General features: G+C 64.7%; 45 protein-coding genes and 1 pseudogene (1 of these 46 running past the window's edge). 17 read left to right on the top strand and 29 right to left on the bottom strand.

Annotated features, from left to right (window positions below; all coding sequences use genetic code 11):
- Positions 1 to 2,440: the 5' portion of an efflux RND transporter permease subunit gene (locus N826_RS23415; RefSeq protein ID WP_044432782.1), read on the bottom strand. It extends 698 nt beyond the left edge of the window; 2,440 of the gene's 3,138 nt are visible here — the first part of the coding sequence; it begins with the start codon at positions 2,438 to 2,440; its stop codon lies beyond the left edge, outside the window.
- Positions 2,437 to 3,558 (bottom strand): efflux RND transporter periplasmic adaptor subunit, encoded by a 1,122-nt coding sequence (locus N826_RS23410; RefSeq protein WP_084721086.1) that lies wholly within the window; start codon positions 3,556 to 3,558, stop codon positions 2,437 to 2,439. Before N826_RS23410 ends, N826_RS23415 begins: the two co-directional genes overlap by 4 nt.
- Before the next feature lie 356 nt (positions 3,559 to 3,914).
- Between N826_RS23410 and N826_RS23400 the strand changes: the two genes are divergently transcribed.
- Positions 3,915 to 4,628 carry a response regulator gene (locus N826_RS23400; RefSeq protein ID WP_044432778.1) on the top strand — a complete coding sequence of 238 codons (714 nt, stop codon included), beginning with the start codon at positions 3,915 to 3,917 and terminating at the stop codon, positions 4,626 to 4,628.
- 14 nt (positions 4,629 to 4,642) lie between these two features.
- On the top strand, positions 4,643 to 5,944 hold the full coding sequence (locus tag N826_RS23395) for a sensor histidine kinase (RefSeq protein ID WP_044432850.1): 1,302 nt from the start codon (positions 4,643 to 4,645) through the stop codon (positions 5,942 to 5,944).
- On the opposite strand, the gene N826_RS23390 is transcribed toward N826_RS23395, so the two are convergent.
- The 5 genes from N826_RS23390 to N826_RS23370 form a co-directional block, all read right to left on the bottom strand.
- Entirely contained in the window at positions 5,924 to 6,874 is a 951-nt protein-coding gene (locus N826_RS23390; protein WP_169789406.1) for an ABC transporter substrate-binding protein, read from the bottom strand. The genes N826_RS23395 and N826_RS23390 overlap by 21 nt on opposite strands.
- A gap of 241 nt (positions 6,875 to 7,115) precedes the next feature.
- On the bottom strand, positions 7,116 to 8,045 hold the full coding sequence (locus N826_RS23385; protein ID WP_244619673.1) for an alpha/beta fold hydrolase: 930 nt from the start codon (positions 8,043 to 8,045) through the stop codon (positions 7,116 to 7,118).
- A gap of 24 nt (positions 8,046 to 8,069) precedes the next feature.
- A complete protein-coding gene (locus N826_RS23380) occupies positions 8,070 to 11,903 on the bottom strand; it encodes a magnesium chelatase subunit H (RefSeq protein WP_280178489.1) in 3,834 nt (1,277 codons plus the stop codon).
- A gap of 116 nt (positions 11,904 to 12,019) precedes the next feature.
- A complete protein-coding gene (locus N826_RS23375; RefSeq protein WP_044432772.1) occupies positions 12,020 to 12,424 on the bottom strand; it encodes a DUF4345 domain-containing protein in 405 nt (134 codons plus the stop codon).
- A 19-nt stretch (positions 12,425 to 12,443) separates the two neighbouring features.
- On the bottom strand, positions 12,444 to 12,917 hold the full coding sequence (locus N826_RS23370) for a methyltransferase family protein (RefSeq protein WP_044432769.1): 474 nt from the start codon (positions 12,915 to 12,917) through the stop codon (positions 12,444 to 12,446).
- A gap of 173 nt (positions 12,918 to 13,090) precedes the next feature.
- Here N826_RS23370 and N826_RS23365 point away from each other — a divergent pair, with 173 nt between their 5' ends.
- Positions 13,091 to 13,528, top strand: a complete 438-nt coding sequence (locus N826_RS23365; protein ID WP_211099358.1) for a RusA family crossover junction endodeoxyribonuclease — start codon at positions 13,091 to 13,093, stop codon at positions 13,526 to 13,528.
- Positions 13,525 to 14,184: a hypothetical protein gene (locus tag N826_RS23360; protein ID WP_147040943.1), complete on the top strand. Its 660-nt coding sequence runs from the start codon at positions 13,525 to 13,527 to the stop codon at positions 14,182 to 14,184. The genes N826_RS23365 and N826_RS23360 overlap by 4 nt, the downstream gene beginning before the upstream one ends.
- 67 nt (positions 14,185 to 14,251) lie before the next feature.
- Here the strand turns inward: N826_RS23360 and N826_RS23355 are convergent, their stop codons facing one another.
- From N826_RS23355 to N826_RS23345, 3 genes are all read right to left on the bottom strand, one after another.
- Positions 14,252 to 14,548: a 2Fe-2S iron-sulfur cluster-binding protein gene (locus N826_RS23355; protein WP_044432764.1), complete on the bottom strand. Its 297-nt coding sequence runs from the start codon at positions 14,546 to 14,548 to the stop codon at positions 14,252 to 14,254.
- Between the two features lie 329 nt (positions 14,549 to 14,877).
- The gene (locus N826_RS40430) at positions 14,878 to 16,890 is read right to left on the bottom strand and encodes a protoglobin domain-containing protein (RefSeq protein ID WP_052831888.1); all 2,013 of its coding nucleotides are present in this window, start codon (positions 16,888 to 16,890) and stop codon (positions 14,878 to 14,880) included.
- An 85-nt stretch (positions 16,891 to 16,975) separates the two neighbouring features.
- On the bottom strand, positions 16,976 to 18,583 hold the full coding sequence (locus N826_RS23345; protein WP_044432762.1) for a tetratricopeptide repeat protein: 1,608 nt from the start codon (positions 18,581 to 18,583) through the stop codon (positions 16,976 to 16,978).
- Between the two features lie 192 nt (positions 18,584 to 18,775).
- On the opposite strand from N826_RS23345, the gene N826_RS23340 reads away from it, so the two are divergent.
- A complete protein-coding gene (locus tag N826_RS23340) occupies positions 18,776 to 19,789 on the top strand; it encodes a zinc-binding alcohol dehydrogenase family protein (RefSeq protein WP_044432761.1) in 1,014 nt (337 codons plus the stop codon).
- A gap of 24 nt (positions 19,790 to 19,813) precedes the next feature.
- Here N826_RS23340 and N826_RS23335 read toward each other — a convergent pair whose 3' ends face one another.
- Complete coding sequence (locus N826_RS23335) at positions 19,814 to 20,992, bottom strand: zinc-dependent alcohol dehydrogenase (RefSeq protein ID WP_044432760.1); 1,179 nt, start codon at positions 20,990 to 20,992, stop codon at positions 19,814 to 19,816.
- 194 nt (positions 20,993 to 21,186) lie between these two features.
- Between N826_RS23335 and N826_RS23330 the strand changes: the two genes are divergently transcribed.
- Positions 21,187 to 21,711, top strand: a complete 525-nt coding sequence (locus N826_RS23330) for a hypothetical protein (protein ID WP_044432759.1) — start codon at positions 21,187 to 21,189, stop codon at positions 21,709 to 21,711.
- 126 nt (positions 21,712 to 21,837) lie between these two features.
- Positions 21,838 to 22,116, top strand: coding sequence for a type II toxin-antitoxin system ParD family antitoxin (locus tag N826_RS23325; RefSeq protein ID WP_044432758.1), 279 nt, complete (start codon positions 21,838 to 21,840; stop codon positions 22,114 to 22,116).
- Between the two features lie 46 nt (positions 22,117 to 22,162).
- On the opposite strand, the gene N826_RS23320 is transcribed toward N826_RS23325, so the two are convergent.
- The 3 genes and pseudogenes from N826_RS23320 to N826_RS23310 form a co-directional block, all read right to left on the bottom strand.
- Positions 22,163 to 22,507, bottom strand: a complete 345-nt coding sequence (locus N826_RS23320) for an HVO_A0114 family putative DNA-binding protein (RefSeq protein WP_044432757.1) — start codon at positions 22,505 to 22,507, stop codon at positions 22,163 to 22,165.
- A pseudogene (locus tag N826_RS23315) lies at positions 22,504 to 22,791 on the bottom strand (toxin-antitoxin system TumE family protein); the annotation flags it as partial. The gene N826_RS23320 and the pseudogene N826_RS23315, both read right to left, overlap by 4 nt.
- Positions 22,792 to 22,897: 106 nt before the next feature.
- Complete coding sequence (locus tag N826_RS23310) at positions 22,898 to 23,614, bottom strand: transposase (RefSeq protein ID WP_044432753.1); 717 nt, start codon at positions 23,612 to 23,614, stop codon at positions 22,898 to 22,900.
- Positions 23,615 to 23,901: 287 nt separating this feature from the next.
- Between N826_RS23310 and N826_RS23305 the strand changes: the two genes are divergently transcribed.
- From N826_RS23305 to N826_RS23295, 3 genes are all read left to right on the top strand, one after another.
- Positions 23,902 to 26,613 carry an HsdM family class I SAM-dependent methyltransferase gene (locus N826_RS23305; RefSeq protein WP_044432751.1) on the top strand — a complete coding sequence of 904 codons (2,712 nt, stop codon included), beginning with the start codon at positions 23,902 to 23,904 and terminating at the stop codon, positions 26,611 to 26,613.
- Between the two features lie 424 nt (positions 26,614 to 27,037).
- Positions 27,038 to 27,487 carry a helix-turn-helix domain-containing protein gene (locus N826_RS23300; RefSeq protein WP_044432748.1) on the top strand — a complete coding sequence of 150 codons (450 nt, stop codon included), beginning with the start codon at positions 27,038 to 27,040 and terminating at the stop codon, positions 27,485 to 27,487.
- 2 nt (positions 27,488 to 27,489) lie between these two features.
- The gene (locus N826_RS23295) at positions 27,490 to 28,059 is read left to right on the top strand and encodes a PIN domain-containing protein (RefSeq protein ID WP_244619674.1); all 570 of its coding nucleotides are present in this window, start codon (positions 27,490 to 27,492) and stop codon (positions 28,057 to 28,059) included.
- Positions 28,060 to 28,091: 32 nt separating this feature from the next.
- Here N826_RS23295 and N826_RS23290 read toward each other — a convergent pair whose 3' ends face one another.
- The 10 genes from N826_RS23290 to N826_RS23245 form a co-directional block, all read right to left on the bottom strand.
- Positions 28,092 to 28,982: an IclR family transcriptional regulator gene (locus N826_RS23290; RefSeq protein WP_084721078.1), complete on the bottom strand. Its 891-nt coding sequence runs from the start codon at positions 28,980 to 28,982 to the stop codon at positions 28,092 to 28,094.
- A 115-nt stretch (positions 28,983 to 29,097) separates the two neighbouring features.
- Complete coding sequence (gene fdhF / locus N826_RS23285) at positions 29,098 to 31,872, bottom strand: formate dehydrogenase subunit alpha (protein WP_044432745.1); 2,775 nt, start codon at positions 31,870 to 31,872, stop codon at positions 29,098 to 29,100.
- On the bottom strand, positions 31,869 to 33,572 hold the full coding sequence (locus N826_RS23280; protein ID WP_044432744.1) for an NADH-ubiquinone oxidoreductase-F iron-sulfur binding region domain-containing protein: 1,704 nt from the start codon (positions 33,570 to 33,572) through the stop codon (positions 31,869 to 31,871). Before N826_RS23280 ends, fdhF begins: the two co-directional genes overlap by 4 nt.
- Before the next feature lie 41 nt (positions 33,573 to 33,613).
- Entirely contained in the window at positions 33,614 to 34,489 is an 876-nt protein-coding gene (sucD, locus tag N826_RS23275; protein WP_044432742.1) for a succinate--CoA ligase subunit alpha, read from the bottom strand.
- 1 nt (position 34,490) lies between these two features.
- Entirely contained in the window at positions 34,491 to 35,690 is a 1,200-nt protein-coding gene (gene sucC / locus N826_RS23270; RefSeq protein ID WP_044432739.1) for an ADP-forming succinate--CoA ligase subunit beta, read from the bottom strand.
- 99 nt (positions 35,691 to 35,789) lie between these two features.
- Positions 35,790 to 37,937, bottom strand: a complete 2,148-nt coding sequence (locus tag N826_RS23265; RefSeq protein WP_044432736.1) for an acetate--CoA ligase family protein — start codon at positions 37,935 to 37,937, stop codon at positions 35,790 to 35,792.
- 182 nt (positions 37,938 to 38,119) lie between these two features.
- Entirely contained in the window at positions 38,120 to 39,394 is a 1,275-nt protein-coding gene (gene frc, locus N826_RS23260; protein WP_044432735.1) for a formyl-CoA transferase, read from the bottom strand.
- 121 nt (positions 39,395 to 39,515) lie between these two features.
- The gene (gene oxc / locus N826_RS23255; RefSeq protein WP_044432732.1) at positions 39,516 to 41,285 is read right to left on the bottom strand and encodes an oxalyl-CoA decarboxylase; all 1,770 of its coding nucleotides are present in this window, start codon (positions 41,283 to 41,285) and stop codon (positions 39,516 to 39,518) included.
- Between the two features lie 41 nt (positions 41,286 to 41,326).
- Positions 41,327 to 42,016, bottom strand: a complete 690-nt coding sequence (locus N826_RS23250) for a GntR family transcriptional regulator (RefSeq protein WP_044432731.1) — start codon at positions 42,014 to 42,016, stop codon at positions 41,327 to 41,329.
- Between the two features lie 232 nt (positions 42,017 to 42,248).
- Positions 42,249 to 45,560, bottom strand: coding sequence for an HWE histidine kinase domain-containing protein (locus N826_RS23245; RefSeq protein WP_044432728.1), 3,312 nt, complete (start codon positions 45,558 to 45,560; stop codon positions 42,249 to 42,251).
- A gap of 220 nt (positions 45,561 to 45,780) precedes the next feature.
- Here N826_RS23245 and iolG point away from each other — a divergent pair, with 220 nt between their 5' ends.
- From iolG to N826_RS23220, 5 genes are read left to right on the top strand one after another with little or no spacing between them, the layout of a single operon-like run.
- Positions 45,781 to 46,776, top strand: coding sequence for an inositol 2-dehydrogenase (gene iolG / locus N826_RS23240; protein ID WP_044432726.1), 996 nt, complete (start codon positions 45,781 to 45,783; stop codon positions 46,774 to 46,776).
- 36 nt (positions 46,777 to 46,812) lie between these two features.
- Complete coding sequence (iolD, locus tag N826_RS23235) at positions 46,813 to 48,660, top strand: 3D-(3,5/4)-trihydroxycyclohexane-1,2-dione acylhydrolase (decyclizing) (RefSeq protein WP_044432725.1); 1,848 nt, start codon at positions 46,813 to 46,815, stop codon at positions 48,658 to 48,660.
- Positions 48,661 to 48,691: 31 nt separating this feature from the next.
- Positions 48,692 to 49,588, top strand: coding sequence for a myo-inosose-2 dehydratase (iolE, locus tag N826_RS23230; protein ID WP_044432723.1), 897 nt, complete (start codon positions 48,692 to 48,694; stop codon positions 49,586 to 49,588).
- A gap of 27 nt (positions 49,589 to 49,615) precedes the next feature.
- Positions 49,616 to 51,115: a CoA-acylating methylmalonate-semialdehyde dehydrogenase gene (locus tag N826_RS23225; protein ID WP_044432722.1), complete on the top strand. Its 1,500-nt coding sequence runs from the start codon at positions 49,616 to 49,618 to the stop codon at positions 51,113 to 51,115.
- Positions 51,116 to 51,164: 49 nt separating this feature from the next.
- Positions 51,165 to 52,151, top strand: coding sequence for a Gfo/Idh/MocA family protein (locus tag N826_RS23220; RefSeq protein WP_211099356.1), 987 nt, complete (start codon positions 51,165 to 51,167; stop codon positions 52,149 to 52,151).
- A 115-nt stretch (positions 52,152 to 52,266) separates the two neighbouring features.
- On the opposite strand, the gene N826_RS23215 is transcribed toward N826_RS23220, so the two are convergent.
- From N826_RS23215 to N826_RS23200, 4 genes are read right to left on the bottom strand one after another with little or no spacing between them, the layout of a single operon-like run.
- Entirely contained in the window at positions 52,267 to 52,599 is a 333-nt protein-coding gene (locus N826_RS23215) for a DUF6285 domain-containing protein (RefSeq protein WP_044432720.1), read from the bottom strand.
- Positions 52,596 to 53,663 (bottom strand): phosphotransferase family protein, encoded by a 1,068-nt coding sequence (locus N826_RS23210; RefSeq protein WP_044432718.1) that lies wholly within the window; start codon positions 53,661 to 53,663, stop codon positions 52,596 to 52,598. The genes N826_RS23215 and N826_RS23210 overlap by 4 nt, the downstream gene beginning before the upstream one ends.
- Positions 53,660 to 54,856: an acyl-CoA dehydrogenase family protein gene (locus N826_RS23205; protein WP_044432716.1), complete on the bottom strand. Its 1,197-nt coding sequence runs from the start codon at positions 54,854 to 54,856 to the stop codon at positions 53,660 to 53,662. The genes N826_RS23210 and N826_RS23205 overlap by 4 nt, the downstream gene beginning before the upstream one ends.
- Before the next feature lie 31 nt (positions 54,857 to 54,887).
- The gene (locus N826_RS23200; RefSeq protein ID WP_044432844.1) at positions 54,888 to 55,655 is read right to left on the bottom strand and encodes an SDR family NAD(P)-dependent oxidoreductase; all 768 of its coding nucleotides are present in this window, start codon (positions 55,653 to 55,655) and stop codon (positions 54,888 to 54,890) included.
- 138 nt (positions 55,656 to 55,793) lie between these two features.
- Here N826_RS23200 and N826_RS23195 point away from each other — a divergent pair, with 138 nt between their 5' ends.
- On the top strand, positions 55,794 to 56,486 hold the full coding sequence (locus tag N826_RS23195) for a TetR/AcrR family transcriptional regulator (protein ID WP_084721076.1): 693 nt from the start codon (positions 55,794 to 55,796) through the stop codon (positions 56,484 to 56,486).
- Here the strand turns inward: N826_RS23195 and N826_RS23190 are convergent.
- Positions 56,432 to 57,139: a GntR family transcriptional regulator gene (locus tag N826_RS23190; protein ID WP_044432715.1), complete on the bottom strand. Its 708-nt coding sequence runs from the start codon at positions 57,137 to 57,139 to the stop codon at positions 56,432 to 56,434. The genes N826_RS23195 and N826_RS23190 overlap by 55 nt on opposite strands.
- Before the next feature lie 213 nt (positions 57,140 to 57,352).
- Here N826_RS23190 and N826_RS23185 point away from each other — a divergent pair.
- Positions 57,353 to 57,671: hypothetical protein (locus N826_RS23185; RefSeq protein WP_044432713.1), on the top strand; the 319-nt coding region annotated here is incomplete at its 3' end.

Below are 57,671 nucleotides of genomic sequence, written 5' to 3'. Positions count from 1 at the left end.
CTGTGGCGCTCCGCCGCCTGTCCACCCGCAGGATGCTGGTCGGGCCGGCGCCGAAGCCGATCGCGGCTACCGAGCCGAGCGGCACGGTGGCCCGCGTTCCGGAAACCGGCAGCACGGCCAGACGGGACGGATCGTTCAGCGCGTCCTGCGGCAACGACGCCAGGATCGGGATCTGCCGGTCTCCCAGGTTGAATTTGGGCAGGTTGCGGTCGGTGTCGCCCAGCGTCGCCACCTGTACCGCCAGCGCTATGGCGGTCGGCGTCACGCCGACTTCCGCCGCGCGCGCGTCGTCCGGCCTGATGATCAGTTCCGGCCGCGAGATCGCCGAGGTGGAGGCCGGGTTCAGGAAGCCGGGCACCGACCGCATGTCGCGCAGCAGGGCGGCGCTTGCTGCATTCAGCGCCGCCGGGTCGTCGCCCGTCAGCGTCACCGAGACCTTCGCGCCGGACTGCCCATCCGCGCCGAACTGGATGCGGGCGCCGGGGATGTCGGCGAGCATCGCGGAAGCGCGCTTCTCGAACGCCTGCTGCGATACGCTCCGCTCCGCACGCGGCACGAGGTTCACCGTCAGGGTCGCCGAGCGGACCTCTCCGGCGGAAGCGGCCTTCGGCCCCATGCCGGCCGATGTCGGCGTCCCGATGGAGGCGAAGATCCCCGCCACCTCGGGTTCGCCCCGAAGCCGCGCCGTGATCCCCTGCACGACCGCGTCGGTTTCGGCCAGCGTGGCGCCGGGCGGCAGCTGGACCGAGACCAGCGAGCGTCCCCGGTCGGAGGCGGGCATGAAGTCCACCGGCAGCAGCCGCGCCAGTCCTATCGATCCGGCGAAGAACGCCACCCCCAGCGCCAGCGTGATCCAGCGCCGGTGCAGCGCCTTTCGCAGCAGCCAGAGATAGGCCGGGACCCATTTCGGCTCGTCGTCCCGGTGACCCTCCGCCCGGATCAGGAACGCCCCCATAAGCGGGGTAAGCATCCGCGCCACCAGCAGCGAGAAGGCCACGGAAACGCAGGTGGCGATGGCGAAGCTCTTGAAGATCTGGCCGGGGATGCCGGGCATGAAGGCGACCGGCAGAAAGACGGCGACGATGGTCCCGGTCGTCGCCACCACCGCCAGCCCGATCTCGTCGGCCGCCTCGATGGCGGCTTCCCAGGCGCGCTTGCCGCTGTGGCGCATGTGGCGGACGATGTTCTCGATCTCGACGATGGCGTCGTCCACCAGGATGCCGACCACCAGCGACAGCGCCAGCAGCGTGATGTTGTTCAGCGACAGGTCGAGCAGCCGCATCACCGCGAAGGTCGGGATCAGCGACAGCGGCAGCGCCACCGAGGAGATCAGGGTGGCGCGGATGTCGCGCAGGAACAGCCAGACGACGCCGATCGCCAGCAAGGCCCCGATCCACAGCGCCTCGACCGCGGCGGCATAGCTTTCGGCGACGAAGTACGACGATGAGGTGACCTCGCGGAAGGTCACGTCGGCACGGCTGCCGTCGAGCTTGGCGACCGCGGCGCGGACGGCCCCGGTCACGTCGATCTCGCTGGAGCCGACCGAGCGGAAGACGCTGAAGGCGACGACTTCCTTGCCGTCCAGCCGGGCGCGCTGGCGCGGCTCCTCCCAGCCGTCCCTGACGGTGCCGAGGTCCGCCAGCCGGACGCTGCCGCCGCCGCCGGCCAGCCTGACGCGGGTGTCGGCCAGGGCCGCCACGGTGGTGGCGCTGCCCAGCGTCCGGACCGACTGCTCCCGCCCGCCGACGCTGGCCCGGCCGCCGGGCTGGTTGACGTTGACGTCGGCCAGGGTGCGGCTGATTTCGTCCGCTCCGACGCCGAGCGCCGCCAGCCGGTCGGGGTCCAGTTCGATCCGGATGACGCGGTCGACGCCGCCTGAACGCTCGACCTTGGAGACGCCGTCCACCCCCAGCAAAGCCTTGCCGACATCGTTGTCGACGAACCAGCTCAAGCCGTCGGGAGCCATCGCCGGGGCTTCCACGACGAAGGTCAGGATCGCCCGCCCGGTATCGTCCATCCGCGCGATAACCGGGCTTTCGGCTCCGGCCGGCAGGTTGCCCTGGATGCCGGCGACGGCGTTCCGGACATCGTTGGTCGCACGGTCGACGTCGGTCCCCAGGATGAACCGGATCGTCGTCGTCGAGCTTCCCTCGCCGACGGTGGAGGAGATGTCGTCGACGTTGCCGACGCCGGCCACCGCGTTCTCGACGATCCGGGTGACCTGGGTCTCCAGTTCCGTGGGAGCGGCGCCCGACTGCGCCACGGTCACCGTGACCGTCGGCATGTCGATGTCGGGCATGTTGTTGGTGCGGAGGCCCATGAAGCCGAGCACGCCGGCGCCGGTCAGGAACAGGAACAGGACGACGGTCGGGACCGGATGGCGGATCGACCAGGAGGACAGGCCGTTCGACCAGCCACCGGTCTTTGACGAGCCGCTCATGGCGTTCCCTCCCCCGCATCCGCCTGCTGCGTGACGACCCGCACGACGTTCCCATCGTCCAGGAAGCCGGCGCCCGCGACGACGACGCTTTCGCCGCCGGCAAGGCCGCTCTCGATGGCGACACGTCCGCCGGCGCGGGCGCCGGTCTCGACGGTCCGCAGTTCGACCGCGCCGTCCGCGCCGACGGTGAATACCGCCGGCTGCCCGTCGCGCCAGACCAGCGATTGTTCCGCTACCGAAAGCACCATCCGCTCGTCGGCCTGGATCGTGACCCGGACGAACATGCCCTGGAGCAGGCGGGCGTCTTCCGGCAACGTCAGATACGCGGTGCCGAGGCGCGTCAGGGGATCGACCTTCGCCGCCATCGCCCGCACTTCGGCCCGGATCGTGCCACCGGCGGCGTCGGTCACGGTGGCGGCTTGGCCCGGCTTGACGGCTGTAATGTCCCGTTCCGGCACCAGGGCTTCGACCTCCAGCCGGTCGTCGCGCAGGATGCGGAACAGTTCGGTGCCGGTCTGGACGACCACGCCGAGCACGGCGGGCTTGGCGGTTATCGTGCCGGAAACGGGAGCCGTGACGCGGGTCTGGCCGAGCTTGACGTCCAGCAGGTCGAGCGCCGCCTTGGCCTGCGCCAGCTTGGCGCGGGCGGTGCGGGTCGCGGTGGCGCGCTCGTCCACCGTTTCCCGGCTGACGGCATTGGTCGCCGCCAGCTTCCGCGACCGTTCCTCAGCCAGCAGGGCATTGGCGAGGTTGGCTTCCGCCTCCTCGATCGCGGCCTTCTGCTGCGCCTTCTCAGCGGTCAGGCCGCTGTCGTCGAGCAGGGCCAGGACCTGACCGGCTTCTACCCGGTCTCCCTCCCCCACCCGGACGTCGACCAGGGCCAGACCGCTGATCCGCGCGCCCAGCACCAGTTCCTGCCAAGCCGCTACCGTGCCGGTGGCGGTGACGCGCGATGCCATGGCGGTGCGTTCCGCAGCCTGTACCGTGACGCCCAATCCGGTCGCCGGCTCGCCAGCCGGGGCAGTGTCGGCCGTCCTGTCGCTTGCTCCGGGCTGTCCGCAGGCGGCCAGCAACAGCAGCACGAGCGCCGCTCCGGCGCATCCTTTCGCAATCTTCAATTTTCTGTTCCCTCACGGACCCATGACGGACAGCGCCGTCGCGAGCATCATGATCAGAAGTCCCGCCATCGCCAGGACGGCGGCGGCCGTGACGGACCACTCCCTGACCCGATCACCCCTGCTTTCCATCGGCCGCATTACCTTTAAGTCGATCCAGCTCGCCCGATCCGATTCGATCGGTCCGGCGATAAAGCGGACCATAAGGGACGGTCATTGCGGCATTTCTTCAGTACGTTACGGAGGGTGACAGCCGGCGGCGGAATTGTTTCCGAACGTTGCCGCCCTGCCCGCCGACACGCTCCGTTGCAAAAATCCCGTCGCGGCGCGTAAGCCGGGCGGCGTATATACCAGGGGTGATGCAGACATCTCCTCATATTCTCGTCGTTGACGACGATCAGGAAATCCGGCGGCTGCTCGGCCGATACCTGGACAGCCAGGGATTCCGCGTGACGCTGGCCGCCGACCGGCGGGAGTTCGAGAAGGCGTTCCCCGACAGCCAAATCGATCTGGTCGTCCTGGACGTCATGCTGCCGGACGGCTCCGGCCTGGAGATATGCCGCAACCTGCGCGGTCAGCGGCAGTATGTTCCGATCATCCTCCTGACGGCCTTGAAGGAGGAGATAGACCGGATCATCGGCCTGGAAATCGGCGCCGACGATTATCTCGCCAAGCCCTTCAATCCGCGCGAACTGGTCGCCCGCATCCGCGCCGTGCTGCGGCGGGGCTGGGACGCGCCGGAACCGGTGACCGACAAGCTGTTCCGCTTCGTGGGCTTCACCGCCGACCCGGCGACCCGCCGCCTGACCGACCCTGCCGGCGAGGAGGTCGCCTTGACCGCCGGGGAGTTCGAGCTTCTGCGCGTCTTCCTCGAACGTCCCGGCCGCGTGCTGTCGCGCGACCAGCTGCTCGACCTGACGCAGGGACGGGAGAGCGACCCGTTCGGCCGCTCGATCGACGTGCTGGTCAGCCGTCTGCGCCGCAAGCTGGGTGATACCGGCAGCTTCCAGATCTTCAAGACGGTGCGGAACGGCGGCTATCAGCTTGCCGCGCGCGTCGAGACGTCGGATTGAACGCCTTGGAGTCCGTGCGCGCATCCTTGCGGACAAAGCTGGCGCTGGTGCTGGTCGTCGCCATCGTCGCGGTGGTCGGCCTTGCCACAAGCGTCACGATGGTCCTGGTCAAAAGCCCCGGACAGCTCCAGATCATGGACCCGATCGCCCGGCAGATCCGCCTGATTTCCGATCTTGCGGGCAGCAACGCCGCCGTCGCCGCGGATGGGCTGAAGTTCGATCCGGTCCCCCCGTCCGATCCCGTCTCGCCCCATTTCACGCAGGACCTGCGGGACGCCCTGGCGAGGACGGGCGAGCCGCTGCCGGTCGTCATCACCCGTCCGGAGCGCGGTGCCGCTCCCGGACGTCCGCCCATGAGCGTGTCGATCCCGGTGCCGGGGCGCGGCTGGCTGGTGATGCCGTTGCAGGAGCTGCCGCCGCCGGGACCGCCCTGGATGCTGCTGGTCGGCTACATGGCGCTGATCGCCGTCGGGGCCACGGCGGTCGCCCTGTTCGCCGCCGCCAAGATTTCCCGCCCGCTGGGCATGCTGGAACAGGCGATCACCAGCATCGGTCCCGACGGCAACCTGCCCCATCTGCCGGAAACCGGCCCGGAGGAAGTCAGGGCGACCGCGCAGGCTCTCAACCGCCTGTCGTCCCGCCTCAAGACGGCGATGGAAAGCAGGATGCGGCTGGTCGCCGCCGCCGGTCACGACCTGCGGACGCCGATGACGCGGCTACGCCTGCGGGCCGAGTTCCTGCCCGACGACGAGCGGGACCAATGGCTGAACGACCTGGAGGAACTGGACCGCATTGCCGACAGCGCCATCGGTCTGGTCCGGGAGGAGGCGGAGCCCGGATCGGACGAGCCCCTGGCGCTGGACCGCCTGGTTGCCGCCCTTGTCGACGATCTGGCAGGGCTTGGGATGACCGTGCGCCTGGGCGCGGTCGAGCCGGCCTGGACCAGGGCCGGTCCGCTGGCGCTCAAGCGGGCATTGCGCAACCTGATCATCAACGCCGCCACCCATGGCGGCGGCGCCACGGTCGAAGTCACGATACGGGACGAGGCCCCCACCGTCGTCATCGCCGACCGCGGCCCCGGCATTCCCCCCGCGCTCATCGAGCAGGTATTCGAACCGTTCTTCCGCGTCGATCCCGGCCGGCGCAAGCAGGTTCCCGGCGCCGGCCTGGGGCTGGCGATCGCGCGGGAGATCGTCGTGCGGAGCGGCGGCGGCATCGCAATCCGCAACCGCGACGGGGGCGGCCTGATCCAGACCGTGACGCTCGCCCCCGTGCCGTCGGAGTCGAGAGCGGCCTTACTGGATCAGGTTGGCTGAGCCGAGCAGTTCGACCGGGACCTGGACGCCCAGCTTCTGAACGCTGTTCATGTTGATGTACAGGGTCGGGGCGGTATCGACGATGACGGGTGTGTCCGCGATCTTGCGGCCCTTGAGCACGACGCCGGCGACGGCATCGGCGAGCAGTGCGCCCAGCTTCTCGTTGCTGGCGGTCATTCCGATCAGGGCGCCGTCCTTGACCGCCTTTTCATGATAGGTGAACACCGGCTTGTCGCCCGCCGCCGCGATGACCGCCTTGGCGTTGTCGATGATCATGGCCTGCCGGCCGATGACGAGCGCGTCGACTTCCGAAAGCTTCGCCTGGATGGCGGAGGCGATCTGGTCGGCGGATGGTACCGCGATCAGCTGGCAGGTCAGGGCTAGCTTGCGGCAGGCTTCCAGACTCGGGCCGGCTTCCGCCGCCGAACTGGCCTGACCGGCTTCCTGGACGAAGGCGAGCCGCTTCACCTTGGGCGTCAAGGCGATGAAGCTCTGCAACTGGATTTCCGGCGCGATGAAATACGAGGCCGCCGTATAGTTGCCTTCCGGCTTTTCCGGGTGTTCGATGAGGTCGAGTTCGGCCACGTTGTTGACCGATCCGAAGAAGGTCGGCTTCTTGGTCGGATTGGCCTTCACGTATTCGGCGGCATTCGACCGGAACAGGACGATGGCGTCCTTTTCGGTATCGAAGCGCTTCAGGATCGCGCCGAACTCCTCGTTGGTCGGGACTTCCTTGATGGTTTCGACCTTGAGGTCGGGCGCTATCGCGGTCAGCCGTTCCTTGAAGGCTTTTTCCCAGATCAGGATGGAGGCGGATTTGCCCGGCCAGGAAATGCCGATCTCCGCCGCATGAGCAACGCCAAAGGTCGCCGAAGCGAGAAATCCGGACGCGATTATACAGATGCGACCGAAGCCGGCTAATTTCTTCACGCTCATGCTTTTCCCCATACTTGGCTTTATTACAATATTGAAAGATATCGAACCAATATCTCTTCAATGACTTGCGCGATTAATACAAATAAATATAAAATGCTGAATACGTGGCGAACTGTCGCTATGCGAAGGGTTAGCGATCGGCATCAAGCTTGACTTGTGCGGACAGTGTTTGTTGAGCCACGGCCCAACCTATAGGCTCCTGCTTCGTAGGTTGGGCCGTGGCCCAACACTTGCCTTACCGCCGGAGAAACGCCGCCACGGGCTCCAGCGAGCGCGCCGGGTCTTCCTCCTGCGGGACGTGGCCCAGTCCGGGCAGCGTCGCGAGGGTGACGTCGGGCACCAGCCGCCGGTAATCGGCGGCGTTGGAGACCGGGATCATCGCGTCCTTCTCCCCCCACAGCAGGAGCGTCGGCGCTGCGATCCGGGGCAGCAGCGGTTCCGGGTCTTCCAGGACGGTTTGTTCCATCCGCGCGATCAGCGCGTCGCGGCCGCCCGGCGCCAGCATCAGGTCGTAGTAGCGGTCCAGGACGGCATCGGTCAGGCGTGAAGGATCGCCGTAGGCGGGGCTCAAGTTCATGCGCAGCATCGGCTTGGGCAGGACGTAGCGCATCAGGCGGATCAGCCTGGGAACCTCGGGTTTCACGCCATACTGGAACCCCGCACTGGCGAAGCCGTCCGGCGAGACCAGGACGAGCTTGTCGGTGCGATCAGGCTGCCCGCCGGCAAATTTCCAGGCGATCCTGCCGCCGATGGAGTTGCCGATCAGGCTGGCGCGCCGGACGCCAAGACCATCCATCAGGGCCGTGAGCACCTGGAGGCTGCGCCGGTCGGTATAGTCGCCGGTCGGATCGGGTTCGCTCAGGCCCGAACCGGGCAGGTCGAACCGGATGACCCGGTACTCGGCGGAGAGCGTTCGCGCCCAGTCCTCCCAGGTGTGCAGGCTGGAACCGAAGCCGTGGATCAGGATGACGGCCGGCGCGTCCCTGGGTCCCGTATCCCGGACGTGCAGGCGGACCCCGGCTACGTCGCGCAGGTCGCCGGGCGATGCCAGGTACCGGCTTTCCAGGTCGGCGCGCGGCTTGTCCGGCGTCCACAGCCACAGCGCACCGCCGACGACCGCCGCCATGGGGACCGCCAGCAAGGGCCGCAGCCTGCGCATCCTCATGATCCGGGCCTCACGATCCAGGCCTCAAGCCGCCGCCTCGACCGAAACGCCTTCGATGCAGTCCTCCAAATCCTCGCTGGCCTTGCGAAGGGCGTCGAAGGTCGCGGCATCGGGCGTCCAGTAGTGGCGCTCATGGGCTTCGAGCAGCCGGTTCGTCAATTTCAGCGACGCCGTGGGGTTCAGCTCGGTCAGGCGATTGCGCATCGCGGGATCGAGGACGAAGGTCTCGGTGATCTGCTGATAGATCCAGGGCGCTACCTCGCTGGTGGTCGCGGACCAGCCCATGGTGTTGGAGACGTGTTCCTCGATCTGGCGGACGCCTTCGTAGCCGTGGCTCAGCATGCCTTCGTACCACTTGGGGTTCAGCGTACGCGTCCGCGTTTCCAGCGCCACCTGTTCGCCCAGCGTCCGGACGACGCCGTCGCCGCGCGTCTGGTCGCCGATATAGATCGGGGCCGACTGCCCGCCCTTGGCGGCCTTGACGGCGCGGCTGATGCCGCCGAGCGTATCGAAATAGTGATCGACGGTGGTCACGCCGAGTTCGACCGAGTCGAGGTTCTGGTACGCCAGATCGACGCCGGCCAGGACGCTCTTCAGCAGCGCCGTGCGCTGGACCGGGTGCCCGGCGCGGCCATAGGCGAAGCTCTTGCGCTTGTAGTAGGTTTCCGCCAGCTCGCTTTCGTCTTCCCAGGCGCCGCATTCGATCAGGTGGTTGACGTTCGACCCATAGGCGCCGTCGGCATTGCCGAAGACGCGGAGCGAGGCGGTTTCCAGATCGCCGCCGTGCTCCTGAACGTATTGAAGCGCGTGCTTGCGGACGAAGTTCAGTTCGCAGGGCTCGTCCGCCGAGGCGGCCAGGAACGAGGCTTCCGCCAGCAGCTTGATCTGGAGCGGCAGCAGGTCGCGGAAGATGCCGGACAGCGTGCTGATGACGTCGATGCGCGGACGCCCCAGCTCCTCCAGCGGGATCAGGGTGGCGCCGGCCAGCCGGCCGTAGCCGTCGAAACGCGGGCGCACGCCCATCAGGGCGAGCACCTGTGCGATCGGAGCGCCCTCGTTCTTCAAATTGTCGGTGCCCCACAGGACGATCGCGACGGTTTCCGGCATGGGCAGGCCGTCGGCGCGGTGGCGGGCGATGATCCGCTCCGCCTGCCGGGCGCCGTCCTCGACAGCGAAGGCGCTGGGGATGCGGAAGGGATCGAAGCCATGGAGGTTGCGGCCGGTCGGCAGGATCGCCGGCGTGCGCAGCAGGTCGCCGGCGGGAGCGGGACGGATGAAGCGGCCGTCGAGCGCCCGCAGGATCGCGGTGATCTCGTGGTCTTCGGCCAGCCAGCGGTCGGTGTCGGCAAGGTTCGTCAGGACGGCGAGGCCATGGTCGTCGGGCGTCAGCCCGCTGAGTTCCAGTGCGGCTTCCGGCGCCATGCCGTCGACGATGGCTGTCAAGGCAGCCCGGTCGGGACGAGCACCGTGGGCGGCGTCGGCCACCGCCTCCAGCATCTCGACCCGCTGGTCCCGTGTCGGCGGGGCGCCGACGACATGCAACCCGTGGGGGATCAGGGTATATTCAAGCTCCAGCACCTGCGCGCCGAGCCGCTGGATGCGGGGTCCGGCATCGCCGGTCCAGGCCGGCTCGGCTTCCGCCAGTTCGACCAGGGCGGCCTGGGCCTGGATCAGCATCGCAAGGTCGTCGCGCTCCAGGTCAGCCTCGGGATCGAGGCTCCGCCAGCGGTCGATCGACGATTTTAGCTCGATCAGCCCGCGATATAGGCCGGCATGGGCGATCGGCGGCGTCAGGTAGCTGATGAGGGTCGCGGACGCACGGCGCTTGGCGAGAGCCCCTTCCGACGGGTTGTTGGCGGCGTAGAGGTACAGGCTGGGCAGGTCGCCGATCAGGCGATCGGGCCAGTCCTTGGCCGACATGCCGGCCTGCTTGCCCGGCATGAATTCCAGCGCGCCGTGGGTGCCGAAATGGAGCACGGCATGGGCCTGGAAGTCCTCGCGCAGCCAGCGGTAGAAGGCGGAGAACGCGTGGGTCGGGGCGAACCCCTTCTCGAACAGCAGGCGCATCGGGTCGCCCTCGTAGCCGAAGGCGGGCTGGAGGCCGACGAAGACGTTGCCGAACTGCGCGCCCAGCACGAAGACCGACGCGCCGTCGCTCTGGTGCTTGCCAGGGGCCGGTCCCCACTGCGCCTCAATCTCGCTCAGCCAGGGATCGCGCCGCACCATCTCATCGGCCGGCACCCTGACATGGACATTCGCGAGAGCCCCGAAGCGCCCGCGATTGCCTTCGATGATGCGATCGCGAAGGGCGTCAACGGTCGGCGGCAGGTCGACCGCATAGCCTTCCGCCTTCATGGCGGTCAGCGTCCGGTGCAGCGAGTCGAAGACGGCGAGATAGGCGGCTGTCCCGGCGTTGCCGGCGTTGGGCGGAAAGTTGAACAGGACGACGGCGATCCTGCGTTCGGCAAGCCTGGTCCGCCGCAGCGTCACCAGCTTGTCCACCCGCGCCGCCAGCATGCCGGCGCGCTCGATGCAGGCGTGCATGTCGCGGCCGTTGGTGCTCGACGCGAAGACGCAACCCCTGTGGCAGCCGGTGCAGGGCCGTCCGGAGTTGTCGGAGCGTCCGCCGAACACAATGGGTCCGGTGGCGCCGTCCAGTTCGGGGATCGCCACCATGATGGTCGACTCGACCGGCATCAGCCCGCGCTCGGAAGCGCCCCACTGCTCCAGCGTCTGCAACTCGGCCGGATGGGCCGCGATATAAGGCACGTCGAGCTTCGCCAGCATCTCCTCCGCCGCATGGGCGTCGTTATAGGCCGGGCCGCCGACGAGGGAGAAGCCGGTCAGCGACACCATCGCGTCGATGACGGGACGGCCGTCCTTCAGGAAGAACTCCTCGATCGCGGGACGCGAATCGAGACCCGACGCGAAAGCCGGGATGACGCGGAGGCCACGCGCTTCCAGCGCTTCGATCACGCCGTCGTAATGGGCGGCATTGCCGGCCAGCATATAGGAACGCAGGCCGAGGACGCCGACGGTGCCCCGTTCGGTGCGGGCCAGGGGCAGCAGGTCGGCCGTCGCGGAAATCCGCCCCTTCATGCGGGGATGGTAGACACCGGTATCCGGATAGGCGATGGGAGCCGCCACCTTGACCGCTCCGCGCAGGCTCTGCCGGGCGCCGCCGGCATAGCGGTCGATCAGCATGCGGATCATGTTGACGACATTGTCGTCGGAACCGGCCAGCCAGTATTGCAGGGTCAGGAAATAGGCCCGGACATCCTGCGCGGTCCCTGGAATGAACCGGAGGATCTTGGGCAGGCGCTTCAGCATCTTCATCTGGCGGGCGCCGGCGCTGGCGTTCCTGTCCTTGCCGTTGCCGCGAAGGCGCTTGAGCATCCCCATCAGGCCGCTCGGCTGGCTGTCCATCGTGAAGCGGCCGATGCGGGTCAGCGTAGTCACTTCGCTGGCGGACAGGATGCAGATCAGCGCGTCGCAGGTGTCGCGCCGGGCCTTGAGGTCGGCTAGGATCTCGCGGTAGTGGTCTTCCATGAACAGCATGGCGCAGATGACGATGTCACCGGCCGCGATATCCGCCCGGCATCGCGCCAGTGCCGCGGGATCGTCGCCCCATTCGGTGGCGGCATGCAGGCGCAGCGTCAGACCGGGAAAATCGTCGAGCAGGCGCCGGTAGGCCCGTTCGGTAGCGCTGGCAAGATGGGTGTCCATCGTAACGATGACGACGGTGATCGGCACGGCATCGATCGGGATGGCATCGGTCGGGATAGCTGTGATCGGCACGGCATTGGCCGGAGTTGCGCCTTTTGAGGAAACCGGCTTCGTCATGGCATCTACCCGCATCGCGTTCGCTCCCGGATTCATCCGGCATTCATTGGCCGCCGATGAACTTCGGATATTGTCATGTTAAGTTGACGTCTAGTCAAGTTAACACTTTGCCGGTGAGACGGGAGGGGTATTCAGCCGCCGCCGCCGCTGCGACTCGCGACGCTCCACTGCCAGATCAGAAGCGCCGGCATCACGCCCAGTTCCATCCCCAGCCCGGCGAGATGCGGCAGCGACGGAACCCCATGGACCGCCATCGACAGCGCCCGCGCCAGTCCGCCGCAGACCACCAGCGCACCGGCAAGCCGGAAGCGTCCCGAACGGCGCTCGATCGCGGGAACGGTCGAAATGAACACGACTCCGAGCGCCAGGAAGATGCCGGACAGGTAGCGGAAATGGCTGTCGAGATCGACCGGGACCGCCAAGGCGGCATCCACCATCGCCGGCCCCAGCAGCACGCCCGCCGCCCCCGCTCCGATCGGGATCAGGCTCAGCACGGCGACGGCCGCCTGGAGCGACCGGCGCGACAGGTCTTTCATGGTCGGATATCCTTTCCGGTCAGAACCAGCGCCGGACGCGCTTCTGGAAGGCAGGGTAGTCGATCGGGAACTTGGACGTGAGGTAGCGTTCCTCCCGCGCGATCACCCCGTAGCGGATTACCACAAGGAACGGAACGAGCATCAGCAGCAGCGTGACGCTGTCGAAGATCAGCGACAGCCCGACATGCATCAGCGCCATGCCCAGGTACATCGGGTTGCGCGTGTAACGATAGACCCCGCCGGTGACCAGTGCCGTGGACGGCTTCCACGGCTCGACATGCGTGCCGGCCTTGCCGAACAGACGTATGGCGGAGAGAGCGATAGCCAGCGCCGCCACGATAAGCAGACCGCCTGACGCGTACCGGATGCCGGGGCTCAGGCCGAAACCGATTGGAAAGACCCAGTGGTGCAGCGCCAGCCCGATCGCCACGGCGCCCGCGAACAGCAGCGGCGGCGGTGCGATCACGCCGGCCTTGTCGGTGGTCGAGGTCATGTTTCCACTCCGTCTTATGCTGCCTTGGGTAGAATTTTTTCTCTGTAAGCACGTTTGAGAAGATTATTCGTATCTTTTGGCACGATATAGGTGAGAATCGAGCATGCACACCATTGAAACCGCTTTGATTTATGGCTAGTAGGGCAAATGACGCCATGGCACCCGGAGCCGGAATGTCCAGCATGGAAGGCATGGCTGTGGAGCTTGATTTTCCTCTGGAATTCGTTGTTTCGGGCACGGCAGTCTCTCACCAGGCAAAGCGACGGGAGTCCGTCGATCGATGGAAATCCAGGATCAGAGACGCCACCGTCGAAGTTCTACCCGAAGGTCATTTCGCGACCGGCGGTCCGGTATCGGTTACGCTTTTCTATTTTCCTGGCTCTGAAATGGCGGGCGACATAGACAACATCGTCAAGCCGATCCTGGATGCTCTTTGTCAGCATATCTATATGGATGACGATCAGGTCGAGAGGGTTCTGGTTCAGAAATTCGAGCCGGAGAAGATGTTTCAGTTCGGTTCTCCTTCCTCGATCCTGGAAGGAGCGATTGTTGGTGACAAGCCCCTTCTTTATGTGCGTCTTTCTGACAACCCGTTTGAGGAGCTCGAATGATGGCTTCGCTCGACAGCAGTTCGGAACGATCAATCCTGGAGAGTCTGGTTCCGACACTGCAAGCCGAAGGCTATCACGTCCTCGTGCAGCCCCCGCCCTTCGTGCTTCCGCCCTTCATGGGCAGCTATCGTCCTGATGCGGTAGCTTTGAAGCCGGGCAAGAACATCGCGATCGAAGTCGTTTCGCCTGTCCGACCGGGAACTGGAAAAACGAAAAAGCTTCAGGAGCTTTTTTCGCCGCATCGCGATTGGGAATTCCGAATCTATTATGCGCCGTCAAGCAATGCCGATCCGGCAATCGGGGTGGCGACCAAGGAAAGCATTAGTCAGGTACTCGCTGGCCTTTCCCAGATCATGGACACGGCGGGCGGAGTGCCCGCGCTCTTGACCGCCTGGGCCGCTTTCGAAGCGGCGGGACGTGTTCTGGCCCCAGACCTGCTGGCCCGTCCCCAGACGCCCTTGCGCCTGCTGGAGGTGCTGGCTTCCGAAGGTTACCTGACGCCGGAGGAGACGGACACGATGCGCGAGATCCTTCACGTGCGGAACAGGGCCGCGCATGGCGACTTCAACGTCGCCGTCGGCAGCGAGCACCTGGACCGGATCATGGAGACGATACGCTCCCTCCTTGCACTGTGGCCGGATCACAAAGCGTCGTGATCCGATCGAAAGACCAAGTCCCCCCGACGCATCGGCGCGCCGGGGGGACTTGGCGCGGCCCGATGGCTCAGATGAAGCTGAGGATCTCGACCGTGACGTTTTCGGTGCCGAGGCGGGCCTGACAGGCGAGACGCGACGGCGTCGCGACGCCGACGATGGTGTCCAGCTTTTCGTTCTCCAGGCGCTGGATCTTGGTCAGCGTCTTGCGTCCTTCCGGGACGTAGATGTGGCATTGGCCGCACTTGGCCTCGCCGCCGCACTTGTGGGTGAACTTCTCACCCGAAGCGACGATCGCTTCCAGAAGGGTCGAACCCTCGGCGGCCTCGATGGTCTTGCCCGACGGCTTGAGTGTCACTATCGGCATGTCGCTACTCCATTGTTCAAGATGATCGTGTTCGGGACATCCGGGAAAGCCGGCTTCCCCGTCAGGCCCAGCCTTCCGAGCAAGCGACATGCTTCCAGCGCTCTGGGCGGAGTCTGTTGGACCGTCGCCCGGTTTCATTAGGCGGACAAGGTTCGATGCAAGCTGTGCGCCACAGGGAAAAGCCTCTTCTTGTCAGTACCTTAGGGTGAAACACCATCGCGCGGCCAGGAATGCGCCTGCCGCCTTGTCGCCTTGGCGACAAGGATTGTCGGGATGCTGCCCGGCTTGTCGTGCTGCGCGGTCCGGCGTCCCGGAACAAGCATGACCGGTCAGGCGGCGGCCGCCGCAGCACTTTGGACGAACTCGGCTCCCAGGCGGTCGAGCAGGTCGATTACCTGCCGCGACAGCCGTTCCAGATCGGCCATGCGCTGGGCGGCCTCCGCTGGGCGGCCTTCCGTCAGCGAGACGAGCACGTCGCGGCCCTTGCGGTGGACGTCCCGGTGCGGTTCGAGCAGGCCGGCGAACGCCGTCAGCCCGATCATCGTCTCGTCGGAGACGTTGTCGTACCAGCGGCCGAGCCGGCAGGTATGGTGCGTGCTGAGTTCCGCCGGAGCGAGCTTGATCTCCCCCCTGACGGCTTCGGCGATACGGGCGACGAAGACGCGGTGATCGTTCTTGGTCGTTTCGATCAGGCGGCCGATGCTGGCCTTGGACAGGGATTCCACCTGAGCCGGCGGCAGCATCGTCTTCGTGAACCGCAGGTGATGGTAGCCGTTGGTGCAGGCTACCGTGACGGCATCCAGCCGGATGCCTTCCGACGGTATGGACAGCGTAACCAGGGTATCCGGCTTGCACGGCGTATCGCTGGCGACCATCGTGCCGTCTTCCGACAGGTCGTGCAGGATGACCTTCTCGATCCGCCCCGCCACGGCGACTTCGGCGTCGATCATGGCGGCGTGGCGGCGCCTGGTGCGGCGGTCCGCGATCCTGGACGACGTGCGGACCGCCTTGACCAGCAGCTTCCGCATGCTGGTCATCGACTCCTCCATCCGCCCCGCGCTTTCGTTGACGGCGTGGGACGCCTCGTCGGCGCGGCCGACGCTGCCGGCGACCGATTCCATGAGATCGTTGACGTCGCCAGCGCGGGCCGCCGTGACGTTGACGTTGCGGGCGATCTCGCTGGTGGCCGCCGTCTGTTCCTCCACCGCCGCCGAGATCCCGGCGGCGACCTCGTCCATCTCGGCGATCGCGTGGGAGACCTCGTCGATCATGCCGACGGTATCGCGGGTGACTTTCTGGATGGTGGCGACGCGGCTGGTGATGTCCTCCGCCGACCGCGCCGACTGGCTGGCGAGGTTCTTGACCTCGCCGGCTACGACGGCGAAACCCTTGCCCGCTTCCCCCGCGCGGGCCGCCTCGATCGTGGCGTTGAGCGCCAGCAGGTTGGTCTGGGCCGCGATCTCTCCGATGATCTCGACCACGCGCCCGATCTCCTCCGCGGCAAGGCCGAGCCGGTCCACGACGGCGCGGGCCTCGCTCATCCGGGTGACGGCGCCGCGGGCGGCGTGCGACGAACGGCCGACCTGCCCCGCGATCTCCGCGATGGAGGCGTGAAGTTCCTCCGCCGCCGACGCGACGGTCTGCGCCGACACCAGCGCCTCGTTGGCGGCGCCCGACGCCGCTTCGGTGTCGTGGCCGACCGAAACGGTGACGCCGGTCATCGTATGGGCACTGGTCACGAGGTCGCCGGTCAGGTTGGAGACGCTTTCGATCGTGTCCATCACCTGATGGTCGATGCGCTCGATCATGATGTTGACCGCTTCTTCCCGCTCGGCGGACAGGGCGTCCCAATAGGTGGACATGGCGACCTCCATGTCGAGCAGCACGGCGCGGCTGACGGCGCCGAGCGTCTCGGCGATGGTGCGGCGGCTGCCCGCGGTGCTCAGGAAGCTGCCCTGGGAAACGGCGACGGCGGCCAGCAACTCCCCCAGCACGAAGGCGTAGCCCGACACGTACCACTGCGGCGTCAGACCGATGCGATGATGCGTGAAGCCGATGCGCCGGGCGGAGGACTGGTACGAGGCGTCGAAGTTTCCGTCGAACAGCACGGCCCAGTGCTTCGCCTGGGCGTCCTTGGCACAACGCACCGCCTCCGCCGAGCCGAACTTTTCCGCCAGTTCCGGGGTGGACATTGTTCGTTCGTAGAACTGATCAAGTATCCCCGGCAACGCCTTCAGAATAGTCGGCCGGACCATGCGAAGGAGAACGGAACTATCCGCATCCATGCCGCTATATGCGATCTGCCGGTCGAGATCCACGCGATTGCTTTCCGAGAGCGCCATAGGTTCCTCCAGTTCTTTTGGCGCATTTATCACAAAGAGTCTTAATGCTTTGCTGCACGATGGAGACCGCGTGAAGAGCGGAAAGTTACCGGTAGCCGAACAGCATGGTGATATTGATGCGGCGGTTGAGATAGCCGGGGCGGAAATCGACGCTTTCGGTCGCGTGGACGGCATCGGAACTGAACAGCAGCGCCCGGTTGCGCCGGTGGCCGATCCGGTGCGGCGTGCCGCCGTGCTCACGGATGAAGGCGTCGAACCGCGGGTTGATCGAGTTGTAGTCGTCGAAACTCCACTCGGCCGGGACCTTCACCGGGTAGACCAGCAAGCCGCCGGCGTCCGGGTCCGGACAGGCATCGTCGGGAGCGATCCACAGGTTGACGTTGACGGCGGCATCGTCGGCGTGCGGCGGGATGCCCGACAGGCGCTGGTCGTATTTGAAGGCCCAGACCTGCCGCAGGGCGTGGGGGCCGACGATGTCCGGCAGGGCTGCCTGAAGCCCGCGCGCGATGGCGAACAGGATGTCGTGGTCGAAGCCTTCCTGGAGATACGCGCCGAGATAGCCGCCAGGGTGCTCCAGGTCGAACCAGAACGTCGATTCCAGGCAATAGCGCGTCAACCCGACCAGCGCTTGCGGCGAGAGCAGCCCGTCGATCACGGCATAGCCGGCGACGCTGTCGCGGAAGTCCCGCCCGATCCGCGACCAGTCGAGATCGGGGTTGAGGACGGCGGCGCCCTCTACATCGGGGTCGGCCAGATGGGTGTCAGCCAGCCTGGGATCGGCCAGATGGACCATCCTGTTGTAGACCGGCCGCACAGGGGCGAGTTGTTCCGGCGTCAGCGTGAACACGTCGCCGGGGCGGCGTCCGCTCCGGATCACCTCCGCCGTAAGGTCGCGGAGCGCCGGCAGCATGGCGGCGGCATCGGCGGGCAGGCGACCGAGCGAGTCCAGGTAGGTCAACTGCTCGACATCGTGGGTAAGCTTGGTGATGCTGGCCCGAACCGCCGAACCGGAGACTTCGGCAAAGCCGCCGGCCGACCCGCCGTTTGGCCACCACCGGCTCGCCCGCCGGGGAACCCAGTGCCGCCGGTAAAGCTCCCGCACTTCCTCCAGCCGGCCCTGGAACTTCAGGGCGTCGGCCAGCTGGCGGGCGTGCCCCTCGTCTTCGAGGTCGAGGTCGACGGCGCGGCGAAGGGCGGTTTCGGCCTCCCGCCAGTCGCCCGAGCGGAGCAGGACAGCACCCAGCGTTCCCCAGACGGCGGCCGACTCTGGGGAAAGTCCGGCAAGACGCCGGTAGAAGCCGATGGCTTCGGCGTCGCGGCCTTCCTGGTTCGCCTGGTCCCCGGCCTTCGCCAGGAGCGACTTGATCGCGTCGATGTCCACCGCCGCCGGACCCGATTTGTCCAGCAACTCCACCGCTGCGGCGAAGCGGCCCAGTTCGGACAGGGCGCCGGCGCAGGCGAGAGCTGCGGGGGCGCTGCCGGGCAGCAGCGACAGGCACGCGGTCAGCGGCTCCAGCGCTTCCTCCGGTCGCCCCAGGTCCCGGAGCAGCCGGCCGAGCGCGTAGAGCGCCTGGGTGTTGGAGCCATCGGCGGCGAGCACCCGGCGCAGCAGGGCTTCGGCCCTGTCGTGGATGCCGGCTTCGAACAGATCCACGGCGATGGCAAGGGCTTGGGAGATCGTTTCGGGCGTCATGTGCGGAACAGTCTGGACAGGTTTTCCGCGCACGATGACGGGCAATGGTAAAGATATCGAGGTTCCGAGCATCCAGTCGAAAAACTGATCGATACGATAAGAACTATGCGCTTCACCAATCGGACCGGCGCGTCCAGAGTCCGTCGAGAAGATCTAACCCCGACGGACAACCCAAGAGCAGAGGCGCCCCGGATGAAAGCCATCGGTTTCTACAAGCCGCTCCCCATCGCCGACGAACAGGCGCTGACCGACATCGAACTGCCGGTGCCGGAGCTTCGCCCCCGCGACATCCTAGTCAAGGTCGAGGCCGTGTCGGTCAACCCGGTCGATACCAAGGTCCGGAACAGCGCCACGCCGCCGGAAGGCACCGCCCGCGTCCTGGGCTTCGACGCCGCCGGAACGGTCGAGGCGGTCGGATCGGAAGTGACGCTGTTCAAAAAGGGCGACGAGGTGTTCTACGCTGGCGCGCTCGACCGTCCCGGCACCAACAGCGAGTTCCATGCCGTGGACGAGCGGATCGTCGGCCGCAAGCCGGCGTCGCTGTCGTTCACCCAGGCCGCCGCCCTGCCGCTGACGTCTATCACCGCCTGGGAACTGCTGTTCGACCGGCTGGGCGTGCCCTATGGGAGCAAGACGCAGGAAGGCGCCATCCTGATCGTCAACGGCGCCGGAGGCGTCGGGTCGATCCTGACGCAGATAGTCCGCCGGCTGACCGGCCTGACGGTTATCGCCACGGCCTCGCGTCCCGAGACGGTCGCGTGGTGCCATGAGATGGGCGCGCACCACGTCGTCAACCACTACAACCCGCTGGACGAGGAACTGAGCAAAATCGGCATTCCCGCCGTCCGCTACGTCGCGGCGCTGAATGCCACCGACCAGCACCTCCCCGCCATCGTCAAAGCCGTCGAGCCGCAAGGCGCCGTGGCGGTGATCGACGATCCGAAGGTACTGGACATCGTGCCCTTCAAGCGCAAGAGCGTGTCGGTCCACTGGGAGCTCATGTTCACCCGGTCGTTGTTCGGCACGCCGGACATCCAGCAGCAGCACCGTCTGCTCAATGAGGTCGCCGACCTTGTGGACGCCGGCGTCCTGCGGACGACGCTGAAGGAGGAACTGGGCCGGATCGATGCCGCGAACCTGCGCAAGGCTCACGGCATCCTGGAAAGCGGCAAGAGCATGGGAAAGCTGGTGCTTTCCGGCTTCTGACCCGCCGACCCGTGCAGCCCCGGCTTACAACTGGCCGGGGCGCAGCACCACCTTGATGACGCCGTCCTTCTTGTCGCGGAACTTCTTATACATCTCCGGCGCGTCTTCCAGGCTGGCGGGGTGGGTGACCACGAAGCTGGGGTCGATCTTGCCGGCCTCGATCTTTTCCAGCAGCGGCTTGGTATAGGCCTGGACGTGGGTCTGACCCATCTTGAAAGTCAGGCCCTTGTTCATCGCGGCGCCGATCGGCAGCTTGTCGCCCATGCCGACATAGACGCCGGGGATCGAGATCGTGCCGCCCTTGCGGCAGCTCATGATCGCCTGACGCAGCACGTGGACCCGGTCGGTCGCCAGGAAAGCCGCCGCCTTGACCTTGTCGAACACCGCATCGGCGGCGCCGTGGCCGGCGGCCTCGCAGCCGACCGCGTCGATGCAACTATCGGGACCGCGCTTGTTGGTGCGGGCCATCAGCTCGTCATAGACATCGGTCTTGGAGAAGTCGATCGTCTCGGCGCCGCCGGCCTCGGCCATGGCGAGCCGTTCCGGCACTTCGTCGATCGCGATCACCCGGCCCGCGCCCATCATCAGCGCCGAGCGGATGGCGAACTGGCCGACGGGACCGCAGCCCCAGACCGCGACGGTGTCGCCGTCCTGGATCTGGGCGTTCTCGGCCGCCATGTAGCCGGTCGGGAAGATGTCGGACAGGAACAGCGCCTGCTCGTCGGTGATGCTGTCCGGGACCTTGATCGGCCCGACATCGGCCATCGGCACCCGCAGATATTCCGCCTGACCGCCGCTGTAGCCGCCCAGCATGTGGCTGAAGCCGAACAGCCCGGCGGGAGAGTGCCCCATCGCCTTGATCGCCATCTCGGCATTGGGGTTGGTCCGGTCGCACAGCGAGAACAGGCCCTTTTGGCAGAACCAGCACTGGCCGCAACTGATCGTGAACGGCACCACGACACGGTCGCCAACCCGAAGGTTGGTGACTTCGGAACCGACCTCCACCACTTCGCCCATGTTTTCGTGCCCGAGAATATCGCCACTTTCCATCGTCGGCTGATAGCCGTCGAGCAAATGAAGATCCGACCCGCAGATGGCGCAGGCGGTAATCTTGATGACTGCATCTCTCGGGTGCTGAATTTTGGGATCGGGAACAGTATCGACGCGTACGTCACCTTTTCCGTGCCAGCAAACTGCGCGCATCGATCATTCTCCGGGAGTAAGTGGATATTGCATTAGCTCTACAACATGTGGGTTAGCGGGTGGTTCCTGCTTTTTCTGAATGCAACCGTATCGGGCGGACGATTGGTCGCGGTGTCCGGCGTCTGTTCCGCGCGCATACTCGGCTTCAGCCCGCCGGCGTTCCCGATGCGGTGCCATGGATGAGGATGCCTGCCATGAAGCCCGCCGATACGACGACCGTCCCTCCCCTGCCCTACTTGACCGTAGAGGATGTCGAAGCGGATGCCGGAGCACGGAAGGTCCATGCGGCGGAGGCTGCCAAGGCGTGGCGCTGGATACACCTTCGCCTGCGCCCGGAGATGTCGGACGACGAAGTCGGCGCGCTGGTGCTGTCGGTGCTTCGGGAAAAGCAGCCGGCGCTGGAAGCCGAATCCGGCGTGGTCGAGCGGCTGACCGCCGCCGCCTTACGCCAGCGTCACGCGGCGGCGCCGGCCCTGGTGAAGCCAGCGCCGAAGCCGGGCGCCGTCCACCGCGCGCTGTCCGCCGTCGCGAGGATTCCAGCCAGACAGATCGGCTTGGCGGCGCTGGCGTTCCTGGCGCTGATGCTGATCATCGATCCGGTGATGACCGCCTTCGTGTTCGGCGTCATGGCGCCGTTCGTCGTGATGTTCGCCATCCTGCGCGCCTTCCGCAGCGGAGGCTCTGGGGGAGGCTGTTCCGGCGGAAGCTGCGGCGTCTGACCGAGGAGAGAACCCGGATGAAATCGGCACGAACGGCGTTGTAAGGGGGGAAGACGAAGCGTCTGGTAGCGTTGCGTGAAAAGATAACTGATGATAACAGTTATCTAACTCAGTGGGAGAAAGTTCATGCCGCGCAGCTTCGCCCTTGGCAGCCATTTTGAGAACTTCATCGACGAGCAACTGAGAAGCGGTCGATACAACAATGCGTCGGAAGTCGTGCGTGACGGCCTGCGCATGCTGGAGGACAGGGAAAACCTCCGCCAGATCAAAATCGCTGAGATCCGCCGGTCAATCGAAGAAAGCCGTCAAGATGGGCGCACCACGCCAGTTGATGAGGTTCTCATCCGGTTGGAAGCCAAGTACAACGGCATGAGCGACAAGCCCGAAACGCAAGGCGGCGAGTGACGCTGCCAGTTGAATTTGCTGGCGTGGCGGACGTCGATTTTTTCCGTCATGCCGCCTTGGTCAGAGTGAAATCGACATGAACGGCGTCGTAGGGGAAGACGACGCGGCCATCGGCGGTACGGTCGAGAATACCGGCGTTGAGGAGCGTCTGGACATCTCCATGCACCGCCTTGACATCGCGGCCGACGCGCCGGGCTGCCTCGCGGATCGTCATGGCGCCCTCGCTGGTCATCGACTTCAGCAACTCCCAGCGCTTCCGGGTCAAAGTCTGCCACAGGAGTTCGACTGACACGAACGAGATATGAGCGCCTTGCCGTTCCCCGCCGAACGCTGCCAAGGCCCGCTGCGTCACGTCTTCGCGGGACGCGATCGAGAGTGTCACCGTGTTCATGCAAGCCTCCATTGATCCACATCGAACCAGAAATCCGCCAGCAGCTTTGCCGGAGTGGTAAACGCATACGGCATTTCCATATCACCGATATGCTTGTGATCGCCCTTGCCGGCCTCGTTGTCATAACGGATTACGCAATGCCCGGCGACGACATAGGCCAACGCATATTTATAGTCGTGCGTCGAACCGCGCACAGGTCCCGGTACCCGCCAGATAAGCAGTTCCACGAAGGCGTCAGCCCTGATCTGGTGTCGCTCGCGGAACGGCAATTCGGCATTCACGTTGGAGTTTGTAACAACACTTCAGGGTGTTGTCATTCACTCCAACACATAGCAGGAGGCAAGGATTGCGAATGATGAGCGGGAATGACACTCCGTCGGAAGCCCACAGCTATGCCCTCTCAGCCCACGTTTTGTCGGTGGAAGCCTTTGGCGGGCGACCCCGCATGGGAGGATCGACCCGGCGGCCAAGGGCGCGTTCGACCTGTTGGCGAAAGCGGTCGGTGCCGGGCACCCAGCCTCTTTGCGTCGCGTCGCGGATCGTCTCCACCTGTTCGCCGGTCAGGCCGGGGCCGAACAGGTCGCGATATGCGGCTCGGCGGGCGGCAACGGTGGCGCCGAGTGCCGTGTAGGTCGCGTGCTCACGAAGCAGTGGGTCTTTGGTCCCCAAGGCGTTGTTCCGGTAGCTCGACCAGGGATAGTCTTCGGGCCGGGAGACCAAATCAGCGCGGACCGGGTTGGATTCGACGTAGCGATGGCAGACGAGAACATAGCTCTCGCTGTCGAGGATGGTCGATTTGTACCGCCCTTCCCACAGTGTTCCCGTGCGTCGGTACTCCCGGTTGACATACGAGACATAGCGCCGCCCAAGCGACTGCATGAGGCGCGGGATCGAGTCGGCCCCGCCGGCGGTGATCGCAAGATGGAAATGGTTCGTCATGAGCACGTAGGCGTGGAGGGCGCATCCTTCTGCATCCAACGCCTCACCCAGCCACTTCAGGAAAACCTGCCGGTCGTCCTCGCTGAAGAACACCGCCTGCCGGTTGTTGCCACGCTGGACTATGTGGTGTGTATGGTCCGGTAGAATGAGGCGACTGGGGCGCGGCATGGTAGGAATCTCCGTTTTCTGGAGAGAGCGATACCATGGACCGGGCGAACTGGTCAATAATTCACTCTGACCCCTTTTCTCGACCCCTTTTCTCTGTCGCAGACCGACTATATCCCTCAAAAGTTGTAGAGTCCGCGAAATCGCATTAAGACAAAAGTAATATATTTTGACTAAGTCATATTATGACATGTTGTTGCGCTAGATAAGCCTCTTTTTTTCATAGGTGATATTGGTTTCGCGCAAAAGCTGTAAGAATGAACAATTTATCGCGGCAATAGGGATATTTTATGGCGCACGAAGAGTTGGTCCAGAACAGGTATCTGGAGCAGGGCAAACTGGTTGGCTCTCGGTTTGGCGCTTTTGAGCGTCTCTCCTTGGGTAACACAACTTTGAAGGCGCTCGCAACCCTTGGTGTAACGATTACACCGCCGACTGAAATCAAATTCCCGCTGGTGCGCTACAAGCCTCCAAAAAATCCTGCGAATTTAAGGCCAGACCAACTCTTCCTCCAACGTGATGGGGATAACCTCATGCCCGTTGCAGTCGGAGAAAACAAAGACCATGGCGCCTTCCTCACCGAAAGGGACCAGTTGTATGCGGCGGAGCAGGCGCTCTGCAACGCGATCGCCTGCGCCACGCCGGTAGCGTTCTACACCGATGGCACCACCTATCATTACATAGACGTCAACGCATCCATCACGGCGCAACGGATTATACCATTTCCTGAAAAGCGTGATCTTAATCCAGCAGTTTTGCACAATCTCCTGCGGGGTGACACAGACACAGTCCGAGATCCAGGGCTGTTGGCTGAAAAGGTGTGGCAACTCATTTGGCACACAACGAAGGCAGAGCCGAGGCAATGCCTTCTCACCTTCGTCGAAATTTTCATGTTGAAGTTCTTATCGGACAACTTGTCCACGGCGGCACTGCCGAGAGCCCATCAGTTCTACGAACTTCTGGAGGACCCCTCAGCCTTCAAGCAACGCTATGGCGTTCTTCCTATTGAATACTACATACGGGAAATTCGGCCGCGCATAAAAACGCTGTTTCCAGATAACGTTGTCTGCAATGCTGACGATGTAGGGCACCTATTCGGCTTGCAAACTGTTGTCTCTAAAACCTCTGTTATCAACGGTTTTGCTTTTCTGCGATCCTCTTCGGATGGCATCGCAACTTTTAGTAGAACTTTTGTGGAAATATTGCACGCTTTCAACGACTTCGGACCTCTGACGCGTATCGATCCACAATTCAAACTGCGACTTTACGAAACATTCCTGAAACGGTCTGCTAGGCAACAGAGGCTTGGGCAGTTCTTCACGCCGCGTAACGTCGTCCGTCCTGTTATCCGCATGGCCGAACTGGGGGCCTTGCCAGACAATAGCGTGGTTTTGGATCCAGCCGCAGGTGTCGGTGGCTTCATCTTGGAGCCGCTTCTTTTTGAGGACGACCTTAAAGGCAACATTACTTTCCGCAATGGGCATCCGTGCTTCCGTGTGCGCATGATTGGCATTGATGTCGAAGCTGATCTCCATATCCTAGCCAAAGCAAACATGATGCTTCATTTGGCCGAATGCATTCGTGACCCAACCACCACGCTCGCAGGGCTAAACGCGGCGATGGCTGAGACCATCTTGCTGATGAACGAAAATGAGACACTCGGATCATTGTTGAATCCACCACGAGACTCAGTGGATGTCATTCTCACAAATCCACCTTATGTGACCGACGGCAGTGGAGTCTACGCCAAAGAATTAGCGCACCTTAAAGGGGTAATGAAGAATGGAGTTGATCTTAGAAAATACTATGGCGGCAGCGGCTTAGGTGTAGAGAGTCTTTTTCTTCGCTATATCACTGGAGCACTGAAACCAGGAGGCCGCGCATTCGTTATTGTTCCGCTCGGCCTGCTCAATCGGACCGAAGCGGGACCTCGGATAAAGGTCCTGCAAAAGTGCAACATACTCGCGTCCATTCAGTTGCCACAGGGTACCTTCTTCAACACTACTCAGAAGACCTATTTGCTCGTACTTGAGCGCCGCCATACCGACGCCGATGAGCGACCTCCCGTGCTCTGCGGTATCGCTCGGACTATCGGTGAGACGCTTGACAGGTATCGCGCACCAACTCCGGAAGACAACGACCTCGACCAGATCGCTGGAATCTTCGTAGCACTTCATGGCCGTGGTCACCGCGGCCAATACAATGAACATTCGGTTGACAGGGCTGAGACGCTCATTACCAAGGTGCGCGATGCAGCAGATTTCTCAGCGGCAGATCGGTGGGATGTCGCAAGGTTCTGGTCCGATCAGGAACTGGTTGCACTAGGTGAAAAACAGTCCGCAGTCGACCGGATCGACTGGCTCAATGATGTCACCGATGACTTGGAAGGACTGCTAAAAGAACTCAGCAGAGCCAAAAGGGAACTTACCGCTCTATCGGCAGATGGTCCGACCAAAGATATTCGATTAGATGACGAGCAATACTTCCATGTGCGGTCTGGGGATCGCATCAAAACGGAAGAGATTAGAGCAAATCCAGGATCGATAGTGGTCTACAGTTGTTTTCGTGATGCAGCTATGTCGAAGGGTTCCATTTCTGTGGAATGGCTCCTGGAGAATGATATTCCCGTTGAGCACGAACGCTTCGTGTCGATCAACGCCAATGGCGCATCTGTCGGCAAGGTGTTCGTGCGTGAGGCAGGCTGTGTAATCACGGACGACGTTATTGCAGTTCACCAGACGCCGCGCGGACGGAAATCCATCGATCTAGACTTCCTCGCGATCGAGTTGCGACGCGCTGTTGAACAGGGAGGCTTTCTTTACGAGGCCAAACTGTTTCTAGCCCGCGCAAAGGATTTGACGGTGCGCGTTCCAATAACACCTAGCGGAGCATTCGACCGGCAACGGCAGCAGAAGATCGCAAAGGCCGTCAAGCGCTTCGACCTGTTGCGCAGCAGGGTTCATGATCTTGGGCAACGCGCCCAGGATGCGCGAGTGATATAACGTGTGGCGGCGATGCCGATGTTTTTGACGAACGGTCGCACTCCCGTAGGTGGGGGAGGTCGGATCGCATTGCCTCCTTCACGCCTATAAATCTGCGGACTTAACGTTAGTTGATCCCATCGACTGGGTGCCCCTACGTTCCGTTCGCACAAACGGCCCCTAGATGCGCACCGATGCCCAGCATCGCCGCGCATGATGGCTCATAACGTGATCGAGGAAAAAGGGGTCCGCAGGAAAAAGGGGTCAGGGGAAAAAGGGGTCAGAGTGATTAAAGAGTATGAAGCCTGCATCCCCTTCTCTGACCAAGCAGGACACGAACCTTCAACCCCCTCCTCCCTAGTCGGCGCACCACACGCGTTTCGGTTATTGCGTTTACGCTCCGGAAGACACATATACATGTGCCATCTGTGCAGGGGAAAGCGACATGGGTGCGTTGATCGAAAAAGCGGGGACTGTCGTGCCAAGCGAGGAGGATGCTCGTTTAGCGGCGGAATCGAGTCGCATTCTGGCGGCCAACCGCCCGGATCATGCGCTTCGGGTGCAGTTGGAGGATGGGCGGGTGCTGACGCTGCCAGTTGCCGCCGCTCGTTTGCTTGAGCATCTGTTGACCGAAATGGCTCATGGCAACGCCGTCACCTTGATACCAGTTCATGCTGAGCTGACGACGCAGGAAGCTGCGGATTACCTGAACGTGTCGCGCCCATACCTTGTGCGGCTGCTTGAGGAAAATGCAATGAGGTTTCACAAGGTTGGAACGCACCGGCGTATCAGGTTCCAGGACCTCAAGGCATACAAGGATCAGATGGACGCCAAACGCGAGATGGCCATGAACGAGCTTGTGGCTGAAGCCCAGGAACTGGGTTTGGGCTACTGATCTTGGCGGGCTTTGTCGTCCTCTATGACGCCTGCGTCTTGTATCCAGCACCCTTGCGAGACTTGCTGATCGAACTCGCGGCGGCAAATCTTTTTCAAGCGAAGTGGACCGATGCGATACACGATGAATGGATCGGGAACCTGCTGGCCAATCGCCGGGATCTGAATGCCGAACGGCTCCAACGCACAAGAGAATTTATGAACGCAAGCGTCCTGGATTGCTTGGTTCGCGGGTACGAGCACCTGATTCCCGCTGTTACCCTGCCCGACGAGAACGACCGCCATGTCGTGGCAGCCGCGATCCATTGCCATGCTGACGCAATCGTGACGTTCAATCTGAAGGACTTTCCGCAGAACGAACTCTCAAGGTATAACCTGGAGGCTATTCATCCGGATGAATTCATAAGATCGGTATTTGACCTGAATGATGCAGCAGTCGTGATTGCGGCTCAGAGATGCCATAAAAAGCTCAGGAACCCTCCCAAGACCGCCGAAGAATATTTAGATACTCTCCTGCGCCAATCCTTGCCGAAGACAGCGAGTGCTCTCAAGCCTTATTCTGAAGTGCTTTGAAAGAAGCAACACATTGAACCGGACATAGGCCCCTATCCCGGCGCCGTGCCCCCCAGCTCGTTCGTCACCATCGCAGCCGCCTGCCGCACCAGCGCCCCCAGCGCCGCGACGCGCTCGTCCGTCACCCGCGCTTTCGGTCCTGACACCGACAGCGCCCCGATCGCCTGGGCGCGCTCGTCGTAGATCGTCGCGGCGACGCACCGAAGCCCGATCGCGTGCTCCTCGTTGTCGATCGCGTAGGCGCGCGTCCGAATGACCTCCAGGTCGGCCTCCAGCGCGTCAAGCGTCGTCAGGGTCGCCGCGGTGAAGCGTTGCATGCCGCGCTGTTCCATCAGGCTCTTGACGTAGTGCGGGGCCATGCGGGCGAGCAGGGCTTTTCCGGCGGCGGAGCAGTGCAGCGGCAGGCGGGAGCCGGGAGGGGCGAGGGCTCGCATCATCTGGTGGCATTCGACCTGGGCCAGATATACGACTTCGTGGTTCTCGATGATCGCCAGATTGACGGTTTCGCTCGCCTGATCCATCAGTTGCCGCATGCGCGGGCGGGCGAGGTCTACGATGTTGCGGGTCTTCAGGAAGCCGCTGCCGGCGATGAAGGCCTGGACGCCGACGTACCAGCTCCGGGTGCCGCTGTCGAAGCGGACGTAGCGCTCCTGCTGAAGGGTCGTCAGAAGGCGGTGGGCGGTGGAGGGCGACAGTTCGGCGGCGCGGGCGAGTTCGGTCAGCGACATCGGACCGTCGGCTTCGCCCAGGATGCTCATGATGTTGAGGGCACGGACCAGCGACTGGACCGTCTGCGAACGGGGATCGACGGTCTTGGGATCAGCCTGCTTGACTTCGGCCTGCTTGGGAGTCGTCTTCGCTTCGGCCTGATCTGAATCGGAGTCGGGGCCGGACCTTATCAATGTCTCTTCCTGGCTTCGCATGGGGGCTTGAGCCTCGCCTCGACTGTGTGGTCGGCGGAATGTCTGCTCGTGTCGAAAAGAAGCGCGGTCCGCCCTGGGAGGGGAAGAAGGGCGGACCGCGCACGGCGCCGGGGTTTTACTCCGCGGCGGCCGCGTGCTCGCGCACCGGTTCGACCTTCGCGGCGCAGTACTTGAACTCCGGGATCTTGCCGAAGGGGTCGAGCTGCGGGTTGGTCAGCACGTTGGCCGCCGCCTCCGCGTAGCAGAACGGCATGAAGACCAGGCCGGTCGGGATGGCGTAGTCGGCTCGCGCCACCAGTTCGACCGATCCGCGCCGGGTCCGCACCGTCATCCGGTCGCCGGCCCCGATGCCCAGCCGCCGCAGGTCGGCGGGCGACATATAGGCGACCGCTTCCGGCTCGATGTCGTCCAGCACCTGCGACCGGCGGGTCATCGCCCCGGTGTGCCAGTGCTCGAGCTGGCGGCCGGTGGTCAGCACCATCGGATATTCCGCGTCCGGCTCCTCCGCCGGCGGGATGATTGCCGCTGGCACCAGCCGGCCCCTGCCCGTCTCGGTCGGGAAGCCGTTGCCGAACACGATCTCATGGCCCGGCTGGTCGGGAGCATCACACGGATATGTCACGGAGCCTTCGCGCTCCAGCCGTTCCCAGGTGATGTTCGCCAGCGACGGCATCGCCTTCGTCATCTCGGCGAAGATCTCGCGCGGATGGCTATAGGTCCAGTTCTGGCCCAGACGGTTCGCCAGTTCGGTGACGATGATCCAGTCTTCCCGCGCCTCGCCCGGCATCGGCAGCGCCTTGCGGCCAAGCTGGACCTGACGGTTGGTGTTGGTCGCCGTCCCGTCCTTTTCCGGCCAGGCGGAGGCCGGAAGCACCACGTCGGCGTACTTGGCCGTCTCGGTCAGGAAGATGTCCTGCACCACCAGATGGTCGAGCTTGGCCAGCGCCTCGCGGGCGTGGCTGACGTCCGGGTCGGACATGGCTGGGTTTTCGCCCATGATGTACATGCCGCTGATCTTGTCGTCATGGATCGCGTCCATGATCTCGACCACCGTCAACCCGCGCACGCCCGGCAGCTTGGTGCCCCACAGGTCCTCGTAGAACTCGCGGACCTTGGGCTTGTCCACCGGCTGGTAGTCGGGGAACACCATCGGGATCAGGCCGGCGTCGGATGCGCCCTGCACGTTGTTCTGGCCGCGCAGCGGATGCAGGCCGGTGCCGGGGCGGCCGATCTGTCCTGTCGTCAGCGCCATCGCGATCAGGCAACGCACGTTGTCGGTGCCGTGGATGTGCTGCGAGACGCCCATGCCCCAGAAGATGATGGAGGCTTCGGACCGGGCGTAGAGCCGCGCCACGGTGCGCAGCTCGGCGGCATCGATGCCGCAGATCTCCGCCATCTTCTCCGGCGTGTATTCCTTGATGTGCTCCTTCAGTTCCGCGAAGTCTTCGGTATTGGCCTGAACGTATTGCTGGTCGTACAGACCCTCGGTGATGATGACGTTGAGGATGGCGTTCAGCATCGCCACGTCGCGGCCGGGCTTGAACTGAAGCATGTGGGTGGCGAACCGCTTCAGCGCATGGCCGCGCGGGTCCATCACCACCAGCTTGGCGCCGCGCTCGACCGCGTTCTTGAAGAAGGTCGCGGCGACGGGATGGTTCTCGGTCGGGTTGGCGCCGATCACGATGATCACCTCGGCGTCCTTGGCCGACATGAACGGCGCCGTCACGGCGCCCGATCCGATGCCCTCGATCAGCCCCACGACGGAAGACGCGTGGCACAGGCGGGTGCAGTGATCGACGTTGTTTGTGCCGAAGCCCGTCCGCACCAGCTTCTGGAACAGGTAGGCTTCCTCGTTCGACCCCTTGGCCGACCCGAAACCGGCCAGCGCGTCGCCGCCGCGTTCGTCGCGGATCTTCTTAAGGCCCTTGGCCGCCACGTCCAGCGCCTCTTCCCAGCTCGCCTGCCGGAAATGGGTCAGCGGGTTCTCCGGGTCGATATCGACGTCGTGCTTGGACACGCCCTCGCGCCGGATCAGCGGCACGGTCAGGCGGTCCTCGTGGTGGACGTAATCGAAGCCGAAGCGGCCCTTGACGCACAGGCGGTTCTGGTTGGACGGACCGTCGCGGCCGGTCACCGACAGCAGCTTGTCGTCCTTGATGTTGTAGGTAAGCTGGCAGCCGACGCCGCAATACGGGCAGACGCTGTCCACCTTGCGGTCGGGCGCCGCCGAGAACACGCCGGTCTGCTTATCCACCTGGGTCGCCGGCATCAGGGCGCCGGTCGGGCAGGCCTGGACGCACTCGCCGCAGGCGACGCAGGTGCTGTTGCCCATGGGATCGTCGAAGTCGAAGACGATCTTCTCGGCGTGGCCGCGCATCGCCATGCCGATCACGTCGTTGACCTGGACCTCGCGGCAGGCGCGGACGCACAGGTTGCACTGGATGCAGGCATCGAGCTGCACCGCCATCGCGGAATGGCTGAAGTCCTTGGCCGGGGCCGGGTCGCGGCCGGGGAAGCGGCTGTCGGAGACCTCCAGCTTGTCGGCCCAGTTCCAGAAGCGGGAATCGGGGTCGTGGGCTTCCTCGCGGGCGGGCTGGTCGCCGACCAGCAGTTCGAACACCAGCTTGCGCGCCGACTTGGCGCTCTCGCTGGCGGTATTGACCTTCATGCCCTGCTGCGGCTTGCGGATGCAGCTCGCGGCCAGGACGCGTTCGCCTTCCACCTCGACCATGCAGGCGCGGCAGTTGCCGTCGGGACGGTAGCCCGGCGCCGGAGTGTAGCAGAGGTGCGGGATCTCGGTGCCGCGACGGTTGGCGACCTGCCAGATGGTCTCGCCGGGGCGGGCTTCGACCTCTTCACCGTCCAGGAAAAATCGGATCGCCTCGCTCATGTCAGGTCCTCCGGAAAATGCTTCATTATCTGTTTGATCGGGTTCATCGCCGCCTGACCCAGGCCGCAGATCGAGGCTGATGTCATAACCTTCGCCAACTCGCCCAGCAGGGGCTGGTTCCAGCTTGGCTGCTCCAGCAGCTTGACCGCCTTCTCGGTGCCGGCCCGGCAGGGGGTGCACTGGCCGCAGCTCTCATCCTCGAAGAACTTCATCAGGTTGAGGCCGACCCGTTTCATGTCGTCCTTGTCGGACAGCACGACGACCGCCGCCGAGCCGATAAAGCAGCCGTGCTGCTCCAGCGTGCCGAAGTCCAGCGGGATGTCGGACATGCTGGCCGGAAGGATGCCGCCGGAAGCGCCGCCGGGAAGGTAACCCTTGAAGGTGTGCCCGTCCTCCATCCCGCCGCAGAACTCATCGATCAGTTCGGTGATGGTGACGCCAGCCGGTGCCAGCTTGACGCCGGGCTCCTTGACGTGGCCGGAGACGGAATAGCTGCGCAGGCCCTTGCGTCCGTTGCGGCCGTGGCTCGACCACCACTCCGGTCCCTTCTCCACGATGTCGCGGACCCAGAAGACCGTCTCGATGTTGTTGATCAGCGTCGGCTGGCCGAACAGACCGACCTGGGACGGGAACGGCGGCTTGTGGCGCGGCAGGCCGCGCTTGCCCTCGATGCTTTCCAGCATCGCCGATTCCTCGCCGCAGATATAGGCGCCGGCGCCGCGCCGCATGTGGATCTTGGTGTGCCGGCTGAGACCGGCCTGCTCGACCCTGGCGATCTCGCGGTCCAGGATCTCGCGGCACTGCGGATATTCGTCGCGCAGGTAGATATAGACGTCGGTCGCCTCGACCGCCCAGGCGCCGATCAGCGTCCCTTCCAGGAAGCGGTTGGGGTCGGTTTCCAGATAGTGGCGGTCCTTGAAGGTGCCGGGCTCGCCCTCGTCCCCGTTGATCGCCATCAGGCGCGGGCCGGGCTCGGCGCGGACGAAGCGCCATTTGCGGCCGGTCGGGAACCCTGCGCCGCCGAGGCCGCGCAGGCTGGAGCCTTCCAGGGTCGTCAGGATGCCTTCAAGGTCGCGGGTGCCGTCCAGGCATTCTTCCAGCAGCTTGTAGCCGCCGCCGGCGCGGTAATCGTCGAAGCCGTGGTAGTCGGGGATATGCGGGTGGGTATGCCCGGCATCGACGGCGGCCTTGACGTTCTCCACCGTCGCGTGCTCGTGCAGCGCATGGCCGATCGCCACGGCGGGCGCGTTGTGGCAGGCACCCATGCATGGGGCACGGATGACCCGCACATTCGGGCCGACCGCGTCGGGCAGCCCGTAGAACAGGTCGGCGCCGCCCTTCAGCTCGCAAGTCAGGCTGTCGCAGACCCGGATCGTCAGGGGCGGCGGGGCGACTTCGCCATCCATCACGATGTCGAAATGGGCGTAGAAGCTGGCGACCTCGTACACTTCCACCAGCGCCAGCCGCATTTCATACGCCAGCGCCACCAGATGGCGCGCATGCAGCGCATGATAGCGGTCCTGGAGCAGGTGCAGGTGCTCGATCAGCAGGTCCGGCTGCCTGGACCTGTCGCCCAGTAGCTCCTGGACCTCGGCCAACGACGTCAGATCGAGCTGGCGTCCCTTCGGTAGCCCACGGGTCTTGCGGCGCCCCAAACCGGGATGCTTGTTGTTGGGTTCGTTGGGAATGGCCGTGTCCATGGATTTCCTGCCCCTGTCTTCTTGTCTTCTTTGCCTTGCCGTCAACGACCCATGGCTTCAAGCATGGTGCGTCCCAGGCTGGCCGGACTGTCGGCGATATGGATGCCCGCCGCCGTCAAGGCCTGTACTTTGAAGTCCGCCGTGTCATTACCACCGGAAATTACGGCCCCGGCATGACCCATGCGGCGGCCCGGCGGTGCGGTGCGGCCCGCGATGAAGCCGACGACCGGCTTCTTGGTGCCGCTGGCCTTGATGAACTCCGCACCCTTGACCTCGGCGTCGCCGCCGATCTCGCCGATCATGATGATGCCTTCGGTCTCGTCGTCCTTCAGGAACAGCTCCAGGCTGTCCACGAAGTTGGTGCCGTTGACCGGATCGCCGCCGATGCCGATGCAGGTGGTCTGGCCAAGGCCGGCCGCCGTCGTCTGCGCCACCGCTTCATACGTCAACGTGCCGGAACGGGAAACGATCCCGATCTTGCCGCGACGATGGATGTGGCCGGGCATGATGCCGATCTTGCACTCGTCCGGCGTGATGATCCCAGGGCAGTTGGGGCCGATCAGCCGGGTAGCGGAACCGTCCAGGGCGCGCCGGACCTTGACCATGTCGAGGACGGGAATGCCTTCGGTGATGCAGACCACCAGCGGGATCTGCGCGTCGATGGCTTCCAGGATGGCGTCGGCCGCGAACGGCGGGGGGACGTAGATAACGCTGGCGTTGGCGCCGGTGTCGTTGACGGCCTGAGCCACCGTGTCGAACACAGGCAGGTCGAGGTGCTTGGTGCCGCCCTTACCGGGGGTGACGCCGCCGACCATGTTGGTGCCGTAGGCGATCGCCTGCTCGGAGTGGAAAGTCCCCTGCGCGCCGGTGAAGCCCTGGCAGATGACCCGCGTTTCTGAATTTACGAGAACCGACATGTCAGGCGGCCTTTCTCTGGACGGCGCTGACGATCTTCTTGGCCGCATCGCCAAGATCGTCCGCGGAGAGGATGGGAAGGCCTGACTCGGCCAGGATACGCTTGCCCATGTCGACGTTGGTGCCTTCGAGACGGACCACCAGCGGGACGTGGAGCGAGACTTCGCGCGCGGCGGCGACGACGCCCTCCGCGATCACGTCGCAGCGCATGATGCCGCCGAAGATGTTGACCAGGATGCCTTCGACGTTCTTGTCCGACAGGATCAGCTTGAACGCCGTGGTAACCCGCTCCTTGGTGGCGCCGCCGCCGACATCGAGGAAGTTGGCCGGTTCGCCGCCGTGCAGCTTGATGATGTCCATCGTCGCCATGGCAAGGCCGGCGCCGTTGACCATGCAGCCGATGTTGCCGTCGAGCTTGATGTAGTTCAGCTCGTGCTTCGCCGCTTCGCGCTCGGAGGCTTCCTCCTCGTCGGCATCGCGCAGTTCTTCCACGTCCTTGTGGCGGAACAGGGCGTTGTCGTCGAAGTTCATCTTGGCGTCGAGCGCGATGATCTCGCCCGCACCGGTCACGACCAGCGGGTTGATCTCGACCGTTGAGGCGTCCAGCTCGACGAAGGCCTTGTAGGCGGCCATGACGAACTTGACGGCGGCGTTGACCTGCTTGCCTTCCAGGCCGAGGCCGAAGGCGATCTTGCGGGCATGGAAGCCGGAGATGCCGGTGGCGGGATCGACCGCGACCTTCAGGATCTTCTCGGGATTGTTGTGGGCGACCTCTTCGATCTCCATCCCGCCCTCGGTCGAGGCCATGATGGTGACGCGGGAAGTGGCGCGGTCCAGCAGCAAGCCCAGATACAGCTCGCGCTTGATGTCGCAGCCTTCCTCGATGTAGAGGCGCTTGACTTCCTTGCCGGCGGGTCCGGTCTGCTTGGTCACAAGCACCTGGCCCAGCATTTCGCCGGCATTGGCCGCCACGTCGGCGACCGACTTGACGACGCGGACGCCGCCTTTCCCTTCGGGATTGTTCTGGAAACGGCCGGCGCCTCGGCCGCCCGCATGGATCTGGGACTTTACGACCCAAATCGGACCGCCCAGCTCGTTGGCGACCTTCTCGGCTTCCGCCGGGCTGAAGGCAACTCCTCCGCGCGGTACGACGACACCGTAGCGCTTGAGCAGGGCCTTTGCCTGATACTCATGGATATTCATCGAGGCCCTCCCTGGGCATTTATTTTTGTCCCGCATCCTCCTGTGGAGATGTGGGAGCGGGCGGAAACCCGCTCCCACGATGCGGAAAGTTCAGGAGTCTTACAGCAAGCCGGCAGCCCGTGCCCACTTATACTTTGCGCCTAGCACCGCGACCGGCGTTTCGGTGGAGTACGGATAGGCTACGATGCCGTGCTGGTAGAGGTAATCCGCAGCTTCCTCGACCTCCACGTCACCGGCCAAAGACGCCACCACCGGCTTGTCGATGCCCTTCTCGCGCATTTCCTGCACGACGTCGATGATCACCTTGGCGAAGACCATCGGCGGGGTGATGATCGTGTGCCAGTAGCCCAGGATCAGCGAGTGGATACGCTCGTCTTCCAGACCCAGCCGGACGGTGTTCTGGTAGGTGGTCGGCGGCTCGCCGCCCGTGATGTCGACCGGGTTGCCTGCCGCGCCGAACGGCGGGATGAACTTGCGGAACGCCGCGTCCAGATCGGCCGGCATCGTCATCAGGTTCAGGCCGTTGTCGACGCAGGCATCCGACAGCAGCACGCCGGAACCGCCGGCGCCCGTGATGATGACCACGTTCTCGCCCTTGGGGGTCGGCAGGACCGGCACGCCGCGGGCGAACTGGAGGAGATCCTGGAGCGAACGGGCGCGGATGACGCCGCTCTGCTTCAGCACGTCCTCGTAGATCTTGTCGTTGCCGGCGAGCGCCCCGGTGTGGGAGCTGGCGGCGCGGGCGCCGAGCGAGGTGCGGCCCGCCTTCAAAACGACCACCGGCTTCTTCTTGGAGACCCGCTTGGCCGCGTCGGAGAACGCCCGGCCGTCCTTCAGGTCTTCAAGGTGCATAGCGACGATCTGGGTGTTGTCGTCATGCTCGAAGAAGGTCAGCAGATCGTCTTCGTCGATGTCCGACTTGTTTCCAAGGCCGACGATGGCGGAAACGCCCATCTTGGACGAACGGCTGAAGCCGATGATCGCCATGCCGATGCCGCCGGACTGGGACGAAAGCGCCGCCTTGCCCTTGACGTCGAACGGCGTGCAGAACGTCGCGCACAGGTTCATCGGGGTGTAGTAGAAGCCGTAAATGTTCGGCCCCATCAGGCGGATGTCGTATTTCCGCGAGATCTCGACCAGCTCGTCCTGGCCCTCGACGTTGCCGGTCTCGGCGAAGCCCGACGGGATCAGGATGGCGCCGGCGATGCCCTTTTCACCGACCTCGGTCAGCGCCTGAGCGACGAACTTGGCGGGAATGGCGAAGACGGCGATATCGACGTTGCCGGGGATGTCCTTGACGCTTCGGTAGGCCTTGTAGCCCAGGACTTCGTCAAGCTTGGGGTGGACCGGGTAGATCTGGCCCTTGTAGCCGCCGTTGATGAGGTTCTTCATCACGGAGTTGCCGATCTTGCCGTTCTCCGGCGACGCACCGATGACAGCGACGCCTTCGGGCTTCATGATGCGGTTCATCTTGTTGAGGATCTGTTCCTCGTTCGGACGATACCGCTGAACCTTGACTTCGAAGTCGAGCACGATGCGGACGTCGGCGGCGGTGGCGCCGTCGGCACGGGCGAACACGGGGTTCAGGTCGAGCTCGACGATTTCCGGCACTTCGTCGACCAGACGGGAGACGTTGACCAGGATGTTCGCCAGCGCTTCGCGGTCCACCGGATCGGAGCCGCGGACGCCCTTCAGCATCTCGGCCGCCTGGATGCCGTCGAGCATCGACAGCGCGTCTTCGTGGGTGACGGGGGCGAGGCGGAAGGTGATGTCCTTGAGGACTTCGACCAGGATGCCGCCGAGGCCGAAGGCGACCAGCTTGCCGAAGCTCGGGTCGGTGACGGCGCCGACGATGACTTCCTGGCCACCCTTCAGCATCTGCTGGACCTGGATGCCGTGGATGTCGGCCTTGGCGTCGTAGGCCTTGGCGTTGTCGACGATCTTCTGGTAACCGGCGCGGACTTCGTCTGCGCTGTTGACGCCGACCAGCACGCCGCCGGCTTCCGTCTTGTGCAGGATCTGGGGGGAGACGATCTTGAGCACGACCGGGAAGCCCATGCCTTCGGCCATCTTGACGGCTTCGTCGGCGGACTTGGCAAGGCCTTCCTGCGGCACGGGAATGCCGTAGAGGTCGCAGAGTTCCTTGGCTTCCGGGGCGGTCAGGCTGTCACGGCCCTCGGCCTTCGCCTTGCCGAGCAGGCGGCTGACGATTTCCTTGGAATTTGCTTTATCGATTACCGCAGTCATTGGGGTTTCCTCTCTGACGATCTTCTGGAGTTTCCCGCTTGTTGCAGCCGTGGAGGGGCTGTCGCGGAATTGCCCAAGGGACTCCACGGGGTCGAATTCTTTTTGAAAGACGCTGTCTTGTTGGCCCACGGCCCAACCTACAAGTTACGTCACCCGTAGGTTGGCCCGTGGCCCAACACTCGTTATTCGGCCGCCAACCGCGTAGCCTGTCCGACCGCGCCGGAGTTCTTGATCTCCGCGATCCGGTTGTCGTCGAAACCCAGCACGTCGCGCAGGATCTCTTCCGTGTGCTCGCCGAGCAGCGGCGAGCGGGTCACTTCGGTCGGGCTGTCCGACAGCTTGATCGGATTGCCGACGCTCAGATACTTGCCACGGGTCGGGTGATCGACCTCGACGATCGTGCCGGTGGCGCGCAGCGACTGGTCCTCGGAGATCTCCTTCATGGACAAAATCGGTCCGCAGGGGATGTCGTACTTGTTAAGGATCTCCATGGCCTCGAACTTGGTCTTGGTCATGGTCCACTCTTCGACCGTCGCAAAGATGTCCTTCAGCTTCGGCAGGCGAGCGGCGGGCTTGGCGTATTCCGGATCGGTGACCCATTCCGGCTTGCCGATGACGGTGCAGATCTTCTCCCAGACAGGGGCCTGGGTGATGAAGTAGATGTAGGCGTTGGGATCGGTCTCCCAGCCCTTGCACTTCAGGATCCAGCCGGGCTGGCCGCCGCCCGAGGCATTGCCGGCGCGCGGCACGGTGTCGCCGAACTCGCCGTGCGGGAACTGCGGGTATTCCTTCAGCGGGCCGTGGGCCAGACGCTGCTGGTCGCGCAGCTTGACGCGGCAGAGGTTCAGCACGCCGTCCTGCATGGCCGCCAGGACCTGCTGGCCGCGCCCCGAGGTGTTGCGCTGATAGAGCGCCGCCACGATGCCGAGCGCCAGGTGCAGGCCGGTGCCGCTGTCGCCGATCTGGGCGCCGGTCACCAGCGGCGGGCCGTCGTCGAAGCCCGTGGTGGACGCCGCACCGCCGGCGCACTGCGCCACGTTCTCATAGACCTTGCAGTCCTCGTAGGGACCGGGACCGAAGCCCTTGACCGACGCCACGATCATGCGCGGATTGAGTTCCTGGATGCGCTCCCACGAGAAGCCCATCCGCTTCAGGACGCCGGGAGCGAAGTTCTCGACCAGCACGTCGCAGGTCCGGACCAGTTCTTCCAGGACCTTCTTGCCCTCGGCCGACTTGGTGTCGAGCGTGATCGAGCGCTTGTTGTGGTTCAGCATCGTGAAGTAGAGGCTGTCCGCGTCCGGAATGTCGCGCAACTGACCCCGGGTGATGTCGCCCTCGCCGGGCCGCTCCACCTTGATCACGTCGGCGCCGAACCATGCGAGCAATTGGGTGCAGGTCGGCCCCGATTGAACGTGGGTGAAATCTAGAATGCGGACGCCGTCTAATGCCTTGCCCATATTGTCCTCCCGGGGTCTCTCTTGTGGTGTGTCAGTGACCGCGTTTTTTGGTTGTCGTTTTTGCTTGAAGTTCCTGGCCGGCGGCCTGCGCGCAGGGAGCAGGCCGCCACTTCGCCGATAGCTACTGCGCCGGGGCCTTGCGGACCGAGCTGGTCGGGTTGAGGCTGCCGATGTTGCCGCTCTCGGTGCCGGCCGCCGGGTCGATCACCGCGTTGATCAGGGTCGGCTTGCCGGAGTCCATGGCTTCGCTGACGGCGCGGTACAGCTCGTCCGGAGCGGTCACATGCACGCCGACGCCGCCGAAGGCTTCCATCATCTTGTCGTAGCGGGTGTCCGGCATGAAGACCATCGGCGACGGATCGCTGCCGCCGGTCGGGTTCACGTCGGTACCGCGATAGATGCCGCTGTTGTTGAAGACGACGACGCAGATCGGCAGCTTGTACCGGCAGATCGTCTCGACTTCCATGCCCGAGAAGCCGAAGGCGCTGTCGCCCTCGATCGCGAGCACCGGCTTGCCGGTTTCGACGGCTGCCGCCACGGCATAGCCCATGCCGATGCCCATGACGCCCCAGGTGCCGACGTCCAGGCGCTTGCGCGGCTCGTACATGTCAATGATGCCGCGCGCCAGGTCGAGCGTGTTGGCGCCCTCGTTGACCAGGATGGCGTCCGGCCGCTCCTTGACGACCCGGCGCAGCGCGCCCAGGGCACCGTGGAAGTTCATCGGAGACGCGTTGCTCATCAGCTTCGGCGCCATCTTGCCGATATTGGCTTCCCGGCGGGCGCTGACGGCGCTTACCCAATCGGCCGGCGGTGCGGGCCAGTTGCCATCGATCCCGGCCAGCAGGGCCGACATGCAGGAGCCGATGTCGCCGACGACGGGCGCCACGATCTCGACGTTGCTGTCCATCTCCTTCGGCTCGATGTCGATCTGGATGAACTTCTTCGAACCGGGAGCGCCCCAGGTCTTGCCCTTGCCGTGCGACAGCAGCCAGTTGAGGCGTGCGCCCACCAGCATGACGACATCGGCATCCTTCAGCACCATGGAGCGCGCGGCGCCGGCAGACTGCGGATGGGTGTCCGGCAGAAGACCCTTGGCCATGCTCATCTGGAGGAAGGGAATGCCGCTCTTCTCGACCAGCGCCCGGACTTCTTCATCCGCCTGGGCGTAGGCCGCACCCTTGCCGAGCACGATCAGCGGCCGCTTGGCGCTCTTCAGCACATCCAGGGCGCGGGTGATCGCGCTGGGGTCGGGGAGCTGAGCCGGCGCCGGGTCGATGACCTTGACCAGCGACTTCTTGCCCTCTACCTCGTCCAGCACCTGGGAGAACAGCTTGGCCGGCAGGTCCAGATAGACGCCGCCCGGACGGCCGGAGACGGCGGCGCGGATCGCCCGCGCCACGCCGATGCCGATGTCCTGGGCATGCAGGATGCGGAAGGCGGCCTTGCAGAGCGGCTTGGCGATGGCGAGCTGGTCCATCTCTTCGTAGTCGCCCTGCTGGAGATCGACGATCTCACGCTCGGACGATCCGCTGATCAGGATCATCGGGAAGCAGTTGGTGGTGGCGTTCGCCAGTGCCGTCAGGCCGTTGAGAAAGCCGGGGGCCGAAACCGTCAGGCAGACGCCCGGCTTCTTGGTCAGGAAGCCCGCGATCGCGGCGGCATTGCCGGCATTCTGTTCGTGACGGAACGAGATGACCCGAAGGCCTTCGGCCTGCGCCATGCGCAGCAGGTCCGAGATCGGAATGCCGGGCACGGTGTAGAAGTTCTCGATGCCGTTCAGCTTGAGCGCATCGATGACGAGTTGAAAGCCATCCGTCAACGCCGGCGGTGTATCGGTTTCCGACACGTCCGCGGCTTGGTTCTTGACCGCTGTTGCAGCCGCACTTGACATAAGAGTTGCTCCTCCCCGAGCTCTTAAAGTTTCAAGGTCGGTCAGTCGAGAAAATTGCAGTGCTTCTCGACATGGGCCGCCAAATCGAGCGTATGGTCGCGCACGAGGCGTTCGACCAGATCCGCGTCCCGCTTCTTCAGCGCGTCGATGATGTGCCTGTGCTGCACCATCGACCGATGCGCCCGGTCATCCTGATGAATGGTGATCTTGCGGATCGCGCGGATGTGGACGAACAGGTTCTCGGTTATCTCGAAGATCAGGTTGCAGTCCGACGAGCGGATGATCGACTGGTGGAACTGGATGTTGGCATCGGAGTATTCGTCCAGATGCTCGTCGAGCCCGTCGTCGTGGAACCCGAGGAAAAGCTCTTCCAGGTCGCGTATTTCCGCATCCGTCGCACGCTGCGTGATCAGCCGGGCGGCCATGCTTTCCAGGGCCGCCCAAACGGTGATCATCTCGATGATCTCGCGCTTGGTCTTGCGGACCACGAAGATGCCGCGCCGGGGCACCGAGCGCACGAAACCTTCCCGCTCCAGCAGCGCCATCGCTTCGCGCACCGGGGTCCGGCTGACGCCAAGGGCTTCGCACAGTTGCCGCTCGTCCAGGCGGATCTCGCTGGGATGGTCGTAGATGCCCATCTGCGAAATGGCGCTCTTCAAAGCGGCATACGCCTTGGTTTTGAAACTGGCCCCCGTATCCAGGGGCTCGACCGCGAACTTCATGGTGTTCATCACTGCCTCCACCCGTCCCGGCTCTTGATGCCTTGCGGCTATTCGTCCGGTGTTCGGCTCGGTATTCGCGTTCCGGCCTCTGAATGAAGAATATTGTATACCAGATACGGTCTACCCGACAACGCCTTTGTTCGGTTCGGGCGAAATTTCTTTTTCCGCACAGTGGAAAAGGCGCAACAATCTTGTTGCGCCGCAGCAAAACAAAGTCGGCAGGCGCTTGAATAAACGGTTTTCAGCTTACCGCAATGCGGTTGGAAAGCGGTACGACCACTCGGCAGACCACGCCCTGCGGACTGAAGTCGAGATCGACCTCGCCGTCGACTTCGTGCGCCAGCCCCCGTTCGATCAAGCGGGAGCCGAAGCCGCGGCGCTGGGGCGGGACGACCAAAGGACCGCCGCTTTCGCCCCACTCGATCCGCAGTGACGGCTTGATGCCGTCGGTCACCGCCCATTCGAGCGTCACCTCGCCCTGCTCCACCGACAGAGCGCCGTATTTCGCGGCGTTGGTTGCCAGTTCGTGCAGCGCCAGATGGAGCGAGACCGCCATGCCCGGAGCCAAGGCCACGGCAGGTCCGGAGATCTTAACCCTTCCCGCCGGCGTCGTATGTGGATTGAGCGTCATCTCGGCGACTTCGCGCAACGAGGCGCCGCGCCACTGCTCCTTGGTCAGCAGGTCGTGCGCCTGGGCCAGCGCCTGGAGCCTGGACTGGAAGGCTTCGGGAAACCGCTCGGCGGCGGGGGTCGCCCGCAACGTCTGGGACGCGATCGACTGCACCATGGCCAGCGTGTTCTTGACCCGGTGGTTCAACTCCTCCAGCAGGAGGTGCTGGCTCGCCTCGGCCCGCTTTCGCTCGGTGATGTCCACGCAGGCGCCGGTCATATAGGAAGGCCGGCCGTCCTCGCCGCGAAAGGTCTTGCCCTGATCCAGGATCCAGCGCACCGAGCCGTCCGGCTGGGGCACGCGGTATTCCATCGACAGATCGGCGCCGTCGCTCATGCACGCGTCGCACTGCCCGGTCACGGCCGCCCGGTCTTCGGGATGAACGAGGTCCAGGAAGTCCGGCATGGTCGCGACCTTGTGCCGGATGTCGAGACCGAACAGCCGATCGAGCGCGTCGTCCCATTCAAGGACACCGGTCCGCATGTCCCATCGGAAGGTGCCGGTACCGGACGCCAGCAGTGCTGCCCGCAGCCGCTCCTCTGCGCGGCTGGCGCTGGCCTCGGCCTCGCGCCGTTCCGCGCGCAGCCGGGCCATGACCAGACTGGCCCGGACTCTGGCCTTCAGCTCGCGGGCGGAGAACGGCTTGACGAGATAGTCGTCGGCCCCGGCGTCCAGTCCCTCGACCTTGGCTTCCTCGCCGGCACGGGCGGACAGCATCACGACCGGCAGGTCGCGAAGAAGCCGGTCGGCCCTGATCGTATCCAGCAGCGCGAATCCGTCGAGCCGGGGCATCATGACGTCGGTCAGCAGCAGGTCGGGCAGCCGCGTCCGGATGGCGTCCAGGGCCGCCTGTCCGTCCGCCACCGCTTCCACCTCGCAGGTGGTGGAGAGCAGCCGGGCGACGTAGTCGCGCATGTCGGCGTTGTCGTCGGCCACGAGGACGCGCGGCCGGCCAAGCTGCCGGACCGTCTCCTCGTCCCGTCCCGCCGGTACGGCGTCGACGGCGTCCCGGCGCCCGGAGGTATCGTCGTCCGGCAGCCAGCGCAGGGCTTCCTCGACGAAGGCCCGAGCCCGCATCGCGGGTGCAACGGTATCGTGTCTCGCCCCGATGGACCGTTCCGGCAGATGCGCGGCGCCGAACGGAACGGTGATGGTGAACGTGCTGCCCTGTCCTAGTATGCTTTCGGCCGAGGCCGATCCGCCATGCAGGTTGGCAAGTTCCTGGACCAGCGCCAGCCCGATCCCACTGCCCTCATGGGTCCGGCCTTGCGCGCCCTCCACCCGATGGAACCGCTCGAACAGCCTGGGCAGTTCATCGGCGGCGATGCCGGTGCCGGTATCGCTGACGGCAAGCCGGGCGGACGCATCGTCGGCGGAGGGCCGCAGCGATACCGTGATGGAACCGGCGAGCGTGAACTTGAACGCGTTGGAGATCAGGTTGAGGACGATCTTTTCCCACATCTCGCGGTCGACATGGACCTGCCGGGGCAGCGGGGGACAATCCACGATCAGCTCCAGCCCGGCTTTATCGCAGGCCGAGCGGAAGCTGCTGGCGAGGTCCGCCGTCAGGGTTGCCAGATCGGTCGGCTCGAACGCCGCCTGTGCCCGGCCGGCCTCGATCCGGGAGAAGTCGAGCAGCATGTTGACCAGCTTGAGCAGGCGGAGGCTGTTGCGATGGGCGACCTCGACGGCTTCCCTGCCCTTGGGCGACAGGTCCTTCATGGCCGTCAGGTCTTCCAGCGGTCCCAGCATCAGGGTCAGCGGCGTCCTGAATTCGTGGCTGACATTGCTGAAGAAGGCCGTCTTGGCGCGGTCGATCTCGGCCAGCGCCTCGGCGCGCCGGCGCTCCTCCTCGTAGGCCTGGGCATTGCCGATCGCCGCGGCGACCTGCCCCGCCACCAGCGACATGAATCCCTGGTAGCCCTCGTCGAACAGACGGCAGGGGTTGAGACCCGCAACCAGCACGCCGGCGCGTCCCGACTGCCCTGCGGGTGTGACCGGCAACGCTATCGCCTGCGTCGGCGGCTGGTCCCAGGCGCCGCTCGGCAGACAGTTGCGGAAACGGCCGGACAGATCAGGCACGACGACGGCGGCATTGCCGGCCATGGCCTCGCCGAGCGGCCAGACGGCGGAAGGGTCGTTCAGGTCGACCTCGAGCGGAGCGGCATCATGGCCGGGCTCGATCCCCGAAGTGCCGGCCAGCGTCGCCCGTCCCGTCGCCGGGTCGATCATGTAGATCATCGCGAAGGGAAGGTCGCGCCGGTTCGTTTCCAGCGCCTCGACGCTGCGGGCACAGGCGGCCTCGATCGTCCGGGCTTCCGAAGCACGCGCCGCAAGCTCCTGGAGCAGCGCCAGCTGCCGGCCGCCGACGATCCGCTGGGTGTCGTCGGTATTGGCGCAGATGATGCCGCCGGTGCCGCCCTCGTCGTTGGGAACCGGGCTGTAGGAGAATGTATAGTAGGTCTCTTCGCGGTAGCCGTTCCGCTCCATCAGCAGCAGCAGGGCTTCGTCGTAGGTGCCCTCGTTGTGGTGCATCGCCGATTCCGCGCGCGGCCCGACCTGATCCCAGATCTCCCGCCAGACGGCCGAGGCCGGCTGGCCCAGCGCCCACGGATGCTTGCCGCCGAGGATCGAGCGGTAGGCGTCGTTGTGCAGGTTGATCAGGTGGTCGCCCCACCAGACGAACATCGCCTGCCGCGAGGTCAGCAGGATACGCACGCAGGTCTTGAGACTGCGCGGCCAGCCTTCGGGGGGACCGAGCGGCGTCGCGGCCCAGTCCATCGACCTCATGAGCCGGCCGGCTTCGCCTCCACCCGCGAACAACTCCGAGCCGAGCGCATCCCCCCGGTTTCCCGACTGCGCCTGTTCATTGGGCGACGGCATAGCTTCCTCTGGAACAAACGCACAATGAGCAATGAACACATACGACGCGATTTCGGCCACGCGGATTTGTGCCGGCTATGCAGCCGGCTTCCAGCGGGACAGACCGGCCTTGCCCCGAGAGACATGCCGCAAGAGACTTAAGGTCTGACCTTTGTCCCTCTCCCATTCTGTGGGCAGAACCTTACAAGATACGTCCAACAAATATGCCGGGGGAGGAAAAATGATCAGTTTCGCGATACTGGGCTGCGGCCGTATCGGCCGGATGCACGCCCGCAACATCAAGGCCCATCCGCGCGCCGAACTGGTCGGCGTCTACGACGTGGTGGCGAAGGCCGCCGACGAGGTGGCGGCGGAACTGGGGTCCAGGGTGTTGGGTTCGGTCGACGAGGCGCTGAACGATCCGAAGATCGACGCCGTCTTCATTGCGTCCTCCACCGACACCCACGTCGACCTGATCACTCGATCCGCCAAGGCCGGCAAGGCCGTGCTGTGCGAGAAGCCGATCGACCTCGATATCGCCCGCGTCGAGGCCTGCTGGACCGAGATCGGCAAGTTGGACCCTCTCGTCATGATCGGTTTCAACCGGCGCTTCGACCCCTCCTTCAAGGCGTTGCGCGACCGCATCCAGGGCGGCGAGTTGGGCCGGCTGGAGCAGGTCGTCATCACCAGCCGCGACCCGGCGCCGCCGCCTGTTCAGTACGTCAAGGGCTCCGGCGGGCTGTTCCGCGACATGACGATCCACGACTTCGACATGGCGCGCTATCTGGCCGGCGACATCGTCGAGGTCCAGGCCATGGGCGGCAACCTGATCGATCCGGGCATCAAGGAAGTCGGCGATATCGACGCCGCGATGATCGTCATGCGGGCTGCTTCCGGGGCGTTGGTCCACATCAACAACAGCCGGCGGTGCAGCTACGGCTACGACCAGCGGGTCGAGGCCTTCGGCGAGAAGGGCATGCTCCAGGCCCATAACCGCCGTGCTACGACGGTGGAAGCCTGGGGGGCCGAGGGAACGCAGGCCCGTGACCCCGTGTTGAATTTCTTTATCGAGCGCTACTTCGAAGCTTACATGGCTGAAATCAACCACTTCGTCGATTGCGTGGAGAAGCACGAGAAGCCGCTGGCGGGCTTCCCCGAGGGCCGCGAAGCCCTCCGTCTCGCCGACGCCGCCTTGGAATCGCTGAACACCGGCCGGAGCGTCCGCCTCGACGGCTGAAACTCCGAAAGAAAAGAAACGGGGGAGGAAAACGCGATGGAGAAGACGATCCGTCTGACCGCCGCCCAGGCGGTGGTCCGGTATCTCGCCGCCCAGCGCTCCGAGATCGATAGCGCTGACGTACCGCTGTTCGCCGGCTGCTGGGGCATCTTCGGCCACGGCAACGTCGCCGGACTGGGCGAGGCGCTGTATCATGCCCGCGAGACGCTGCCGACATTCCGCGCCCATAACGAACAGGGCATGGCGCTGGCGGCGGTCGCCTTCGCCAAGGCGAAGAACCGCCGCCAGATGATGGCCTGCACGACCTCGATCGGGCCGGGTGCCGCCAACATGGTCACCGCCGCCGGCGTCGCCCATGTCAACCGCCTGCCGGTGCTGCTGCTGCCAGGCGACGTCTTCGCCAGCCGCCGGCCCGATCCGGTGCTCCAGCAGATCGAGGACTTCAACGACGCCACCGTCAGCGTCAACGACTGTTTCCGCCCTGTTTCCCGCTGGTGGGACCGGATCACCCGCCCGGAACAACTCCTGACCTCCCTGCCCCGCGCGATCCAGGTGCTGACCGATCCGGTGGACTGCGGGCCTGCGACCCTGTGCATGGCGCAGGACGTCCAGGCCGAAGCCTACGACTATCCGGAAAGCTTCTTCCGTCCTCAGACCCATCGCATCCGCCGCCCCGCTCCCGATGCTGACGAGTTCTCCCGCGCGCTCGACCTGCTGAGCAAGGCGGAGCGTCCGCTGATCATCGCGGGCGGCGGCGTACTGTACTCGGAAGCCACTGAGACGCTTCGAGAGTTCGCGGCGAAGCACGCCGTCCCGGTCGCCGAAACCCAGGCCGGCAAAAGCTCCATGCCATGGGACCATCCCCAGGCCGCCGGCTCGGTCGGTGTCACCGGCAGCAGCGCTTCCAATACGCTGGTGCGCGAGGCCGATGTGATCCTGGCGGTCGGCACCCGGCTACAGGACTTCACGACCGGCTCCCGCGCCCTGGTGCCTGGCGAGGCGGCATTGATCCAGCTCAACATTCAGGCTTTCGACGCCGGCAAGCACCGCGCCGTTCTGCTGGTCGGCGATGCTAAGCGGACGCTGGAGGACCTTACGGCGGCACTTGGCGGGTATAGATCATCACCGGTCTGGCAGCAGCGCACGGCGGCGCTGATCGAGGAATGGAACGGCGCGGTCGATCAGGCGACCTCGCCGACCAACGCCCAACTGCCGTCGGACGCCGAAGTGATCGGCGGCGTCAACCGGGCGGCCCAGTCCGACGACATCGTCGTCTGCGCCGCCGGCGGCCTGCCGGGCGAGTTGCATAAGCTGTGGCGATCGGGCTCGCCTAATGGCTACCACATGGAATACGGCTTCTCCTGCATGGGCTATGAGATCGCCGGCGGGCTCGGCGTCAAGATGGCCCATCCCGACCGCGAGGTCTTCGTCATGGTCGGCGACGGCAGCTACATGATGATGAACTCGGAGCTTCAGACCTCCGTCATGCTGGGCCGGAAGCTGATCGTCACTGTCCTCGACAACAGGGGCTTCGGCTGCATCAACCGGCTCCAGCGCGCCTGCGGCGGCGAGAGCTTCAACAACCTGATCCGCAACGTCGATCACCGCGTCGACGAAAGCTGGATCGACTTCGCCGGCCATGCCCGCAGCCTGGGCGCCATCTCCGAGAAGGTCGCCAGCATCGCCGAGCTGGAACAGGCGCTCCAGCGCGCCCGCCAGTCCGAACGGAGCTATGTCGTCGTGATCGACACCGACCCGATGCCGACGACCGAGGCGGGAGGCGCATGGTGGGATGTCGCCGTTCCGGAGGTCTCCGAACGCGGACAGGTCCGCGATGCCCACGCATCCTATATCGAGGCCCGCCGCGATCAGGCCCAGGGCTGATCGGTCAACGATAAGAAACGGGAAGACTTGAATGACGGTCAAGCTGGGTACCAATCCGATCGCCTGGAGCAACGACGACCTGCCCGAACTGGGGGGCGACACCCCGTTGGAAACCTGCCTGCGCGAAACCCGCGAAGCCGGTTTCACCGGGACCGAGATGGGCAACAAGTTTCCCAAGCAGCCCGACGCCCTGAAGGCGAAGCTGGGAGAATACGGGCTGGAGTTCGTCTCCGGCTGGTACGGCGCCGAGCTTCTCACCCGCACGGTCGAGGAGGAGATCAGGGCCATGCAGCCCCATCTCGACCTGCTGGCGGCCTGCGGCTGCAAGGTCATGGTCTTCGCCGAGACCTCGGGCACCGTGCAGGGCCGGCGCAACGTGCCGGTCGCCGACCGTCCCGTCATGGAAGAGGACGAATGGCCGGGCTACCTGGACCGTATCGCCAAGCTGTCCGAATACATGGCCGGCAAAGGCGTCGCCCTGGCCTTCCACCACCACATGGGCACGGTGATCGAGAAGGCTGCGGAAGTCGATCGCCTTCTCTCCGGCACCCCCGATACGGTCGGCCTGCTGTTCGACACCGGCCACTTCACCTTCGCAGGCGACGATCCGGCCGCCGTTTCGAAGAAATGGGCGAAACGGATCAACCACGTCCACGCCAAGGACGTCCGCGCCGACGTGCTGAAGCGAGCCCTGGCCGAGCGCTGGAGCTTCCTGGAGTCCGTCATCAACGGCGTCTACACGGTCCCCGGCGACGGCTTCGTCGACTTCGAGGCGGCGCTCCGGCCCATCGCCGATGCCGGCTACGGCGGCTGGATCATCTGCGAGGCCGAACAGGACCCGGCGAAGGCCCATCCCCTGACATATGCCCGCAAGGGCTATGCCCACCTGCGGGCAACGGCCGAGAAACTCGGCCTTACCGTTCAATAACCGGCTAATAATCGAGGTAACTACCCCATGGCGACCGAAATTCAGCATTTCATCGGCGGCAAGCTGGTCCCCGGCAAGAGCGGCAAGTTCGCACCCGTCTTCAACCCGGCGACCGGCGAGCAGACCGGCTCGGTGCCGCTGGCGAACGAGGCCGACATGGCCGATGCGGTGGCCGCCGCCAAGAAGGCCTGGCCGGAATGGGCCGCCACGACGCCGCTACGCCGCGCCCGCATCCTCAACCGCTTCCTGCGTCTGCTGGAAGAGAACGAGAAGCGCATCGCCGCCTGCATCACGTCGGAACACGGCAAGGTGCTGTCGGACGCCGTCGGCGAGCTGACACGCGGCATCGAGGTGGTCGAGTTCGCGACAGGCGCCCCGCAACTCCTCAAGGGCGAGATCACCGAAAACGTCGGGACCAGCGTCGACAGCCACTCGCTGCGCCAGCCGCTCGGCATCGTCGCCGGCATCACGCCGTTCAACTTCCCGGCCATGGTGCCGATGTGGATGTTCCCGGTGGCGCTGGCCTGCGGCAACTGCTTCATCCTGAAGCCTTCCGAGCGCGACCCTTCGACCTCCCTGATCCTGGCGGAGCTTCTGAAGGAAGCGGGCTTGCCGGACGGCGTCTTCACCGTCGTCCACGGCGACAAGACGGCGGTTGACGCGATCCTGCGCCACCCCGACATCTCGGCCGTCAGCTTCGTCGGCTCCACCCCGATCGCCCGCTACATCTATGAGACCGCCGCCCTCAACGGCAAGCGCTGCCAAGCCTTGGGCGGCGCCAAGAACCACATGGTCATCATGCCCGACGCCGACATGGATCAGGCGGTGGACGCCCTGATGGGGGCGGCCTATGGCTCCGCCGGCGAGCGTTGCATGGCGGTTTCGGTCGCGGTGCCGGTTGGAGAGAAGACCGCCAACACCCTGATCGAGAAGCTGGAACCGAAGATCCGCGGCCTGAAGATCGGACCCGGTACCGATCCCGAAGCGGAGATGGGACCGCTGGTCACCGCCCAGCACCTCGCGAAGGTGCGCGGCTACATCGACCAGGGCGAGCGCGAGGGCGCCAAGCTCGTGATCGACGGACGCGGCTTCAAGATGCAGGGCTACGAGGACGGCTACTTCCTGGGCGGCACCCTGTTCGACAACGTCACCACGGATATGACGATCTATAAGGAAGAGATCTTCGGACCGGTGCTGTCGGTCGTGCGGTCGCCGGACTACCAGACGGCGGCCCGGATGATCAACGAGCACGAGTACGGCAACGGCACGGCGATCTTCACCCGCGACGGCGACACGGCGCGCGAGTTCGCGCACCAGATCCAGGTCGGCATGGTCGGCATCAACGTGCCGATCCCGGTGCCGATGGCGTTCCACAGCTTCGGCGGCTGGAAGGCCTCGCTGTTCGGCGATCACCACATGCACGGTCCCGAGGGTGTGCGCTTCTACACCAAGCTGAAGACGATCACGTCGCGCTGGCCGACCGGCATCCGGGCCGGGGCCGACTTCATCATGCCGACGATGCGCTGATCGACCGACAGGACTCACAGGGGCAGGAAACCGAGGGATTGAGGAAACGATGACGATGAATGTCTGCATGGTCGGCTACGGCATGATGGGCGTCTGGCACACCGAGGCGCTGAAGGGGACCGATGCCGTCCTGCACACCATCGTCGGCCGCAATCCCGAGGGCTCCCGGGAGTTCGCCGAGCGCTACGGCTACCGCAAGTGGTCGGTGCGGCTCGACGAGGCTCTGGCGGACCCGGAGATCGATATCGTGATCCTGGCTACGCCGAGTGACCTGCACGAGGAGCAGGCGATCGCCTGCCTAAACGCCGGCAAGCACACCCTGATCGAGATCCCGATCGCCATGAGCCTCGGCGGCGCACGCCGCGTCGTCGAGGCCGGCGAGAGGAGCGGCAAGATCTACGGTCTCTCGCACCCCATGCGCTTCCGGCGGGAGCGCGAAGCGCTGCTGTCCCGCACCCGCTCGGGCGAGGAGAAGATCCGCCACATCGCCGGCCGCTTCTTCATCAAGCGACTGGTCAACATCGGCGCCACCGGCTATCAGCGAAGCTGGACCGACAACATCCTGTGGCATCACTTCTGCCACTTCGTCGACCTCGGCATGTACCTGTTCGACGGCGCGCCGATCCGCCGCGTCCAGAGCTACCTGGGCGAGTTGCATCCCACTACCGGCATTCCGATGGAATGCATCGTCATGGTCGAGACCGAGGCTGACCAGTCTCTGCTCGTCCACGGCTCCTACCACGCGGAATACCGCTTCTATGACAAGCTGATCGTGACCGACAAGGACACCTACTTCTACGACATCTTGTCCGGCACGCTGAAGACATCGGAAGGCACGGTCGAGATCGAGGCCGAGCAGCAGAACTGCACCCGCGTCACGCTGGACTTCCTGGATGCCGTCCGCGAAAACCGCCCACCCCGCGCTTCCGGTCCGTCCGTCCTGCCGGCCATACAGATCCTCGCCCAAGTCCAGGACGAATGGGACGCCCGCCACGGCGCCCGAGCCATACCGGGCCGGCCACTGCCGCGAGACTGATCCCGTCACATTAATCCGGAATATTGACCTGTAAAATTTCTTTCGCCCGGTGAGGCCGGAGTGTTGCTGCGCCTACTCGAGCCTTCCAAGCACTGAACCAAGCGATGGAGCGGCGTTACGCCGCTCCCGGCGGGACAGGGTCGAGCAGCCTCGGGTTCGATATGGCGAGCCGTGCTCGCGTCAGCTCCCACAGCACCTTGCGCAGGTCCGCCTGACGTTCCGGCGCATCGTAAGTTCCAGCATCGATATCGCTGCACAACTGCGGGATTTGAGCTTCCAGCGCCGCTTCCGGCTTCGCCGCCAGTTCGCGTTCCGCGATGCTGAGCGCGTTGGCGATCATCAAGGCTTCGAAGCGCCGCTCCGCCGGAATGGCGGGCAGGACGGAGTCGCGGAAGGTCTGGAGCGCTATGCTCACCAGACCGCGCGCATCGGGTTCGTCGTTGATCATGCGGTCCTCCCGAAAAGAGTGCGGCCGTCTAGCGAATCAAGGTGCCGCAGCAGATCCTGCTCGATCTCCGGCAGCATGCGGCCGGTCAGCGCCAATTCGATCGACGGCTCCGTGCCGGAGGTGTGGCGCATCCCCTGCTGGATCGCCACCGCCGCCCAGCGCAGATAGGCCGCGGTCTCCCAGTACGCGACGGCTTCCTGATCGACCCGGCGGCCCGCCGTCTCTTCGTAGCCGGAGTAGAAGTCGGCCCGGTCCGACAGACCTCCGGCCTCGCGTCCGGCCTGCCCGAACCGCCAGGACGCGGCGCAGAACCATGCCAGATCCTCCATCGGGTCGGACCAGCCGGCGAACTCCCAATCGATGATAGCGGTCAGCCGACCCTGATCGACCATGTAGTTGCCGGTGCGGTAATCGCGGTGGCACAGCACGACTTCGCCTGCTGGCGGAGCATACAGCGTCAGCCAGCGCAGCCCATACGCCAGGACAGGGTCCGTTCCGGCGAACCGCCCCATCCACTCCCGGTAATCGCGCTCGCACTGCAATCCCGGCGATGGCTCCGGCATCGGCAGGAAATCGAGCCCGGCAGTCCCCGGCTTGATCGAATGGATCAATCCCAGCTGCCGGCCCATCTCGCGCGCCAGTTCCCGCTGCGGCTGCTCCGCCTTGACCACCTTGCGGCCAGCGGCAACGCCAAGCGCCCGGCGCATGATGTAGAACGGCGCTCCCAGCAGCGCGTCATCCCCGGCAGCCGGGTCGCTGATGAACAGCGGCTCGGGCGCCCGTGCGCCGGCGGCGAACGCCGCGCGCAGGACCATTCCTTCCTCCGCCTTGCCCAGGCTGGCCGAAACGCCGCTGGCCGAACCGGTGCGAAGCACCGCCTCGTGGCGCCCGGCAAACGCGCCGCCTTCGATCTCCAGCGTCACCGCAAGGTTGAGGGAGATGGCGCCGCCGCTTAAACGACCTTCGTCCACCACCGTCACCCGGTCGGCGCCGGCCTTGTCGGCAATCCAGGCTTCCAGCCGGGGCAGTCGAGTCTCATCGAGCAGGGGGGCTTCCGCCGTCATGACCAACTCCAGAAGCGGTCGCCCTCGCTCAGGTAGGAACGGCTCAGCACCATCTTGTGGACCTCGGAAGCGCCGTCCACCAGCTTGGCCTGCCGGGCGTAGCGGTAGATCCATTCCAGCACAGTGTCCTTGGAATAGCCCCGCGCACCGCAAAGCTGGATCGCGGTATCGACCGCCTTGAACAGCGTGTCCGCAACCTGGACCTTGGCCATCGACACTTCCTTGCGGGCGAAGCCGCCCCGGTCCAGCTCGTTCGCCGCCTTCATCACCAGCAGCCGGCCGATCTCGATCTGCATCGCCGCCTCGCCCAGGAGCCACTGGACGCCTTCGTGCTCGGCCAGCTTGGTCCCGAAGCTGTCGCGCTCCTTCACGTATTCGCCGGCGATCTCCAGGCTGCGCTTGGCAAGGCCGGTCCAGCGCATGCAGTGGGTCAGGCGTGCTGGCCCCAGCCGGATCTGGGTCACCTTCAGCCCGTCGCCGATATTCATCAGGACGTTCTCGTCAGGGATTTCCAGACCGTCGAAGATCAGTTCGCAGTGACCGCCGTGCTCCTCCGGTCCCATGATCGGGATGCGGCGGACGATCTCCCAGCCCGGCTGGTCCTTGTAGAACAGGAAGGCGGTCAGGCCCTTGCGCGCGTCGTCGGAGGTTCGCGCGATCACGATGAAGTGCTCGGCCTCCCCAGCACCCGTGATGTACCACTTGCGGCCCTTGATGACCCAGCGGTCGCCCTTGCGCTCCGCCACCGTCTTCATCATCGACGGATCGGACCCGCCGCCGGGATGCGGCTCGGTCATCGCGAAGGCGCTGCGGACCTTGCCGTCGATGATGGGCTGAAGCCAACGCTCCTTCTGAGCATCGGTCCCGATCTTGTTCAGCACCATCATGTTGCCGTCGTCGGGCGCCGCCGAGTTGAAGCAGACCGGCCCGAAGATCGACCGGTTCATCTCCTCGTAGCAGGCGGCCATGCCGACCAGCGGCAAGCCCTGTCCGCCCCGCTCCTTCGGCATCTGAAGCGACCACAGCCCTTCGGCCTTCGCCTTGGAGCGCAACCGCTCCAAGGCGGCATGGCCGATGTTCTCGTGCTCGTCCCAGTTGGAGCGGTCGGCCTCAACCGGCAGGATCTCGCGCTCGACGAAGGAGCGGACCCGCTGGCGATAGTCCTCGATCTCGGGCGACAGGGAAAAATCCATTGCGAAGCACCCCTCGGCTATAAGCAAACGGTTAAAGCGAACTCACGAGGTGACCGCCGTCGACGGCGATCACCGAGCCCGTCATGTAGGATCCGGCGTCGGAACACAGCAGCAGCAAAGGTCCGTCCAGCTCTTCCAGCCGGCCCAGTCGGCGTTGCGGAATGCGCCGGATCAGCGCCTTGCCGGCATCCGACGCGAAGAAGTCCTGGTTCAACTCCGTCTCCAGATAGCCGGGGCACAGCGCGTTGACCCGGATGTCATAACGGGCCAGTTCCAGCGCCATCGCCTTGGTCAGATGCACCAGACCGCCCTTGGACGCGACATAGGAGGACACGTGCCCGGCGACCCGCATGCCCAGGATGGAGGCGATGTTGACGATGGAACCGCCCTTGCCGCCGTCGCGCATCCGGCGCGCCGTTTCCTGGGCTACCAGGAAGCAGCCCTTCAGGTTGGTATCGACGACCTTGTCCCAGGCGTCCTCGTCCATGTCGAGGAACGACCCACTCGCCGTGACGCCCGCGTTGTTGACCAGGATGTCCAGTCCGCCAAGCGCATCCGCCGCCTGTCCGACCGCGCGCCGGACGGACGCTACGTCGGTGACGTCCAGTTCGATCACCTCGGCGGTACCGCCGGCACCGGTGATCGCGGCGCGTACTTCATCGAGGCTGGCGGTTCGCCGCGCCGCCAGGGCCACTTGGGCGCCGGCTTGCGCCAGGACGCCAGCGAAGTGGCGGCCGAGACCGCTGGATGCACCAGTCACCAGTGCCTTGCGGCCCGCCAAATTGGAGATTCCTGTCACGCCCAAAGCTCCTCCTCCCAGTCCGTCTTGTTTGCGGTTAAAAAACGAGCGAGCGCTCGATATATAAACTAACGCGCTTCCTCGTACAACAGGCTATGATGCTCCGGCCCTGTCGAACTAAACACGGACGGAGACGAAATGAGCACCTTGCTGGAGTTTCAGGAGCGGTTCGACCTGTCGATGGAAGCGCTGTGCGCCCGCATGCTGGAACGCCACCAAGCCACCATCCGCATCCGCAAGCCCGCCGTCGCCATCGCCAACCTCGCCCGCATCGTCGAGACGACGCTGACGCTCGCCAATGCCAAGGGCTTCCACTCGATGAGCCTGCGCGACCTGACGGAGCACACCGGCCTCAGCATGGGCGCGCTCTACGCCTATTTCGACAGCAAGGACACGCTGCTGATGATGATCCTGGGGCAGGTCGTCGTTGCGGTCGAGGACGTGCTGACGCATCCGCCGCCGAGCCTAGAAGCCGATCCCGCAGCACGCCTGCGCTGGCTGCTGGAAACGCACCTGTACCTGACGGAAACGATGCAGCCCTGGTTCGTCTTCGCCTATATGGAAGCGAAGGCATTTCCCCGCGAAGGCCGCGACCTCGCCGTCGCCAGCGAGCTGACCACCGAACGCCTGCTGGCCGAAGCGCTGGAGCAGGGAGCACGGGCCGGTGTTTTCCGGATTGCCGACATAGAGATGACGTCCGCCCTGATAAAGCCGCTGCTCCAGGACTGGTACGTCAAGCGCGCCAAGTACCACCGGCGCGGCATCACGCCGGAACGCTACGCGCAGTCGGTCATCGATTTCGTCGAAGCCGCGATCCGTCCCTCGCGCTGAGCCTTCAGCCGGGCGACGAAGATATCAGATGCTCCGCAGATATGCTTACGCGCCAGCATTTCGGCGGCGTCCCCATCGCCCTTGCAGACGGCGTCCAGGATACCGGCGTGCTCGTCCCAGAGAGCACCGGGTACGCTGTCGCCTTCACGCAGCACCTCACCCATCACTCTTCGCAGATAGTCCCAGTGCGGCTTGGTCGTCTCCGCGATCAGCGGATTGCCGGAAAGCTCGTACAGGAAGCAGTGGAACCGGGTGTCCATCTCGATCTGCTGTGCCACGGAACCGCTTTCGATGGCTTCCCTGCCCCGGGCGATGATAGCGGGACCGTCGATCCGGGCACGTGCCGCGCCGTTCTCGGCCGCCATGCGGCATGCCAGCCCCTCCAGCACCGAACGGATCTTGTAGAGGTTGCGAGCATGTTCCTCGTCCAATGCCGCCACGACGAGGCCGCGCCGGGGGGCGTCGTTGACAAGGCCATGGCTGCGCAGGAGCAGCAGAGCTTGCTGCACCGGCTGTCGCGACACTCCATACGCTTCCGCAAGCTCGTCCTGGATCAGCCGCGAGTTCGGTGGCAACGTCCCTTCCGTGATCTCGGTCAGGATCGCGTGATACACTTGCTCGACAAGCCGGGGCTGGGGAGTGAGAGCGCGCATGGATTCCTCGTCCGAGTTCCGAATAGGTCAATAGTGTCGTTTGAAACTGTATGTGGCGGTGCAGCAAATAAATCTTCAACTTTCCCGCTAACGAAGCGTTGAGGAACCTTGAAGAGTCTTCGAATTCGGAATACCGTATTCGAAAATGGGCGTCGATGGCTACAGTCCAAGCGTCTTAGGAAAGAAAAAGGTAAAATATTCCAGGGAGGAAACATGCCCGGTCCCGAAACCCGGATCGACGGCAAGCCGTGCGAGGGTTCCCTGAATCAAGGTCTTCAGCGGCGTCAGGTGCTGGCTCTCGGATCGGCGGCGGTGGCTGCCTGCTGCTTCGGCGCTTCCGGTTCCGCTTTGGCGGATGATCCCGCCCTGGCCGCCAAGCGGCCGCAGAAAGGCGACTGGCTGGTCATCGCCGACGAGGGCGAGCACGAGGGCAAGGTGGTCACGCTGGATATGCTGAGCGTCGGCGGCGCCATGATGAACGCGTGGCCGGTCGATGCCGAAACCAAGACCACGCGGTCGAAATCCCGTTTCA

The organism is Skermanella aerolata KACC 11604 (genome assembly GCF_000936425.1).
In the GTDB taxonomy this organism is placed as follows: domain Bacteria; phylum Pseudomonadota; class Alphaproteobacteria; order Azospirillales; family Azospirillaceae; genus Skermanella; species Skermanella aerolata.
Note: the sequence above shows the minus strand (reverse complement) of the source record. Positions and strands in the feature narration are given on the sequence as shown.

What these genes read in the sequence shown, in the direction of transcription:
- N826_RS23400 (WP_044432778.1), top strand. Translation starts at nt 3,915, where the DNA reads ATGCAGACATCTCCTCATATTCTCGTCGTTGACGACGATCAGGAAATC.
- N826_RS23385 (WP_244619673.1), bottom strand. Translation starts at nt 8,045, where the DNA reads ATGAGGATGCGCAGGCTGCGGCCCTTGCTGGCGGTCCCCATGGCGGCG.
- N826_RS23380 (WP_280178489.1), bottom strand. Translation starts at nt 11,903, where the DNA reads ATGCGGGTAGATGCCATGACGAAGCCGGTTTCCTCAAAAGGCGCAACT.
- N826_RS23375 (WP_044432772.1), bottom strand. Translation starts at nt 12,424, where the DNA reads ATGAAAGACCTGTCGCGCCGGTCGCTCCAGGCGGCCGTCGCCGTGCTG.
- N826_RS23370 (WP_044432769.1), bottom strand. Translation starts at nt 12,917, where the DNA reads ATGACCTCGACCACCGACAAGGCCGGCGTGATCGCACCGCCGCCGCTG.
- N826_RS23365 (WP_211099358.1), top strand. Translation starts at nt 13,091, where the DNA reads ATGTCCAGCATGGAAGGCATGGCTGTGGAGCTTGATTTTCCTCTGGAA.
- N826_RS23360 (WP_147040943.1), top strand. Translation starts at nt 13,525, where the DNA reads ATGATGGCTTCGCTCGACAGCAGTTCGGAACGATCAATCCTGGAGAGT.
- N826_RS23355 (WP_044432764.1), bottom strand. Translation starts at nt 14,548, where the DNA reads ATGCCGATAGTGACACTCAAGCCGTCGGGCAAGACCATCGAGGCCGCC.
- N826_RS40430 (WP_052831888.1), bottom strand. Translation starts at nt 16,890, where the DNA reads ATGGCGCTCTCGGAAAGCAATCGCGTGGATCTCGACCGGCAGATCGCA.
- N826_RS23345 (WP_044432762.1), bottom strand. Translation starts at nt 18,583, where the DNA reads ATGACGCCCGAAACGATCTCCCAAGCCCTTGCCATCGCCGTGGATCTG.
- N826_RS23340 (WP_044432761.1), top strand. Translation starts at nt 18,776, where the DNA reads ATGAAAGCCATCGGTTTCTACAAGCCGCTCCCCATCGCCGACGAACAG.
- N826_RS23335 (WP_044432760.1), bottom strand. Translation starts at nt 20,992, where the DNA reads ATGCGCGCAGTTTGCTGGCACGGAAAAGGTGACGTACGCGTCGATACT.
- N826_RS23330 (WP_044432759.1), top strand. Translation starts at nt 21,187, where the DNA reads ATGAAGCCCGCCGATACGACGACCGTCCCTCCCCTGCCCTACTTGACC.
- N826_RS23325 (WP_044432758.1), top strand. Translation starts at nt 21,838, where the DNA reads ATGCCGCGCAGCTTCGCCCTTGGCAGCCATTTTGAGAACTTCATCGAC.
- N826_RS23320 (WP_044432757.1), bottom strand. Translation starts at nt 22,507, where the DNA reads ATGAACACGGTGACACTCTCGATCGCGTCCCGCGAAGACGTGACGCAG.
- N826_RS23310 (WP_044432753.1), bottom strand. Translation starts at nt 23,614, where the DNA reads ATGCCGCGCCCCAGTCGCCTCATTCTACCGGACCATACACACCACATA.
- N826_RS23305 (WP_044432751.1), top strand. Translation starts at nt 23,902, where the DNA reads ATGGCGCACGAAGAGTTGGTCCAGAACAGGTATCTGGAGCAGGGCAAA.
- N826_RS23300 (WP_044432748.1), top strand. Translation starts at nt 27,038, where the DNA reads ATGGGTGCGTTGATCGAAAAAGCGGGGACTGTCGTGCCAAGCGAGGAG.
- N826_RS23290 (WP_084721078.1), bottom strand. Translation starts at nt 28,982, where the DNA reads ATGCGAAGCCAGGAAGAGACATTGATAAGGTCCGGCCCCGACTCCGAT.
- fdhF (WP_044432745.1), bottom strand. Translation starts at nt 31,872, where the DNA reads ATGAGCGAGGCGATCCGATTTTTCCTGGACGGTGAAGAGGTCGAAGCC.
- N826_RS23280 (WP_044432744.1), bottom strand. Translation starts at nt 33,572, where the DNA reads ATGGACACGGCCATTCCCAACGAACCCAACAACAAGCATCCCGGTTTG.
- sucD (WP_044432742.1), bottom strand. Translation starts at nt 34,489, where the DNA reads ATGTCGGTTCTCGTAAATTCAGAAACGCGGGTCATCTGCCAGGGCTTC.
- sucC (WP_044432739.1), bottom strand. Translation starts at nt 35,690, where the DNA reads ATGAATATCCATGAGTATCAGGCAAAGGCCCTGCTCAAGCGCTACGGT.
- N826_RS23265 (WP_044432736.1), bottom strand. Translation starts at nt 37,937, where the DNA reads ATGACTGCGGTAATCGATAAAGCAAATTCCAAGGAAATCGTCAGCCGC.
- frc (WP_044432735.1), bottom strand. Translation starts at nt 39,394, where the DNA reads ATGGGCAAGGCATTAGACGGCGTCCGCATTCTAGATTTCACCCACGTT.
- oxc (WP_044432732.1), bottom strand. Translation starts at nt 41,285, where the DNA reads ATGTCAAGTGCGGCTGCAACAGCGGTCAAGAACCAAGCCGCGGACGTG.
- N826_RS23250 (WP_044432731.1), bottom strand. Translation starts at nt 42,016, where the DNA reads ATGAACACCATGAAGTTCGCGGTCGAGCCCCTGGATACGGGGGCCAGT.
- N826_RS23245 (WP_044432728.1), bottom strand. Translation starts at nt 45,560, where the DNA reads ATGCCGTCGCCCAATGAACAGGCGCAGTCGGGAAACCGGGGGGATGCG.
- iolG (WP_044432726.1), top strand. Translation starts at nt 45,781, where the DNA reads ATGATCAGTTTCGCGATACTGGGCTGCGGCCGTATCGGCCGGATGCAC.
- iolD (WP_044432725.1), top strand. Translation starts at nt 46,813, where the DNA reads ATGGAGAAGACGATCCGTCTGACCGCCGCCCAGGCGGTGGTCCGGTAT.
- iolE (WP_044432723.1), top strand. Translation starts at nt 48,692, where the DNA reads ATGACGGTCAAGCTGGGTACCAATCCGATCGCCTGGAGCAACGACGAC.
- N826_RS23225 (WP_044432722.1), top strand. Translation starts at nt 49,616, where the DNA reads ATGGCGACCGAAATTCAGCATTTCATCGGCGGCAAGCTGGTCCCCGGC.
- N826_RS23220 (WP_211099356.1), top strand. Translation starts at nt 51,165, where the DNA reads ATGACGATGAATGTCTGCATGGTCGGCTACGGCATGATGGGCGTCTGG.
- N826_RS23215 (WP_044432720.1), bottom strand. Translation starts at nt 52,599, where the DNA reads ATGATCAACGACGAACCCGATGCGCGCGGTCTGGTGAGCATAGCGCTC.
- N826_RS23210 (WP_044432718.1), bottom strand. Translation starts at nt 53,663, where the DNA reads ATGACGGCGGAAGCCCCCCTGCTCGATGAGACTCGACTGCCCCGGCTG.
- N826_RS23205 (WP_044432716.1), bottom strand. Translation starts at nt 54,856, where the DNA reads ATGGATTTTTCCCTGTCGCCCGAGATCGAGGACTATCGCCAGCGGGTC.
- N826_RS23195 (WP_084721076.1), top strand. Translation starts at nt 55,794, where the DNA reads ATGAGCACCTTGCTGGAGTTTCAGGAGCGGTTCGACCTGTCGATGGAA.
- N826_RS23190 (WP_044432715.1), bottom strand. Translation starts at nt 57,139, where the DNA reads ATGCGCGCTCTCACTCCCCAGCCCCGGCTTGTCGAGCAAGTGTATCAC.